Source organism: Iodobacter arcticus (assembly GCF_042664895.1).
Taxonomy (GTDB): domain Bacteria; phylum Pseudomonadota; class Gammaproteobacteria; order Burkholderiales; family Chitinibacteraceae; genus Iodobacter; species Iodobacter arcticus.
In genome coordinates this window covers 399,544-457,214 of record NZ_JBHTBQ010000044.1, presented here as the reverse complement: position 1 = coordinate 457,214, position 57,671 = coordinate 399,544, and the positions used below count along the sequence as shown (strand labels likewise).

The following is a 57,671-nucleotide window of genomic DNA, read 5'->3' as shown; positions in this document are numbered from 1 at the left end:
TGAAACGCTGGCGCAGCTGTTTGGTGCGGAATACTCCGACGATCTGGCCACCTTGGTGGGCGGGCTCGAGCTCTATCAAAAAGCACTGACCATCAGTGAAGATAAAACCGCCAGCGCGGGCTCGATGAATCGTGAGTTTGCCGAACGCATTAAAACCACTGAAGCCCAATTGCAACTAGCTAAAAATGCCATCACCGAAGCGGCCATTGCGCTAGGCACGGTGTTTTTACCTGCTGTCGTGCTGGCCGCCAAGGGCGTGGCCTCTATGGTGCAATCCATCGCCACCTTAATTGAAAACTACCCACTGCTATCTGCTGCGGCTGCCGTCGCGCTGTCGGTGCTGGCGGGATTTACTGCTTTACGTGCCATTTACGCGGGGGTGGTGATCGCCATCACGTCCATGTCTGCATCCTTAACTGCGCTAGGCGGAGCCAGTACGGCTGCGGGCACGGGTATGGCGACCTTCGCCGCCAGCATGGCTGCCGTCGCCCCGCAAGTGATTGCACTGACGGCTCTGCTTGCTGCCAGCTATTGGGCCGGTGGCAAGATCGCCGAAATGGTTCTTAAAGAAAGCGCGGCACTGCGTGATGAGCGGGCCGAGATCGCACAATCACTGCAAATCTACAAAGAGTTTAATGCCCTTAAAACCAAGCTCGCGGACGCAGGCGCACCGGCAGGTGCGGTCGATCAAGTGCAACAAGCAAAGCAGGCTGCGCTGGCCGACCGCAGCAGCTATCAACAAAATCTGGCTGCCGCCCAAGAGTATGTAAATGGCGCAATCGCCCTGATTCAGAAGCTAGCCAATGAGCGGCAGCGCTTATCCCAACTGCTTAAAAACCTTGATCAAGCCGTCGCCGCAGAAGAAAAAAAGCTGGCCGAGGAAACGCTGCGCAGCCAAATCAGCGCCATGGAACAGGTCGCCCAGCAACGTAAAACAAGACTAGAAGCGGCGCTGAATGAAGAGCGGCAATATATCGAGCGGGTCAAAGAATTACACAGCAAGCTGGCCGATGCTAAAAGTGCCAACGAAGACCGGCTGCGAGAAATCAAACGCCGGGGCATGAGCGAGGAACAGCAGCAGGGCGATATTTTGGCGCAAGCCAAGGACAAGCAAAATAAAGCGGCTGATCTGAATGCACGGGCACAGACTGCCGCCAATCAAGGTCGCAACAAAGAAGCTGAAAAACTCGCCCAGCTCGCGCAAAAAGAAGCCGAAGGCGCAGCTTCCCTTGGAGAACGGCTAAAAGACAATAAGCAGGCCTACGAGCTGGTCGCCAAAAGTGGTGAGCTGATCGAGCAAGGCATCAAAGCAGAAATCGCCGCCAATAATGTAGCGGCACAAATAGCCCGTTATAAAGCCGCCAATGAATACGCGGCTTATCAACGCGTGCTGGGACTGATCAATGATTTAACGACGCAATTAACGGCCCTGACCGCCGAGGACAAACATATCACCATCAAAGCTGAAATCGACGATGCCATGAAAGCCATTGCCCAGCTTCAGGCCGAAATCAATGGATTAAAAGATAAAACCGTCACGGTGACTCTGGCACAGCGCAATGCCAATCAAGCCAGTAGCCCAGCAGGCTTGCAAGGAGGCGGAGCACTGGCAGGTTACGGTGGAGGCGATCGCATCCCTGCCCTGCTCGAGGCCGGTGAGTTTGTGCTACGTAAAGAAGCGGTCCGCAAATATGGCAGTGGCCTGATCTGGCGTTTGAATCAAATGAATTTTGATAGAGGCAAACTGCCCCGGTTCGCCCTTGGCGGCTTGGTGGGTGGCGGCCTGACAGCGGCTTTGGCGAGTGCGCCAGCTTCTGCAAACGACAGCATCACCGTGAATTTAAACCTCGGCGGTAAAACCTTTGTGATGCAATCCGAGCGCCAACAAGCCCGCCAACTAGTCGAGACTTTAAGATTTATGGATCGAGGTCGGGTGTCATGAAGCAGCTAGGAGAAGTGATTTTACCCAGCCAGCTTGAATGCCCAGCATTCAGCGAGAGCTTTGGCGTGGCCCAAAACCATAAGCTGACTTTAGGCGGAGAGCTGGTGGTGTATAGCCACACCCTGCATAACCGCAACCTCAGCCTGATCGCAAGAGAAGGCGTGGCTTGGTTTACTCAAACTCAGACTGACACACTGCTCGCCATGAGCCAGAGCGCCGATGCCCTACTGACACTGCAATGGGAGGGGCAATCTTTTACCGTGCGCTTCAACCATACCGAACCACCGGCACTGCGCTTTAGCCCTGTTTGGCCATCGGCCAATCGCTATTTTGGCGAAATTCGGTTGGTGACGGTTTAAGCACTAGGCCAAACGCACTTCCCCTAGTAAATCAGGGTGGCGATCCAGTAATTTTAGGAGCTTAACCAGTGCCAAAGAGGGCTTGGTTTTACCCGTCTCATAGCGTGAAAACGCATTGACCCCGCCTCCAAAAATAACTGACGCCTCTCTTTGATCAAGGGCTAGTTTTTTACGCACGCTAATAATAAATTCCGGATCAACAATTGCAGCATTCACTTGCTGATTGAACGCACGCATCAAACTCATGACCCGCTGGCTTTCCTCTGGCCCTGTAATGGACTCATCACAAGCCGAACAAAAATCACCGGTCACTTGAGGGAGGGTCGTCGCCTCACCCTTATAGATATAGGGTAGATCACGGGTGTCATGCACCAACTCGGCTGCACCGCAGACAGGGCATTTCATCTCATAACTCCTTAAAAGAAACAACAAGCAGATCATCAACGACGGTGAGCTTGAGGTAAACATCGCCAACGGGCGTACTGGGGCGGTAAACATCCTGCCAAATCGTATGGTCGGCGTGAGTCGTCATGCTCTTATAAAAATCAGTCGCTTCAAGGGCAACAATAATGGCCAGCATTTCTGCCACATCCAAGCCCATGGCGGCAGCGCCTATTTTTGCAGACTGCGTCATCCTGTAACGACCATCGACAATCAGCGTCTTTACGATAGGCAGCTTGCAGTGTGGTGTTCGTTTTTCCATAGAGAAACATTAACCTACTTGGTTTATTTTAGCAACAGCTGAAACAAGCCATCTCTCTTTTCGGAGCCACAACATGCCTATTCTGTCCTCAGAAATCAAATGGATGAAATCGCTTACCGTCAGCGATGACAGCAGCAATGGCGGCCGCCTGAGTAAGAATGAAATTCCCGATGGCGTTAAAAATAATATTTTTCCAGATGTACCGCAGGCGGAGCGCACGACGGGGTCGACGCGCTATCGCAAGGTATTTATCAAGTTTGCCAACCCTGATAATTTGCTCGCCATTGCCCCTAAGCTGTTTGTTGAAACCAATACGGCAGCGCAGGATATGGTGGCGATTTTTCCGGGAAGTTTGACCGATACCCAAGCCACCCTGACGGGTAGTGAACGGCTCTATGGCGCGGCTCGTTTGCAAACGGCCATCAATGCGGGGAGCAGCGTGCTGGAGGTCAACACCGAAGGTGCGAGCTTTAATCTATTTAGAAGCGGGGATTTAATCCGCATCTCTAATAAGGCGACGGTGGATGATGTTGCTGGCTTTGAGGAGTTTGCCACGCTGGCAGCCGCGCCCAGTTATACCGGTGATTTAGCGCAACTCACACTCACCTCAGCGCTGGCGAATTCTTTTCCGGCGACGAGTACAAAAGTGGCCAGCTGTTATCAGCCCGGCGATCTAAAGGCGAGTTCGACCATGCCGGTGTTAACTTCGGTGGCAGGCACTTTTAATAGTGCTCTGTATCCCATCATCGTCGATCATATCGGCGGCATTACCCAAAACTGGCTGCTGACTTTTACCTCGGCCAGCTCGTTTAATGTGACCGGGGACACCTTGGGCAGCATCGGTGGCGGTTCGATCAGCGTGAACTTTACGCCGCTCAATAGCGACTTCGCCCGCCCCTTTTTTACGCTGGATTTTCATGCTTTTGGCGGCACTTTTGTCAGCGGCAATACGCTGAGTTTTACAACGCAACCAGCGGCCATTGCGCTTTGGTACAAGCGAGTCGTGCCTGCAGGTGCAGCGTCTTACTCTGGGAATCAGGTGATTATTGGCGTGGATTGTGAATCCGCATGAGCACGATGGCCAGCCAAGTTTCGCTCACCTTTGAAGCCGTCGATGGCTTAGACACGCTGCAATTAGAAATCGACGAGCGCGATGGCACGCTCAATAGCCCCGTGCAAGTCAATTACACCCAGCCGCCCTCGCTGTTTGAGCAGGCAAAATGGGTCAGTTTTGGCTCGGTCAAAGGCAGACCAGAACCTTGGACTGCCCTCCTTGCCGTTACGGCCATCGGCCAAGCACACCTGCGTTTGTATTGTCGGCCCAGCAGCCAATTTAAGCTGTATATGTCAGAACCTGCACCGTTTATTCCTGCCGTACCGGATCTGCTCGTGCCGATGGCAGGCATTCCATATAGCTTGTTCTCCGTGGCGGTGCCGCCCTATGTAGTCAGAATTCCCGGCAAGGCCGCCAGTAATAAGCCGCCGATTGAAAGCTTGGGCGCACGGGAGTCCAGCGAGTTTGAAGTATTGACGTTTAACTTTCAGCGCCAAGCGCAGCTAAAACGCCCTTTTGTCTCGGCGGTCGAGATTTTATACAGCTCTATTTTTATTAATCGTGCGGGGACCACTGTGCCAGCGCCACAGCCCAATGCCGATCAGCTAACAAGTTTTGAGGCGACAGAAGAGGTGGCAGGCGCTTTGGTGGTCCGCTACAACAGCCATTACCAATTGCTGCGCTGTCATTACGGCCTGCCCAGTGGCGATCTATTAGACAAATTACGCTGGGCTTGGTTAGGGGGCGATGTCAATTCTGTCGGTATGCCACCCCTGCTGGTCTTTGCTATGTCGGCCAATAGTGCTGCGCAAATTAGCGTCGTGCGCAGTGTCTGGCCCTCGGGATTTTTGCTGGCCAATACCGCAGATGCGCTGCGCAAAGAAGTGGAAAACCCAGAGGGCAGCAGAGCGTTGGCAGAAACAGGCCGCATCAGCAGCACCGAAAAAATCAGTTCTTCCCTCGATCCGGACAACTATATCGAAGTCGAACGTGCCCGAGAAATCACGTTACAAGACGGGCAAGGCAAGATCTGGACGCTGAAATTGGCAGGCAAGCTATGAGCACCTACCTTGATCCATTTAGCCATATCAGCGGCTTTAACTTTGGCTGCAAGCAGATTGCCTCGTTTCAAATTCATGGCCCCCACTCCATGGCCGTTGTGAATAGCAGCTTCGGCGGTCTGGGCGATAGTCATGCTTTTGCAGTGGGCATGCAGCTGGCTGATTATAGCTACCTCTCGCGTTTAGAGAGTGCTCGTGATGCCTTTAGCTTAAGCCAGCTCGATTCATCATGGGACACACCGCCAGCAAATCTCTGGCGCGGCATCAATTGTGCGAAACAAGGTGACGGGACTTGGGGAGAGGTTATTAACAAAAGAAGGGGTTATCAGCTGATTCATCGTTATGAGGCCATAGAGCGAGCCATACGCTGCACGGTAACGTATATCAATCACAGCCCCATTCCACAAAGCCCTATGTATGAGCGCGGCATTAACCCTGATTGGAACTCGGGGCCAGATGCTTGGAATAATTGGCCCTTATTTGAGCCGCATATTTTACATATGCAGTGTGATTCGGTGCTGTACAGCAATAGCAGCGCATTTCACTCACCCCAAATCAGTTATTCCCCATTTCATAGGAATGAATACGACCAGCAAGATTCAATCGGCATGTCTATCGTTCCGGGGCCGGTTGAGCCGGGCGAGTCCCTCAGCTTTACGTTTAGATACTTTAAGGAAAACTAAATGACGATCCGATTTAATAGCGCGACTCGTGATCTGATTACCAATGCCATCACCGCCACCATGGGCTCTGCCACCCTTAAAATTTATACCGGTACGCAACCGGCAACAGCAGGAACGGCGGCCACTGGCACTTTGCTGGTCGATATTGTGCTAGCGGGGTTTAATGCCAGCGCCACCGGGGTCGCCACCTTAGTCACCTCTCCGCCCGTGCAAGGGATCGCGGTTGCCACCGGAACGGCTGGCTGGGCAAGGCTCACTGATTTGACCAATAATATCGATGGCTCGGTGGGCACTAGCGCGGCGGACTTTATTATTAATACGGTGAGTATTGTCAATGGCGGTACGGTTACGCTGACTAACTGCACCATCACGCAGCCCGCCTGAGTAACGAGTTATGGCTTGGAGCATCAGCAAGCAGCTCATCACCGGCCAGCTCGCTTTTAACAATGTATCGGGGACAATTGCTGTTCCAAAGCAGCTCATCAGCGGCGGATTACAGCTCGCGGTCCCGCTACAAATCAGCGCCAGCATCGCGGTTCCCAAGCAAGTCATCAGTGGCAATCTAGACCATCCACCACAAATAACGGCGACCATTGCGGTGCCCATGCAGTCTATCTCCGCTGGATTGCATTATGTGTTTATCGCCAAGAAACAAAACAAATCTATCTGGTTTTTTACCCGCAGCAGCAAGCGCCACCTGCGCTCGCCGATGGATGTAGGGATTTTTGCGCAGGGAATGATAGAAAGCCGCTGGTGGCAAACTCAATCTACGAGTCGCCTATTTAAATCGGCCTACCATGTGGGCCTGTTTGCTCAGGCCCGCTTTAGCAGCAAATATTCGCTCCACTTGGCAGCAAGCCACACCGCCCGCTGGCGCATGCCCGTCAGCCAACAGCACGAGGCCATATATAGTAGTAGACATGGAACAAGCCATCGCAGTCCTTACGCCTATGCCCAGCCTTTACATGCCACGCTGGCCAGCCACTATCAGTTACAGGCCTATGTAAAAACCAGCGCCAAACATGGCAGCTTATGGGCGCTTAAAATCTCGCGGCAATGGACTAGCCCACTGACCGAAGCCAGACAGATTCAAGCCCAACACACTGCACCATTTACTTTTTATGCGCTGGCCCACGGTGCGATCGTCAGCCCCTATCAGCTCAGACTAGGCAATCAGGCCCGTGCTCAGCATGGCTTAAATTACTCGCTACGCCTTGCCGCACAATGCTCGGCCTGCTGGCAGCCGATGTTGCATACCGTTACTACGATTACGGCCAGCTATCAATTGCGCCCCGTGCTCCGCAGCAGATTAAGCAGTCGCTTTCATTTAACGGCTCGCTGCCGCGCCAGCCACAGCAGCCGCAGTGATTTGGCGCTGCGTAATCGTGCTCAGCAACAACAGCGGCTGTTATATGAAGTCTATGAAGATCAACACGGGCAATTTCAGCAGTTCGATAGCGCAGCGAGCTTGCTGCACGCGGGGCAAAGCATCGCGGTGTTATCGGCCAGTATCAGCATGGATGAGCACTCGCCGTTTTGGATTGCCCGCATCGAAATCACCGACCTCGTTGCCATGCAGCGTATGCGTTTAGGCGATGTGCTCTCGCTACGTTTAACGGCTGACAGTGTGTTTGCTTTACGCTTGGATAGTCGCTCGCTCACCCGTCCCTCCCCCGCAGAGATTCGCATCTCGCTAACGGCAATTTCACCGCTGGCATGGTTAGCACCACCGCATGACAGGTCGGTGTCGCGAGTATGGGATCAGCCGGTGTGGGCCAGTGCGGCGGTCGCCGAACTATTGCCGGACTTTGCCATTGACTGGCAATTAGAGGATTGGCTGATTCAGGCTGGGCGACTGGCTGCTATTGAGGCCAATCCAATAACAATTGCTAGCAATATCGTGAATGCCGCTGGTGGGCTGCTGGAATCTTTACTCGATGGCAATATGCAGGTGAGGCATCTGTTTCCAGTCCCCATTCCGCTGTATGGACTCGCCACGGTAAGCACAACCTTAAGTGAAGATAGGGAATTATTTGAAATTGCCGAAACCGATGAAATCCGTGCTGGCAGCAATCTGATTCATATTAGCGACGGACAAAGTGGCGCCTCAGGGCAAGATCAAGTCGAGTTTATCGCCGATCCACAGCACAGGCTGGCAGGTACAGTTCGTGTCATTCCTAAGCCATGGCGGGAAGTTTCGCTGGCGCATAGCGGCGATGCAAGTGTGAGCATCCACCCCTTAGGTATCGTCAGCCGTGAAGAAAGGGAATTAATCGAGTTCAAAGCAGGCCGTGCACAGAGCAAATACCCGATTGAGCAACTACTCGATAGCCAATGGCAGTACGCCGATTTAGGCGCAATCACGGTGGGCGAGCAAGGTTTACAAGTGAGTCATCCACAAGGCTATAGCCTCGCCCACGTGCATTATCAAACCCGTGCGTTCGAATATCGTGTTGAGCATATTCGTTCAGAGCGCATTCAATTTTTGGTCATCGAGCCATGAGCCAAATCACCAGCAGCATTACCGTTCAGTTTGATAGCAGCCAACAAGGCTTTTTAAGCGCCGAAATCGACAGCCGCCCCGATGGGCTCAATAGAGGTCGCAGCCAATTTAAACCCGGCGATGTGGTGTGGTTACTGGTTTACGCCAGCCCCTTGGTGACCTATGGCATGCCGATTTTATCGGAAGGAAGCATCCTGCGCGGCACCGATCAAATCATCACGCAGAGCGATGTCATTAACCTACAAAACACGGCTGAGAGCAAGCTAAGTAAACCTGCCAGCAGCGCCCTTGTCGTGCAGTGGTACGGCAATAATCTCGGGGCGATGACGTTGGGGGATGACAAGATGAGCATCAGCACCGAGCGAGCCGGTGTCGCCGTGGCCAAGGTCAAATACAGCGCCAAGGCCCAATCTTGGGGCATTCAATCTCCCCCAAGTTCTGGCGGAGAAAAGAACTTCTCCATTGGCGTGCTGATTATCGGCAGTGTGAAAGATGATTGAAGCAACGGTACAAAGAGGTGCTGGGGATGTGCTGGGCAAAGAAATCATCGATCCGCTCATTGGCAGCGTGCAAGCCGCCATCAGCCGAGGCCGTGCTGAAATCGATGCCAGTTGCTCGGTACGTAAACTCAGGCTAACCACCACCTATCAAGCCTGTGTCCGCATCGGCCAACTCCTTGATGTAAAAGACAGCCTGCGCGGCCACATCGCACGCGGCAAAGTAGTCGGCATTGAACATATCGCCAGCGAAGGCATGCTGCTCAGCCATCTTGATGTGGAGATCCCTGCCTGATGGAAACGATGCATCAGCTGCGTGATTTACTCGGCGGAGACTCAAGCCAAAGGGGCATCGTGATGCGCATCGATGGCGATCATATCGAAGTCGCTAGCACGGCGGGGCTCAGAATCGTCAGCAGCAGAATCGCCATCAAGATCGGTGATCAGGTCAGCATTCAGCAAGGTGTGATTACCCAAGTCGCGGCCAAACCTGCCGCAGAAACGTGGTACGTGTGAACTCGCCATGACCTTTAAAATCGAGTTAGATCGCGCTGAAATCCAACGGCAGCTCAAGCAATTCGGCGACCAAGCCAAACAAGAGATTTATGCCGCAGCGGCCCAAGGATTTAAAACCGGCGGCAATGCCATCCTAGCAACGGTGCAAACCCATGTCGCCAGCCGTTTGAAGATCAAATCCGCCTCTTTTGCTAAAAGCTTTAAAGCGCGGGTATACGCCAAACATAAAAACAGCCCGCCGCTGCTGATCATCAGCTCGCGTATTCCATGGCTAGGCATCCATGAATATGGCGGAACCATCACCGGCAAGATGCTCATTCCCTTTGGCATCGCTGCCTTTAAGCAAGCGGGTTTACGCATGGGTGGTAAAAAATTTAAACAAATCGTCGCAGAGCTGATGCGCTCAGGCAATGCCTTCTTCAATCAAACCAAAGATGGCCGAGTGTTTTTATTCGCTGAAAACATCAAAGATAACGACCGGCAACTGACCCGCTTCAAGCGTGCCCACCGCAATGCCCATGGCCTTAAAACCGTCAAACGCGGGGTCGATATTCCCATTGCTGAATTGGTCAGCAGAGTGCAAATGAAACGTCGGCTGAATATTCGCCAGCTGGTACAAAGCAAGCTACCGCTCTTAGCCAGCGCCGTCAGGGATGCAATGCAACGCTAATCCCACGCCCCAACCATTCCACCGCCCGCAAGGCGGTTTTTTTACGCCGGAGGCCAAGATGGCTACCCATGATTCGGACCCAATCAACCGAGATCCCCTAGAAAGAGACGGCGTGGTGATGATGCCACGCGGTGAATTTAAGCAATTTCTAGAACACGCCGCCGAAATGGGCGCGAAACGCGCACTGGCCAATGTGGGCCTCGATGGCGAAACAGCGGCAGAAGATATCCGCGAATTACGCAGCTTGCTAGACGCCTTTACAGAAGCCAAACGCACCGCTTGGAAAACCGTGATCCATATGATCACTACCGGCTTTCTGCTGTCCTTAGTCGCCGGTGCAGCGATCAAACTCAAAGTATTCGGAGGCTAGTATGTTAGAGACTTTACTCGGCGGCCTACTCGGCGGCGCGTTTCGCTTAGCCCCCGAAGCGCTCAAATGGCTGGATCGCAAAGGCGAGCGCAGCCATGAGCTGGCCATGCAAGACAAAGCCTTGGAATTTGAAAAGCTGCGTGGTGCATCCAAGATGGATGAAATTGGAGCCAGTGGTGATGCCGCATGGAACAGCGGCGCACTCGAAGCCTTACAAACCGCCATCCGCGCCCAAGCCGAAAAATCAGGCGTGCCATGGGCCGATGCCCTGTCGTCCAGCGTGCGACCCATCATCACCTACAGCTTTATGCTGCTCTACGCCGCCGTCAAAATCGCCATCATCGCCCTCGCCCTGCAAGCCGGATCAGATTGGCCCGCCGCTGTGAAATTGGCATGGAACGACAACGATATGGCACTGTTTGGCGGCATTATCAATTTCTTCTTTTTAAATCGAATTTTTGATAAAGCGCTGCGCTAATGACCACCGTCCCCAAAGCTGCGATTACGCTGGCCAAGCAGTGTGAAGGCTTCCACCGCGTGAAGAGAAATGATCCGCTTCGCCTCGCCCATCCCTACATCTGCCCTGCAGGGTTTACAACGATTGGCTACGGTCATCTCTGCCACCCCAATCACCCACCCATCACCGCAGCAGAAGCCGAAACCTACCTCGCACAAGACCTACAAACCGCCCTCAATGCCACTCTAAAATACTGCCCCATCCTCGCCACTGAGCCAGAAAACCGCCTCGCTGCCATCGTCGACTTCACATTTAATCTTGGTGCTGGCAGGCTGAAAACATCGACCTTGCGCCGCAGGATTAATCAGCGGGATTGGGCAGCTGTGGCGGTTGAGCTGAGAAAGTGGATTTATGGTGGTGGGAAGAAACTACCGGGGCTAGTGCTAAGAAGGGAGATGGAAGCTGGGCTTTTGCATACTCCTCATTCTCCCAATACCTGAATAAGCCTTTGCCTCGCGTCATCTTTTTGCTTCTGCAAGGTATGAAGCTCATCTTCGACGCGCTTATAGCCATCGTCAGTGGGTTCTCCCCACATAACGGGTGAATGACTGGCAAGTTCCAGTTTCTTTTGTTTGATTTCACCATCCAGCTTCTTAATCACGGCCTCGATGTCTTGTTTCTGTGCCGAGTGCGATGCTTTAACAGGAGAGGGCGTTACTCGTGAGATTGTTTGCTTCATGTCTTTTAGTTCTGTTTTTGTGTCTATGAGTCGTTTCTGTAGATCAGCCTGTGCGCGTTCCAGAATCGCAATTTCTCTATTGTGCAGTTTGTCGTATACGATCCAAACTATAGAGCCAGAGATCGTCACCCCCGCTATAAATGCAGTCAAGTTTTTGTGATACTTTTCAATAAAATCTGAAAGCATACTAATGCTTTAGATAAAAGACGTCATTAAACATGTTTTTTAAAGTAAGTATCTCTGACAAAATAAATGCACAGGCCAAAAATAATCGCAGGTAAACAAACTGTGACGAATTCAGATTGAATCACTAATAGCCCACGCACACTAAAAAAAGAGCTACCTATCGGTGAAACAGAAATAATTCGCCATGGCAAGAAAAAACGCTCGAAGCTAAACGGCCAGAGCAGAGCCACTCCCAGCCCACCATCCGTTAATGCATCCAATAATGGATGTGAAACCATGGATATAAATGAAAAAATAAAAACAGATAATTTGTTCGAGTTTAATTTTTTATAAAATAGCGTACAAAATAGTGCCATCAACAGCGCGGTAGAAATGGAATGCGTAAATCCACGATGCCCCCATTGCGATGCATAGGGAATTCCAAGACGAAAAGCAATCACATCTAAGTCTGGAAGAATGGATAGCAGCATTCCTACTTTTAATAAAGAGGAAGATATTGATCATGTTCCCAAGCCTAAGCCCACACAAAGGGGAATAAGGGCATGAGTCATAATAGTGGCCATGTATTTTATAAATTCTCTATTTAAATTCAGCGAACTCGCATTGCCAGTCTGCTGAAGTGGGGACTTAAAACTATAAACGTATTAAGAGAATCAGCCGCACTGCCTGAAAATGCGTACTTAGCTCATTTAAAAAAACAGAGCTGAAAATGGCGGTTTTAAACTAACAAAATTAATCACCCTGCTATGCACCATCTGGATATTTTCTCCATGCCTTACTATTGGGTCGGGTGATCTTGTCTATATTCCCGCACACTCGGCACCAAGAGCCACGAGTAATATTACTTGGGACGGTCTTCCATACATGCCCACGTTTGTAATAACAGGGGTCAGAACAAAATTAAATCCTACTATGCTTCATGCTCTCAGAGCCAAAGAAAGCAGATTTAACTTTACTCTGACCCTAGTTATTTCTTCAATCAGATTGCTGCGGGAGTCGGGGAGTCGTACTTGTAATGGGTTCCAGCGTATTGCTTGAGCAGGTTGCCGAAAAAATAGCAGATGAAATGCTAATATCTGCTATTAAGGTTACTTTGGGCGGAAATAAATCGAAGAACAGGGACGTATTGATAGCTATTAGTTATCTGCGAATAGATGAATAACGCCCCTGTGCTTTCTATTGCTCTAGAAAGTCTCTGAGTTTGTTTTTTAAAACATCATCTTTTAATTTATCATCCCCAATTGACTCTATTTCCCAACCATAAGCATAATCAAATTTAACATTTATCCTTATGCCATTGTAAGTGCAAAGTAATACATCCGCCTCAGGAATAGAAACCATATCAAGGCAGTAAAGATTAATACTCGAACCATACTGATTTATTTTTATTTTCACATGATCAATTGATTTATTCATGTTTAAGAACATTTAGATTTCTGTCTTTTTAAGTACATCATCACAATTAAGGTCCCCGATCGTAGATATTCAGTTTTAATGAAAAAATGAACGTGGTTTTTGTTTACTCATTGTTTTTCCATACATCTTGGTATCCATTGCCATCAATAATAAAACTAAACCCAGGCTCAAGGCATAAATAGTCAAAAACATTTGGCAAGTAATCAGTTAGGTGCTCAATATGCATTGTTTGATAAAAATCAGGGTCTTCTGAGTTTTCTCCACAATAAAAAAACCATGTAACATTTTCACCATCATTAGGTATATTTCTCATTCCTACGGTAGGATTTTTACCTATTGTTTTTATGGCGACAGCAACCATTTCTTCTAATGAATAAGGAGTAATAGCAGAGCAATTTTTTTTACAAATATCTATCTGCTTTTGAGTCGGTATTTCCTTTTTCATATTCCTCATATTCAATGATTCGATTTTCTTATTTCAAGCAGAGCCTTTTCTAATAACTTCATATCAGGTGGCGTCTTTTGTGAACTTTTTGATCCAAGCCAACGATGGATTGGGTTCTTTGGTCCACAACCAATTAATAAGCCCTCTGATGTTAATTCACTTTTCTTAATGAAGACTTTGATTATATTTCCATTTTCATCACTTATAGTCGACGTAATTAATGAATTTTTTTCCAAAAATATAAATAAAGACTCTAATGCAGTCTTTACATTCTTTGCCATATCAGGAACATTTGAATAGGCTTTGAGAATCTCATCAATATTCCATACGTCATAATCTTTATCCATTATTCCAATCTCTCTACAGAAGATATACCGTTGACTTTAATTAATTTCCCTGTTGAACGATCCTTTATGTACTCTCCGCCATTTGCACGAATACGACCTTCTTTTGCAATTTGATCTAATTTGTTTGCGGATGGGCTAGTAACTTCATAAGTAGTTGCCGTTTGGTTTTCAATCACTGCGGTATCAACTCTACGACGCTCATTTGTATCAGGGTCCTTGACGGACTTACCATTTTTATCGCGCAAATAGCATTCGCACTGGATCGTAGCATTTGGATTTTCTGCTTTAATTCTCTCATTAAATTCTTTATGCCGTCTATCTCCTTCAACAGCATTTTTAATTCTAGCCAACCCCAGCGGATCAACCCACTCCACCGGATTCGGAGCATAAGCATGCGTATTAATCCCGCCAGTTAGACCAATCGGGTCACTACTAATAAACCGCCCAATCTCCGGATCGTAATAACGGTGGCGGTTGTAGTGCAAGCCGGATTCTTCGTCAAAGTATTGGCCTTGAAAGCGGATTGGGTTATTGATTCCGGCTTCTTTTGCCGCATCGCTGATGACGACCTGCGCTTCGCCCCAAGCCTTGTACTCCGCGCTCCAAGCGATTTCACCGTTTTCATCGCTCAGTGTTTGCGGCGTGCCGAGGTGGTCTACGTGGTAATAGGCGGTGTGTTCTTGTTCGCTATCGTTGGCGGAGACGATTTGCGCCAGCGGCACAAAGCTATTGGGCTCGAATAGGTAGTGGCGGGTGTGTTCGGCAGTTTTTTCCAAGGCGATCACGTCGCCGTCCCAGATGAATGCTGTTTTGCCTTGAGCGTTTTCTTTGCCGATGCTGCGGCCGAATACGTCGTAGAAGTATTTGGTTTCACCGGCTTGGCTGCTGATTTTGCTCAGACGGTTGAAGCCATCCCAGCTGTATTTAGTGGTTTGTTCGCCCTGCTGCTTTTCAATCAGATTACTGCGAGCGTCGTATTTATAGTAAGAGCAGGTCTAATATTACAACAAAAATATTGTAATATTAGACCTGCTCATTTTTTTCGACCTAACCACGTCGTATAGATTACTTTGATTATTAAGATCCCAAATATTTATATTTTAAAAATAACTCGTTATCTCGCTCAATAAATTCTAAATGGAGGATGGGTTCAGCGACTTTTCCATCAACAAACAAAGTACACTCTGCCCCCCAACAAAGATTATCATCCATTTTATAAAAATCAAAAAATGTTCTAGGATTTCTAGATAAAAATGCTGTTTCAATAGAGGGCAAAGAGATAAAGGGGATACTGCCAAAAAAACCCTCGATCTCTTCATATATTTCATCTAAAACGGCTTGGGAAACGCTAAATTTCTCCTTCAATTTTTCTTTGTTGTTTGTGTTTATTGCATCAATAAACTCTACAGCAAGCATATAAGCTTTTTCTTGAGCAAGCTTATTCGTCATTTTTTTCTCCTTTTTGATGGCGTTACCGTACTTGTGCCTGAACTTGCACCAATTACTTTAAAATAACCTCATGTTTTTAATGTCGTACATTTTCCATGTCTGAGGGCCGAAGCCCCGCAAATTTTCAATACTTATAAGTAAAGAAGGCGAGTGAGGTCAGGCCTAACACTCCAATAAAAATATTGGAGTGTTAGGCCTGATCAAATTTTTCTTAACCTCATTTTCTTATTGTGAAACGTAAGATCTATTACCTTTGCATATTTTATGGATATATCTTCTTAAATTTAATTGATGACGGATATTCAGAAACAAAAGACTCTCTTGAAATAAAATCAAAGAAAAATTCTTTGTATTTTTCTTCTGAATTGTTTGCATACTCAATTAATAATTCAGGATTGCCATATTCAAACTCAATCCCAAGTAAAGTAAGCGCCCATTCTTTATTAGGTGAAGCCTCATCTATCTTTGATAGAGAACAGATCAGCGCAGGATAATAAGTATCCTTAGCTGAAGACTCAAGGACATTTCTTGTTCTTTCTTGTACTCCATAGTCGTCACAATCCGAAAATGTAGCAAGTAGCGTCATTGTTAGGTCGTAATTTAGGTGCAATTTTGCCTCAGCTAATGCATCTAAAAAGTTATCATCATCTCCTTTTTCTTTAAATGTCGAGAATTTTAATAGTCGTTGTTTAAGATCATCCATTTTCACTGTTTTGGGTTTTCGTAATATAGATTCGGCAGATGCTTAATCAGGGTTTTTCATCATTCCAAATTTTTATACTACTTTTATTTATGTTTATGAAGGTGGAGGTCCCGTTAAATGCCAGTCAGATAATTAACTTGAAAAGGTTGGTCAAGTAAAAATCTAATATTCCATGTTTGAGTGTTAGATATTTATTGTTTTTTTTATTATTTAAACACTCCAAATAATCACATCCTCATTTTCATTTTTGCCAGGAGCGAGTGCTTTTATCATGAGGTCATTATCGTCATAAATAAAATTAACTCTTTCCGTATGTCCCCAGTCTTTTGCTGTTATATATCGGCTTACAACATTCTCGCCTGAGTAGTTATAACAAATTATTGAATAATTTCCTCGAGGGGAAACGCCAACATACATTCTTTTTTCTCTGTCAATCCACCTTAAAATTCCATATCCGATAAGTTCTGGTGGTTTATTGCTATTTTCACTATTAAAAAAATGTTTAGATGTTTTTATGACTATATCTTTATCATTGTAATCGTATGTAATAATAGTTATTGGTGCTTTCACATCATTTTTTGTTGTTGAAATAATGACAACGTCAAGCATGTTTTTTAAAAAACCAGAGCTTTCTACTCCTTTTTCTCTGGCTTCCCATGGTGAATTATATTTTTTCTTTAACCTACGTGCAGGAGTCATTCCAGAGGCCTCATCTGAAAATAGTAGGGGTGAAAATAAATTACCATAAGAAAAAACCCAAGAATCTATTTTATCTATCCGACCAAGTTCACTTGATATAAATTTAATGTCATTCTTGATTAAATTATATTTATTAGTACATTCTGTTAGAATTTCTTTTGCGATCAAATCATTAATTAAGTCCAAAATATTTTCCTTTATCCGCAACAACCTTCAAAAGGTTTTTTCCATTGGCCACTTTCAAGTAAATATTTCAAGAAAGAACTGGGATCATAACAAAATTATATCCTACTATGCTTAATACTCTTAGAGCTAAAAAAAGTGGATTTAACTTTACTTTGACCCCAGTTATTATACTTTGACCCCAGTTATTATAAACCTCTGCTTAAGTATGCTGCAGTTAAGAATGAAGGTCTAAAATTTTTGTTGAAATATTGGACCTTCCCTCCCTCTTTTTACGTCGTTTATTCAAAGATAGTTCTATACTTTTGGCTTATAAACTGCTCTTTTTATCCCATTCTTGATCAGCATAAGATGAGTATATTTCATTTATTTTTAGGCCACTTTCACCTTTAAGTAACACATACATTATTCTTGCTTTTGGACTTTTTGTATTTCGGGTGATTACTTTTATTTTCTTACCCTCTTCCTCTATGGTGATTATTTCTTGGGAGAAATATCGGGGCCTTGCTGTCGGTAGAACCGCGAGAAATGCCTCTCCGTTTTTGGAGATGGCTTTTATTGATAAGTATTTATCAATAATGACCTTGGCTTTTTCTTTTGCTTCAGCTTTTGATGAAGATTGATTACTTACATTATTTTTATAGGATTCTGATTTTCTGATGTTATCAAACCAATCTTCCCAATCGAGCATTTCTGATAAAAATGCAGTCATAAATTCTTCAATCATTTTAAGAGCCTAAGAGCATCTGTTTAATTATTATTAAATACGAAAATTGTCAGGGCAGGTAATATGTACACATTACTACCTGCATCCACAGAGTTTTTCTTGCTAATTTTTAAAGTTTGAATTCATCCAACTAGTAAAATCAGATGAAACAATTAAGAAATAGTCAGGCGATAAATCACCAAAATCAGATGAAAATATTTCACCAGTACCTTGTGTAGACATGAGAAACCCCCTTCCCCCACTATTGTCTCCAATTAATATATAACCAGGGCAATATGTAGCAATTTCAAAAGTTTCATTTCTTTCTTCAAGGTCTTCGGCACAGTAAATTAACAAGCCATCGTCCCTAAGATACTCGTGATACCACTCTAAATATTCAATGTATGAGGTATCAATAATGCTTTTTATAGATCCTATTAACTTTGGTAAGTTAATATTTGTGGGTCTTTTTATTTTGTTGGGGATATTATTTTTAAGCATCAGATAGCACCTAAACAATTAAAATATTTGTAACTTTTCTTTGTTGCTTTTCTTGCAACACTAGGTGAGACACCCGCATCTATCATAGATTTATAACCAAAATTAAACTCATCTTTTAATGTGGTTGATCCCCATCGCCCGCCCGGTTGATTATCAAGTTGACGTCGATAAGTACGCTGTGCAGCTGATATTTTTGCATGCTCTGCTCCACTACTAGAAGGAAGTAAAACAGCTGGAGCATCAGTAGATGAGTAGCCAGGTATTTTATTTTGCTTGGCCCATTCATCTTGAACAGGATGATGTGACTGAATAAACCCATCATCTCTTGTGTTGCTGTGCCCACTCGCTCGATTACAAGCAGGACTTAGATTTCCGTGTGCATCAGCATCATGAGTTTTATATCCGTTTGGATTTTTTGATTTTGCTAAGCCAAATGGGTCAACCCAATAAACTGGATTCGGAGCATAAGCATGAGTATTAAATCCCCCCATTAGCCCAATCGGATCACTACTAATAAACCGCCCAATCTCCGGATCGTAATAGCGATAGCGGTTGTAATGCAATCCGCTTTCTTCGTCGAAGTATTGGCCTTGGAAGCGTAGCGGATTATTGATGCCAGCTGTTTTTGCCGCTTCGCTAATCACGACCTGCGCTTCTCCCCAAGCCTTGTACTCTGCACTCCAAGTGATTTCGCCGTTTTCATCGCTCAGTGTTTGTGGCGTGCCTAGGTGGTCTACATGGTAGTAAGCGGTATGTTCTTGCTCGCTGTCGTTGGCGGAGACAATCTGCGCCAGCGGCACAAAGCTGTTGGGCTCGAATAGGTAATGGCGGGTTTGTTCGGCGGTTTTTTCTAGGGCGATGACGTCGCCATCCCATATGAATTCTGTTTTGCCTAGTGCGTTTTCTTTGCCGATGCGGCGGCCGAATACGTCGTAGAAGTATTTGGTTTCACCGGTCTGGCTGCTGATTTTGCTCAGGCGGTTGAAGCCATCCCAAGTGAATTTGGTGATTTGCTCGCCTTGCTGCTTTTCAATCAGATTACTGCGAGCGTCGTATTTATAGTGGCTACCTGCGTATTGCTTTAATAAGTTGCCGAGTACGGCAGGTACTGCAAGGCTGTTGGTGGCGGTTTGTTGATTTGCCCCGACTAGATTACTTGCCGGATCAAAGGCGAAGGTTTCATGGCCGAGGCGGCTGTTGGCGGCGATAAGGCGGCCTACCGGGTCGTATTGATAGCTGATCTGGCCGCTGCGGCTGTCTTGAATGCCCAGCAACTGGCCAACCGGATCATATTGATAGCTGCGATTACTGCTGGTTTTGCCGCTGAGTGTTTGCTGGGTAATGCGGCCCATTTTGTCGAAGTGGTTTTGGGCAGTCAGCTGATTGCCCAAGGTGCGCTGGGTTTCGCGATGCAGATCGTCGCGCTCAAAGCTGGCGATTTCTTGTTTGTTCCACAGCATGCCGTGTACATGGCCGCTGCCGTAAATCAGCCAATCGGTGCGCTGGCCATCAGGGCGGATGCTGGCGATGCGGTTGCCGAGTTCGTCGTATTCGTGCTGCCAGTTGTATTGCTGTTGCTGGCCGAATAGCTTGTATTCGTGGCGTTCTTTGATGAGATTACCGACGGCATCAAACCCAAAATGGCATTCGCTGTATTGGTTTTTGGCTGCGTAAATCCGGCCAAGCGCGTCGTATTTAAAGCGCTCACGGCTTAGGCCGCTGCTGCGCTCGCTTAAACGGCCGGCATTGTCGTAGGCAAGAGTGGTGATTTTGCCTGCTTCTTCAATTTGCAGCAGGCGGCCGCTGCTGGCTTCATATTGATAGCGGGTGCGCCGGTTGCCAAAGTCTGTTTCTTCTTGCAAACGGCTGGCCAGATCGTAACTAAAGCGATAGTGCTCCTTATTTTCATTACTCAGCTGGGTAAGCCGTCCCAGTTTGTCGTATTGATAGCTAAGGGTTTGGCCTGCCGCATCAAGGCGGCTGCTGACCCGCCCTACACGGTCGTATTGAAACTGAGTTTTGCGCTGCAGGGCATCGGCATGGCTGAGCAAGCGGCCTTCGGCATCGTATTGCAGTAAATTTTGCGTGCCATCAGGATTGATGATTTTAGCCAGTTGACCATCGCTGCCATATTGATATTGGCTGGCGTTGCCTGCGGCATCTTGTGTGACGATCAGGCGGCCACGGGCATCGTATTGCCACTGGCTGGTTTTGCCGGAGCAATCGCTATAGCTTTGCAGCAGGCCATCCGGGCGATATTTAATTTGTTTTTTGCCGCCCTTAGCGTCGGTGATGCTGACGGGCAGGCCTTGCTCGTTATAGGCGTATTGGGTTTTATGGCCTAGCGGATCGGTTTCTTCGATGAGCTGATTTTTAGCGTTGTAAGCGCGTAGCCATTTTTCTCCCGTTGGATCAAGGATCTCAATCGGGTTTTGCTGCTGATCGTAACTAAACCGTACTTCACTGCCATCCTGCCGTTCGTGCAGCAGCATATTGCCTTCATCATCGTATTCAAATGTCTCAGTAGAGCCATCCGGAAAGATGTGGCTGATGAGCTGTTTTTTGGCATCAAAGTTAAACCATTCTTCATTATGGTCCGGGTAAACGATGCGGTAGTTGTAGCCTTTTTCATCAAAGTAATATTCGGTGGTCTGGCCCAGCGCATCGGTCACGTAGGTGAGATCAATGTTTTTATCCCACGCTAAACGAATATCCATACTGCCATCGTCGGCGTATTCGCGGATCGCCTTTGCATCGGCATGCTGGCCATCCCATTCCAGCGTAATCCCGCGGCCGGTGCGGTCTGTGTAGCGGGTAAGCAGATGGTTTTGGTACTGATATTGCCAGCGTTGTTCATTTTCATCGCGGGCAGCAATCAAATCACCGGCATCACTGCTTTGGGGGCTGTATTGGTATTGCGCCAGAATGCGTGCTTGCTGAGGATCTTGCAGCTTAATGGTGGTAATACGGCCAAGGGTGTCGTGTTCTAAATCCACCACGGCCCCGGCGCTGCTAATGAGCTGCACCATCCGCGTATCGCGGAAATTCATCGCAATACTATTGCCCGCACGGTCTTTAATCAGGGCAAGACGGAAGCTTTTGCCTTGCTGCTCATAAAGCTGAACCAATTCATGGCCGTAAGCCACGGAGAGTAATGTTTCTGAAAGACGGCTCAGGGTGAAGCCTTCTAGCACGTCTTTAATTGATTCACCCACGGGCAGCAGTGGGTAAGTCAGCGTGCGGCCCGTGGCGTCATGATATTTAAGCTCGGCCGCTTCGATATCAAAGCGGCTGGTATATGGCGTGGTCCAGCGCGCACCCAGCTCACCCCGCAGATCATTGCCTTCAAAGTTAGAGCGATATTGCCGCGTCCAGACAATAGGCAATACCCCAGGTAAGCTGAAATCGGTGTGCTGTAGTGATTCTTCACCCAGAGCAAAGCCGATGGAATTTGGCGAGGTTGCGCAACTACACGCAGGGCCTGGCTTTTGGGCTGCCTTATACTTACTTGTGACTTCTTTATGCTGCTGTGGCGTGCCTTTTTTGACCTTATTAACCACTTTGCTAGAAACTGCAGATAGTTTTTTAGGAAGATGCTTGATAAACCCTGCCAATAACTTTTTGAGAATCGGCTTTAAATGACTGGAGTACATTTTTAGCAGCATTTCAGTCAGCTGAGCGCCCCATGCCGCCATCGCTTTCCCAATCCGCAACATTATTTTGGCAGCCGAACTATCTTTGAGAGCCAAATCAATTGCGCCTGCTGCCGCAACGGTCATACCTGCTGCGGCTTCTCTTCTTACTCCCTTGGCAGATTTATTTAAGTCATCAAGGTGGCCGCCTACTGTTGCCCAAAATCCTTGATCATTGGTTTTGTCCAGGTGGTAGTGGGTTATCGGTGTTACAGGAATATGCTTTTGTACGAAGCCACTAAAGTTGCCAGATCCCAAACTAATTAATAGCTGTGCAAGATCGGCAATGATGGTGCCGCCTTGGGTGCCACATTTTTGTAAGGTACTTTGGATATTAGAATCAACGTAATTGACCCACTCCTGTGGTGTATCACGGTAGCTGGCAGGCAGCATGGTCGCCAACTGCCCTACCAATGCACCGCTTAGCTCTACTTTCAGCCAGTCGCCACCAACGCGGCGCAGGCTGGAAGCGCACAATTTTAAGGCAGGTCTAACACCAATTTTCGCCAGATTACCTGCGCCGGGCACAACACCCACAAGATCTACGCCAAGAAAAAGCCAATCAAATACATCTACTTCTTGAGATTTACTTTGTTTATCTGACATTTGCATCAGATCAACCACCACATCCCCTACTGAAATTAAATTTCCCACAATCGGCACCGCAGAGCCGACGGTTTTTAATTTTTCAACAGACAAATGCCCGTCACTGATACTGAGGAGCCACTCATCAAAAGACTTATTGGTTTGGGCTAAAACTTGGGCTGCTGTTTTGGGGTTGCCAGTAACAACGGCTACAGGCATAGATTGTGATTGAGCTGCAGAGGTCATGGGTTGGCTTTTTTAAATAATGTTTTTAGGCATGCTGGAGGCGACTTGCTCAATAGAGCCTGATGCAAGCGGCTTTATATTTCTGGCCTGTTGCAGTGCAGACTGCGCTTGTGACGCCATGTTTTTTGCTTGATTCAGCTTGTCTAATTCCGGAATTGCAGGCGCCGCCTGCGAAGCAAGGGATGTGAGCGTACCCAATTTGTCAGGATTTTGAATTGCAGCCTGCCCCTGAGTCACAAGGCTTTGTGCTTGATTTAATTTATCTAAGCCAGGTATTGCAGGCGCAGCCTGCGAGACAAGAGAGGTGAGCGCAGCTAATTTATCAGGATTTTGAATGGCAGCTTGGCCCTGAGCCACAAGGCTTTGTGCTTGATTAAGCTTGTCTAGCCCCGGTACCGCTGGCGCTGCTTTGCCTAGCAAGCTTCCAAGCTGTTGCATGGCTTGTTGCTGAACGGCAGCACCGCCTGCTTGCAGTGCCACTTCAGGCTCGGGCACAAACGGAAAAATATCTGCCTTGCCACGATTTGGCCGCCCAAGAAAGTTAACCGCAGCAGGCCCTGTTGGCAGGCCACTTACTGTTGCTTTGCCTGCATCATCCAACACCCCAGCATGCTTGTTCCCCAAAGCATCGGTAACTTCGAATTTACCTTTGTTTAATGAAAAACCATTTGCAAAGTCATGCAGAATATCTAAGTTTCCCATGCCTTCTTTCTTAAATGAAGGCGGAGCCATATTCAAACTCTTCGGCCCGCCCCAATCATGGCTCCCACCCTTAATACTGATTTTCCCCGGTGCATGCAGCTCAATTTTGCCGTCTTTGATGCGGATATAAGCACCACCAGCGGTGAGCAGGATTTCTTGTTTGGCGTTAAAAAGGCCCTTGCCTTTGATGGCCGTGAACTTGGCGTTTTTGTCGGCGGTGATTTCTATGTCGTCGCTTTGGGCCTGCATTTGCAGCTGGCCTTTGGCGGCAATCAGCTTCATGGTGATTTTGTCTTTAATGCCGCCGGTAAACAGGCTGATGTGCTGGCCTACATTGTGTATCCAGCGGCGGCCGGTGCTTTGGTTTGTGTCACGCTGGGCGATTTGGTCTAGGTTTGTGCCTGCGCTGAGGGTCTGGCTTTGCGGGGTGGTGATGGCTACGCCGTCCTCGCCGTGCAGCAGGATGATTTTTTGTAGGCCTGCCTGATCTTTAGATTTGGTCTTGCCGTCTTTATCCGTGTTGCTGCCCGCAGCTAAGCTTTTGCTGGCGTGCACATGGTGATAAAGGTGGCCGTGGGTTGCTTTGTCGCCAGCGCTATTATCGGGCTTAACAGTTTGCTCGTCATCGCCGGTTTCGATGCTGTCGGCGAGTTGTTTGGTCGCATATTCACCGAGGTTTTTGGCGGTTTCTAAAGCGGATTCGAGCTGGCTTTGGGCGGGTGTGCGGTCGAGCTGCGTGCCCGATGCGCCACCTTTGGCTTCGGTGCTAATTAAGAGGCCGCTGGCGCGAATGGCACCTTGTTTGTCGGTGCGTAATTCAAAGCCTTCGCCGCGTGGCTCGCCTTTTCCATCCGTGCGTGGGTGAATTAAGTAACCTAGGTTAAGCTGAGTTTTACCGTGCTCACTCGATAGCTTGGTGCGTACTTCGCCCTTAGTGTCGTCAAACAGCAGCTCGCCGTATTGTCCGCCTTCATGCTCTTTGGTTTTGATGCCAGATAATGTTTTATTGGCGGGCAAAGCGCCTGCGCCGCTGAACGTGGGCACCGGGTGGCTGCCGTTGTGGACGACGGCGGTGACGATGGGGCGGTCGATATCGCCTTCGATAAAGTCGACCAAAACTTCCTGGCCGATACGCGGAATAAACTGGTGGCCAAAGCCTGCGCCCGCACTCGGCATGGAGACGCGTACCCAGCATGACGACTTGTCATCTAGGTTTGCGCCAAACTCGGGATGTTCCTGAGTACGTTGCCAGTGGAGCTGAATTTTTATCCGGCCTTGCTCGTCGGTGTGGACTTCTGATCCTGCAGGGCCAACCACGGTGGCGGTTTGTACGCCTAGGCTGGTGGGCTTGGTAAATTCTTGTTCGCCCATATGGCTAAGCACCGGCTGGCCGCGTCTTTGGGCGGTAAAGTCGGTCTTATAAGGTGGATTCTCGGCTGAAGCCGCGCCTACAAGTAAGCTGGGCGCAACGAGGCCAAGCTGCTGAGTCAGATCGGCTGGAAAATTATTGTTTGCCGTAAATTTAAGCTCGGTGATGGCGAATTCGCGCTGTTCAGGCGAATCGAAATCATGAGCTGGGTGATCTTCTAAGCGAAACCATTGCCCTGCTTGTAAGCTGCGCAATGTACCAGAGCCGGTAAACGATTTCTTTTGTCCATCTAAAGCATCTTGGCGCAGCTTGGCGTCATGATTCAGCTGGTCCAAATCGCGAGCATAGTAATGCGCTTGTGGGTCGTAATATTCTAGCGTTGATTGGATTTGCTGCCCGCCATCACCCTGATCAACCGCGCTATCGCTTAAGCCATGGCTGGTACTACTGGCTTTGTAGTCGAAGCTGGCAAGAGAAACCGAGCTGCTGCCGATTTGCCGCTGGGTATTCCATGTCGTAAGAGAGTCGCTTTCTTCGCTGCCATCAGCACGATGAAAGCGAGCGATGGGGTCCGAAGCTTCGGGAATGGAGAAGACGTCGTCAAAAACCACCAGCTGCACTTGAGGCGAGTCTCCAGCCAAGGACTCGAAGCGCCACGAAAGGCCACTTTCCTTCAGTTGCCTAGAGAGGAATGCAAGGTCGTCCTCGCGGTACTGCACGCAATATGAGCGGGGCGGATATTCACCCGATAGCTTGAAATCTAGCGTTTGCACGGCGGCAAAGACGGGATTTTTGGCCTGATGCTCGGCCATTACCTGCTTCACAATGTCGACGACGGATAAATTCTGGAACACTCGCGAAGTGCGGCGGTGTCTGAGCAAGGCAAACGGCGGCTCAACCGTCAGCGTGTATTTAGCAAAGCCGCCATCAGAACCCAATAATTGCGCCTGAGAAATCACCCCACAGCGCTCTACCATCCCGCCTTGAGCATCAGTGATGGATAGCACAACGGGCAAACCAAGCAAAGATTTAAGCTCTAAAGCAGCGTCTGCGGATAAGCAATCAATGCTGTAAAGGAAAGGCCGATTAAGCCCCTCTGTCCCAGTTACCCGCTGAGGTAGCAACTGATCGCCCCACACTCCACTATCGCCAATTTGCAGGCTAATGAGGCGATTACTTTGACCAAAAGCTGCCGCAAATGAGGCAAGGAGATCTTGAGGATTCATTGAGAGGCAGCCATTGTGAGGATGGCCAGTATATTACACAAAAATTCTTATAATCTATATTATATTTATCACAAGTTTACACCGCGCATAAGCATATCACACTATTGACACAAGAAATCAAGCCATTCAATTAAATAAGTTTCGCGACACTCACATTTTTCTTCTTTTTTCGACAATCTGCGCGTGATTTCATTCTGTCGATGCGCAAACATTCCGGACACCAACTTTTGCGATTCTTAATCGACGCCAGCGGTGCATTCCAAACATGTCCAAATTCACACTGCCATGATAATTTAAGCTCGCAGTTTATATATTCTGTACTCAGGCACTTGCCAGCGTTGTTTGCTGCCACCTTATGGGCACTGTCTATCGTTAGACGATATCCTGAGCAAACTGGGCACCAGTGTTTATTCACCGCCATCGCATTAGACGTCCACTGATGGCCCTCAGCACAGCGCCATTGGATAGGGGATCGGCTTGAGATATAACTTGTTGATAAGCACTCCCCTCCTTTTGCGATAGCGAGCCGCTTTAAGTCCTCGAGTGCTTGTGCTTTTCTTTCTGTTTCATTACACCTTACACACCAATAACCCGCTTGCACCTGCGAAGGCACAATCTCAAAACGATGCCCCTCTTTACATTGCCACTTTAGCTTTACTGAATTATTGGTATATCGTTTTGATAAGCACTTCCCGCCATGGTTGGCCGCTAAAGCATGCATGGCCTCAATGCCCAGCAATTGTTTATTATGAGCACACGTTGGACACCAAGCTCCCTGTGCAACTCCGCCATAGAGTGTTTTCCATTCATGCCCTTCGGCACAGCGCCAATGCATTGGGGTAAAGCGATCGACAAACTGCGACAAGCATTCTCCACCCCGTGCTACGGCCAATGCCTGTGCATCCTCCGTGCTCGTCCTAAGGCAATGCGGACACCAACGCCCCGTTAATATATTCGATGGTTTCGCCTTCCATTCATGCCCATGAGCACACTGCCATGCAAGGTAGCTATGGCTATTCACATAGTCGGCACTCAGGCAAACGCCTCCCCGCTCTATTGCGGTGGCTTGCAATTTGTGTAGTGACTTCTGCCGCACATGGCTAGTAAGGTAAGCTAAAACAGGCTCCCCTTCCTCCTTCTCAATAAAGGCATAGCCAGCGCATAAAGCGCACCATTGTCCTCTTCGGATTGCATCACCCGTTGTCACCCATTCATGCCCCTCCCCGCAACGCCAACGTAAATCTTCGGCCATGTTTTCATACGTTTCAGATAGGCAATCCCCGCCCAGCTCCCTTACCAGATCCACCAGACGAGCAAACTGCCGATCTTTTTTATGCTGCACATCACACTGCTTACAGCCATGCCCTCTGAGCACAGCGGAGTAAACGGTGGCTTTGCTGTGGCCATTTTTGCATTGCCACAATAGTCGAGTCTTGTCATTCACATACTGATGTGATAAGCAAACCTCACCGAGCTTTTGGGCTAGCTGATGCACGGCTTCAATTTTATTGCTCGTTTTCTGCAATACGCACTGCTGGCACCACACCCCTTTTTCCACCATATGGGGTAATGAGCTCCAAGAATGGCCCTTAGCACAACACCAAGTCAGAAACGTTGCTTCGTCCACATAGTTCGATTTGCACTCGCCGCCATGCTTGGCAGCCAATGCAGTCATGGCAATGGCTCGGTCTGCTTTGTAACAAATGGGGCACCAAGCACCCGTTTTAATATCAAAGCCTTTCGCCTGCCACTGATGCCTTTGCCCACATTGCCAAGCCATGATCGTGTTGCTGTTTTTATATTGCTCTGTTAAGCAAATCCCGCCACGCGCTATGGCGATCGCATTGAGCTGAGCCAAGATCGTCTGTTGTTGTAATGGGTTTAATTCTGTTTTTGTTTTTTGCATCTTTGTAATCACAACTCACCATTAAGCGCTAATCGCAAACTCTAACTCATTCCACTACATATACATGGGCTAAAATCCAGTATCAATACTGGGGTTCAACATGCTCTTAGTAGTGAAGTGTTGTTCAGAGTCTGCTTGCCACGCTAAATCATTAGGTTCCCCCATCAAGGGGGCATTTCGGCCTTGCCTTGTTGAGTAGGCGGTATTTTCGAGACGCCTGAGTTTTTAGCTTATCTTTAATTTCACGTCATCATTTTTCAGTGGCCGCACCACAATCTTTTTCACTGGCTTAGCTGGCGACATTCTAGCCAGTAGATCTGTTGAAATCTGCACAAAGACCATACGTGTCAGCATCACATAGGTGGGTAGACAGACAAGAGCAACTTCACCGCCTGCCCCTCACTAAACCGTGCTTGAATCTCTTAACTCATTCGACTCCCATCATCCCGCCACGGGAAACGCCCGAACCAAACTTCCACTTATGAGGGTACAGAATTCATGCTGTGTACTTGGCACTGAGAAGCCTGCATAAGGGTGTACTTTAAAACAGCCATAATCTAACGCTATAAATTGCCCATAGCCTTCATATAGAAGTCCTCATCGAGGAGCCGAGAAAATTCTGCTTAAAAATGAGCTGATTTTGTGGGAAGAAGAGGATTACCACCGCTACGGCCATCTATACCTTCTCAATCACCCGCCCATCACAGAAGCAGAAGCCGAAACCTACCGCGCACAAGACCTACAAACTGCCCTCAATGCCCCCCTAAAATACTGCCCCATCCTCGCTACCGAACCCGAAAACCGCCTAGCAGCCATCATCTGCTTCACGTTCAACCTTGGGACGGCTGCAGGCGACGACGCTACGTAGGCGAATCAATCAGAGGGATTGCTACTGCGTTGGGTCTATGGTGGCGGGAAGGTGCTGCCAAGGCTATTTACGAGGTGAAGTTGGGAGGCAGAGATGATGGTGTGACGTTGTTCTGATCATCATAGCCCCCTAGATGCACTGCTACAAATGTAGAGTATGTAAGCGCCTCGTGTTATCTTCTTAAGCTTTGCTTGTCAAGCGGGGGGGGGGAGTACATGGGTGATCACAAATATGGGCGAGGAAAATTCGAGACTGATCCAAACTACATCGCCTATATGGAGATGATTGTGTCACACCCAAACTATGCTGGTATGCCTAACGCCAGATCGCTGGATGGAAGAATTAACTGGCAGGTAAGTTCGGGTAAAACGACATCGTTCTACAAATACTATCTCGAACGACGAGCTTGGTGGGTGGCGAAGGCTGACTATTTAGGGCTGCCTGGTCAAGATGATGAAAACGATAGGTTTACAGTCGCAGCCCGCATTATTAATCCAACAGGATATCGAACTTGTCGGTTATGTGGTGAAGATTTTAATGTCGGCTACTTCTATTTAAATGTTTCTTTTTCTAAAAAACTAAAGAAGGATTTTCCAGATCTAGACGTGGCAAAAGAACAACCCATCGATGACGTGATTGAGCAGATGAATCAGCTCGCAGACAACGCTCTCGTTGAAAACTATTTTCATACTCACTTCCCAGAGAGATTGGAATTCTTTACCAAATTTGGAATATCAAAGGAAGCGTTCGAGCAGAGCCGTCATATCCGATCATACAAGTTGTCTCCTGGTTTTATGGGAAACCCACCCGATCGATTAGATGGATTTCATGATTATCATGGCAGTTGCAGAAAGGAAAATGACCCTGGCAGATTCGACGAAAATATGCGGAGTTACAACCATGATAGGCGCAGCTTTGAGTGGTGGGCCGAGGGTAATTGGGCTTTGGCGGACACGCTATACAACAAGGCAGGCCCCGGAAAGTGTTCTACCCAAGGGTGCGAAAGGGTTCTGGACAAAGTCAGCCCTGACCATGTAGGCCCACTGGCTTGTGGCTTTAAGCAGTTACCACTTTTCTCTCCAACTTGTCAGAACCATAACTCGGCAAAAAATAGGCGTTTTAGCCTTGGGGACGTCCAAATTCTGCGTAACTACGAACGAATTACGGGTGAATCTGTTGCGTCATGGCAGGTAAGAGCTCATTGGGACAAATACAAAGAATTTGTCACTGACGACAGCCAGACAAAAGCATTTAGTAACTCATTGCGTTCATTGCAGGATATGTATTTAAGAACGCTGTGGGAGCTTTACAATAGTGGTAACTCGCGATTTATTGCGACAATCTTGAAGCCAGAATATGCTCTGGAGGAGTTTACTTTTGAAAACTTAGACGCCGGAAACCTTACATTCACCGGTGTTTCTTCAATCAAAAAAATAACCAACTTAAGGAAAAGTTTGGCAGCACGCACCGTGCGCATCGCATTTGAGGCCTTGGCCGAGTATGCATCAAAACTGATTGAGCGGAGAAAAATGGTTCGCTCGGATTTTCAAGACAACCAAAGCCTAATTTCATCTGCTGTGCAAATAATATCAGCAATGCGCATCGCAGGCGACACCGCTTGGAACGACGCACTGCACTCATCGCTTAGTGCAGACAAGAAAGAGCAACAGATCGCTTCCCTCTTTTTGCTCCATAAAGTCCCGCAACATGAAACAGATGAAAAATGCCGTACAATTCTTCAAGATGTATTTGATCAAATAGGAAAATCGGCTGAAATTGACTTCAGCCGGTATGAATTACAAATTGATGATATTTAAATAAGCACGGCCCCACTTAAAAGCCACTCATCAAGCTTCCCTGATTTTTTTTCAGGGAGGCTTAATCCAGCTAGAGCATCAGCCACTGTAAACGGAGCGGGCAAGCTCACATCAAAAAGACTGGCGTCTAACTTATTTTCCCTCCGACCAGTACAACGTTCATAAATTGGTTCTGGCGGAGAAAGATCAATGGCATCATCAGTGGTCGCGACAATAAATACCCGTCGACGCATTTGTGGAGCGCCATATTGCTCCGAACAAAGCTTCCATACGGGGGAATTTACCCTGTATCCAAGCTCTCGCAAAGTTGCACAGATGTCTCGAAGTACTTGCCCCTTATTAAAGGTCGCCAACCCCTCCACGTTTTCAAGAATAAATATACGAGGGCGAAGTCGTTCGGCAAAATGCAGATAAATCGATGCTAGGTCATTCCTTTTGTCGTCACTAAGACGAAATCCTGCATGCGAAAACCCTTGGCAAGGAGGCCCCCCAACCAGCAAATCAAGCTGCTTATCTTCGAGTGCAGCTTCAATTCTGGTGACAACGTCTTCAAATTCATTCTTTTCTTGTAAATCCCGTTTGAATACTGATGTTCGGCCTTCTTGAGTAACACTTGGCTCTAGGTCGCATGGTCGGTTAAAGCAGTAGGTATCAATAGCCTCCCTATTGTTGTCAATAGCAGCGACAACCTCCCATCCTGCACTTTCCAACCCCAGACTCAAGCCACCCGCACCACAAAAAATGTCAACACATGTCTTGGTTTTGGCAGAAGAAATGAACTTTCGTCCGATGGCAGCTGACAGCAAAGGAGGTACTGCGTTCCCGATCTGGTCTCGTACCGCACCATCGCTACCCAGAAAGATATAACTATCTGGAAAGCTTTGAAGTCGAGCAGCTTCACGGCTTGTCAACGTCCTATCTAAGACTGGATGTATATGAGTTCCATTCCCTGGACGATTGAAATACGTATTTATTGTGTAGGCTGGCTGGTCTCTACGAAGCCTACCGTAATAGGTCGTCCTAACAACCCCCCTCTCAGCACTCATTTCACGTATCTGCTTTAATCGCTCAGACGGTACGCTTTCAGGGATACTCTGCCAATTACCTCCTTCGGGAACATGGGAGATGATTAAGCGATCCAGCTCCGAAAGCGTTGGCGCACCGTGATTAAAGAAAGCGCTTCCCAAATCTAGCCGTGGGAATTTAACGGCCCGCTGTAGATGGCTGGCATAATTTAGAATCCGTTCTTCATTGCACCCTCGAATTTGCCTCAGAATATCTGCAAATTCGACTTCCACGGAAAGCCCGTACGACACGCCAACGACGGCCTCAAGCAAATCTATCAACCATGTTGATTTATGTTCAATCTCCCCATCCACGCAGCTTTCAATTTTGTGAGCAAGCGCGGCTATTAGGTTCGTCCACTTATCGTCGGAAGGGATTGGAAAGTTGTTTATCTCATAATTACCAACATGATTGTTGCTATTTTCAATCCGAAAATACCAATCAAATACGGCACTATTGAGAAGACCTAGCAAAAAATAACTTCTATTTTTTTGCTCTCTTTCGTCAACACCAGAAACAGAGATGTAGTTACATGAATTTCCAACTGCATGTAATGCAGGCACTCTACAAAATACTAATCGACGCGATTGCTGAGCATAGGAACACTGACGTCCCACAATACGTTCAATCTCGTAATGCTTGCGCTTTGGCTTGGTTTCAATAAATTCCGCGAACTGATCAATTTTTAGAAATGACGGCTTCTGAGTAGACGATGAGTGATTAAAGGAAAATCGCCCTACGTGTTCGCCGCGCACGAGTGGAATTGAAGTCTTCAATTCAGAGAATAATGCTTTTTGCGCTGTCTGATCGACCTCTCCTCGTGCATTTGTGATCCATTCAATATCACCAAACTTCCTAAGACTAGAGAGTCGTTCGAATGTCGCGAGCAGATGTCCAGTGACACGAGGGATAGCGGAATGTGTTCGAGATATTGCGTTCAACTTGTCATACTCCATTTTTCCATCTTGCTCACTTTCAGCATGAGTACCAATTATCCTAAACGCTTGCTTTGATTTTGAATCGAGATGAGTTATTGAGGTTGCTTGATTAACCGTTGAAAACGTCCCGCTCTCTTCTCTAATTAGCTTGATTTGATTAATGAGTCGATTCTCAATAACAAACCTTCGCAACCGCTCGCCTTCGCTTCCAGACATCCAAGAGTCAGGAGATATTATAGAAACCTCTGCCCCCTTTAATGCTGCCTCTGCACAGGATCGAAAAAAAATCCTTGAATATTCAAGTATTCCTCGCTCGCCAAGCATCTCCGCATATTGCCCCCTAATTTTCTCAGCGTCGGCCTTAACTTTTGAATGAAGCTCACAAATTGCGGAGCTGTTATCTTTATGTTTTTCCGTTAAGGCAGTCTCAGCGTTAGTGGCGCGATCTTTTGTAACGCGCAAACGACCGTACGGCGGGTTAATTATGATGTCTGCCGTTGCAAAGAAGTCACTAGTTACCCCTTCGAGGATAAAATCCAGCCCATTTCCATTTTGTACAGATACATCGCCTGCATAACCAGTCAATATTGAAACTCGATTAAGCAAAGCCTGAGCCCATTCGGCAATATCTACATCGAGCTCTATCCCAATAAGTCTTTCGTAATTGGTTTCTTTACTAAAAAGCAACGCTGCAGCCAGCAGCACCCCGCTACCTAAGCACGGATCAATGAGTGTGGTTTTGTCTTTACCCTTCGATAGGCTTGAGATCATTGCCTCGGCTATGTGGGGTGGCGTGAAAAAGGTACCGTAGTGCTTAGCTACAGATAAGTTCTTTAACGGGCTTCCAGGCCTGGCTGGATCAAAAATTTGGGTAAAGGTCTGTTCTACAATTTTTCCGCCAAGAAAGGTCACCACAAATGGGTCGTTCTCATTAAGAACATGCTCGCGAAGCGCTATATCGGTGACGGCTTTGTTGAATTCAATTGCACGAAAACCGCTCAAAAGAGGAAGTTTGTCTTCATAAAGAGAAAAGTGTGAATGCCCCTTCCTAGAAACAACTTCATCCAGAGCTGATTTTGATAAATCAGCTGCCACCTGAAGTCGAATTTGCTGCGCACGCTTTTCTAGCCACAAAATATCTGGCTTTTTTTCTTTTGAACTGGTCATTGAGTCTTATTCTTCTCGTTATTCCCTGCTAGGAACTGATCACCATGAATTTGTTCGGGTAGTTTTAATGGGAGCGGTGAGCCATTCTCTAAATATGCGGCCGCCCCTCTTAAGAACCACTCTTTTAGTGAGAGCCCCTCTTTTGTAAGTGCAGAGTACAAATCCTTCTTTAGAGTAGGGTCCACCTCAATAACAATCCTGCCGCTGCTTCCAATACTCATGTGAAAATCCGTTACAATGTAATGTGATGAATGTTACATTACATCATGAGGCAACAGAAGCCAAGACCAATCTTGGCTGTTGTCAATGGTGGGGGCTGAAGATCGGCGCTAGGGAAACGCATCGGCTGGCGCTTTCTGCCCATGAACGTCATTGAGGATGCTATGGCTCGCTATTCAGAACACGACACAAGCAATATCTACCAAGCATTGTCATGTCCGAGTGTCCACCACGCTTTCCTTATGCAAATTGTCAGTATTTTAGAGAAAAAATAGCTAATTTCACCCCAGTTTCTACTTTAGGCTGAGTTTACCTTGAGTTGGTTTGACTATATTTTAGGCAAACCAACAGCCCCTGCTGTATTAAGATATTTAATTTACATAAAAGCTATCAAACAAGAAGTGTGGATGTGGTTCGATTGTGAACAACGGAGTCGAATTGCTTTTGCCACTGAATACCCAATTGCATAGCAGTTGTAGAACACAAAATAAGCACCTGCAAAGTCAACATTTCTCCCGAAAAATGACTAAATCTGATATGATTCTGTTTGATTTTCAATGGCCGATCAGGTTGAACTAGGCAAAATTCATGCCAGTACGATTAAAGGGTGCGTAATCAAAAAACAATAAAATCATTACCCGCCGTTACCCTGTATTACCCGCCATTGCCAAGAATAAGTTGGAGCTCGGTAGCTGATTGCACCACCAGTACAAAGCAATGAAATCAGCCACTTAGAGAAATCTAAGTGGCTTTTTTTATGCCTAAAAAGGCCCTTTTAGGTGTCGTGTCCGAGTGTCCGCCATGCTTCCCTGATGCACATTGTCAGTGTTTTCACCGCAAAAAGAGCTAATTCCACCCCAGTTTCTACCGTAGGCCGAGTTCACCTTTAGTTGGTTTGACTCTTTTTCAAGCAAACTGACTGATGCAGACGTGCCCCACCCTCCATTTTGCGGACAGTCAAATTTGCTATAGAACGCGCCTTACTGCTTAGCTATTGCCGAAGGTAATACCCTGCAAGCAAACCATCCAACGCCTCAACCCAAATAGGCTCACTGTGTGACTGCTGAATATCAGTCCACGTCCGCCCTTGCCAAGCATCAACGGGTGTAAGCCCTGCTAGGTTTTGATGGGGGCGGATGAAGTTGTAGAACAAGGTAAACTCAGCTAGTGCACTTTCTAGCGCTAGGCCATTTGGCAGAATAAGCTGGCGTAATAAAGGCTTCAGCGTGCCAAATAGCCGCTCGATTCTGCCGTTTTGCCAAGGGCAGCAAATCTGGCTTTGCTGATGGCGAATACCGAGGCATTTGAGCATGGCCTTGAAAATCCAACAATTAAACACGCCTTCATTATCTGTGCGAATTGCTTTCGGCCTGCCGTGTTGACCCATTGCCAAGCAGAGATGCCCCAGAATAGTCCAAGCCCGTTTATTGATAATAACTTTGAGGCTAGTTACCAAACGCGAACCATGATCGATCACGCCTAAAACGGTATGCATATTTTTAGTGGCATCGGTATAAAAAGTGAGATCAAGCGCCCAGACTGCATTAACGCGATAAGGTGTTGGTGGCTTGTTATGGATATTTCGTTTGGCACACGTTAGCTCGTACTGATGTGAAATCAATACATCAGCGACGAAGGTTTTGCCAATCGATATTCGTGCGCCGTGCAAGCGATTGAAAGTCGCTGCGATTTTACGCACCCCAGCATCGCCCATCAGCGCTTTCAAACGCAAAACTTCAGCGATCACCCAATCGGGTTTACCTTTCTTTTTAGGAGGAAGGGGCTTGGGGGAAGCGTTGGGTGGGCGGCGGTGAAATATTTTTGGCCGTTGTACGGCGCGGGGAAGGCATATAAACAACAGCAAAACAAATAATAGGCAAAGCACGGATGCTGCTCTTTAAGCAAAAGAAACAGCTTACACCGTTAGCAAAAAAAACCTTCACCTTACACTTTCACTGAGAAGGCTCAGGAAATTCAAAACATTGCCGTACGACCTTCTCGATCTGATCAAAATAGTCCTCAGGTACACGGTAGGCCATTTTCTCTCGCCAGCGTAAGGAAATACGGCCGTTTAATTGATGGCAGACCGTAAGCAGATGAACTAAGTCTTTTTGCTGGATATCAAGTGCCTGATCAAGTGCCCTATAGGCATCATCAAAGCGCATCAAAAATACCGTTTCAGCATGCAAATCTTGTTTAAGCGTTTCTTCTGTCATACGGAAAACAAACTGGACGGCTTCAGTGGCATCCCAATAGCGGTACATCTTGGCACTACCAAGCGTAGAAAAATCAAATTGATAGTCATCACGACTCGTCACGCGCCAAAGATGACGAACAGGCCGTGAAAAAGACTGCAATGCGGCAAGGTATTCCACCTCTCTACGCTTCATAGCAATCGAGATGGGCAGGAGTAATCCATGCCCAAGCTGACCAGACTGAGCCAAAACGTAGTGCAATAGAAAACGAGATAAGCGACCGTTACCATCCATAAATGGGTGAATATAGACAAAACCAAAAGAGGCTACTGCGGCCAGTACCAGTGGCGGTATTTCACTGCTGCGCGTATTAATGAGCTTGAGCAAAGCGGCCATCAAATCTTCTACATCATCAGGCGTAGGAGGAACATAAGTCACACCAGTGGGGCCACGAATACCCTTACCCCGTAGCCAGTTTTGTTCATTTCGATAGCAAGCGGCCAATAAAAATGGATTGGTGATTACCGTATTTTGTAGCTCAACCAAATAATCTTCAGTCATGCTACGTGGCTCATGCGCCTGCTTGAGCAAATTGATAAATGCCTGTGTTTTATCTGTACTCGGTGTTTCACCTTCTAAAGCGAAGGTATGGTCGGTCTCATTGAGATAGGCCCAAGACAGTGCGCGATCGAATAAGTCGCGTGGCGTGGCATCAAAAAATTGCTGGGCCTCAGATAAAAGATCACGTGCCAACCAGCCCTCGATCTCTTCTGTACGGCGAATAACAGGGCAATAAAACAAATCACCCAAACCATTAAAATGAACCCGCCAACGTGCACTGGATAAATGAGGCCCAGTTAAATAACGCTTAGAATCAAACACCTTGGCATAGGCCCCAGCAACCGTAATCGTGCCGTCTAAGACTTTCCCAGTAAACTGCTCCCAAAGAAAAGCCAACACCCTCAAATAGGCACTAGATGGACTGGCTTTTAGCGCCGTTTCAAGTTGCGCCGCACTGACCTGAAGTAATGCATAGGACAAAATCCCCAGATCAGTACCCTCATGTTTAAGCGCAAACAGGGCATGAGCTAAAATGTCATCCCCTTCTACAGCAACATGAGCAGGTACTCGTATATCAAGTAATGTTTCTTGAACACGGGTCACACTCGCCACCATCGCTGGCTTAGCAGGCTCGGGTAAGGGGATTTGCAGGTGTTGATGAAGGAAGGCGTAACCGACGAGAAGTGAGGACATTTTTTTGTACCAAAATCATTTTTTTTTACTATACCACTAGATATCTATTTTTTATTTTACTTCCAGCTCTGAAATCTAATTTTTTGGCTCAGCACGGAGCCAGCCCCATAATCCCTTCCAAGTAAAACCTATAGGGTCAGGTCTTACATGTTGGCTCCGTAGCCTTTTTGTTGATTTTTTTGCGTTACATTAGTATCAGATTGATCCCTACAGATCGTCTCAACATTAAGGAGGTGTCTATGGATAAAACATTAACTGCTCGTATTCGTGTTCTTTTAAGCTCGTTTTTTGAAAGTACTTGGGCTATCGGAGTCAGCGGCGTTGTTGGACACCTATTGTCTTAAATGTATTTATCACATAACACTTTGCTCAAGTGGGACGTCTTTGGCTGCGCCAAACCATCCCTCCTCTTAGCTCAAACGTTATAAGCCATAGGAAAGATTGTGAGTAGACCAACAATCCCCGCTGAAATACGACGAGCTGTGTTAGTCGAGTCTGGTCACCGTTGTGCAATTCCGCGCTGTGGCCAAACCGAGTTAGATATTCATCACATAATCCCATGGGAAACGTGCCAGAAGCACGAGTACTCAAACCTAATCGCACTATGCCCTGTCTGTCATCGCCGCGCTCACAATGGTGAAATTGATCGTAGGTCATTATCTATCTACAAAGAGAGCTTAGCTAAAGAGTTTGGGCAGCATGACTCCGGCGGCTTTGAAGCTGAAGTAGTTGAAACAAGAAGACGTATTAAAGAAATAAATCATGGCATCCCTGGCTTCAACTTTCAGTTTGATTTCCCAGACTTCCAGCAGCCGCTTGAGCGAATAATATCCAGAAATATTGAGGCTTGGGGGTATGAGCTTCTTGTTGAGTTTAGGGAGCTTCAAGACGACTACATACTGTATAAGCCCAACCAAGATGATCCTGAACTAAACGGTAAACCTCCACAAAGCACACTGAACGGAAAATATCACGTACTTAGGCGTGACGATAAAGTTGTCAGTGTTAGATATACTATCGACCGATATTACTCTGGTGCTGCTCACGGCGGCCGCACTACCCGCGTGCAGAATTTCTGTGTCCGCCCTTTCCGCCCGTTAACACTTGAGTACTTATTAAGCAACTCAAGTCGCCTGCCTGAATTAGCTAACTTCCTCAGAGCAAAATTAGCTGAAAATAAGAATTACGACCCCGAATGGTTATTGACAGGAACTGAACCAGTCACCGAGAACTTCTCTTGCTTTAATATTGAGGAGTACGGGCTAGTATTCACCTTCTCTGAGTACCAAATTGACTGTTTTGCGGCCGGTGAACAGCGTTTGTGGGTTGGGTTTCATGAACTAGAAAACATCTGTGATCGAGACGTGCTCAAGCAGATAGAGGCAACTGGCTTATAAAACCTATGGAGTCAGGTCTTATATTTGACATTAAGCAATCAATTTAATTAGCCTTGCAAATCACTGCAAATTTTATCTTTTGTAAAATGTAAGACCTGACCCCATTACTTCAAAATAGATAATCCCTTGGTTTCAACGGCCCAGCGAGCCAACTCGCGACGCTGAGATGTTTCAGAGGATTTCTGACATGGCTTCCTTGATGACGTCAGCTTGCATCTGTGCCTCGATGTACATTTTTTTGAGGCGCCGGTTTTCATCTTCGAGCTCTTTCATCCGCGTCATCATCGAGACGTCCATGCCGCCAAACTTAGCGCGCCATTTGTAGAAAGAGGCAGAGCTCATACCGTGCTCGCGGCACAGATCGGGGACGGTCGAGCCGGCTTCGGCTTGCTTTAAAATCGCCATAATCTGGCATTATCAATTACCCACGGCTTTCATGTAGAGCTCCTCAAAGACTGCGAGAAAATTCTACTTAACAATGGGCTGGTTTTGTGGGGGGATTACCGTATAGCACTCGCGCTCATGCGAGTGGATGTGGTGATTTTGGATGAACTGGGCTACTTACCCTTTAGTCAGGCAGGAGGCGCATTGCTGTTTCATTTGTTGTCGAAGCTCTATGAGCACACCAGCGTCATCATCACCACGAATCTGAACTTCTCGGAATGGTCGAGTGTATTTGGCGATGCCAAGATGACCACGGCGTTGTTGGATCGGCGGACCCATCATTGCCACATTGTAGAAACGGGGAATGACTCCTACCGTTTCCAGCACAGTAGCCTGGCAGCAAAAACGAAGATCAAACAAAGGGAGCAAAGCAGAAAGGACGAAGCGAGTATTGAGGCTGAGCGTTTTTAAGCCGAACCTGAAGGCGTAAAAATAGCGGGCGAGCTGTCCGCTCTTTGCTAGACTTATCCACCGTTGCTCAATCAAAAAGCAACGCCCAGCCCTGGGTCAAAATTCGATCGGCAGGGTGGGTCAAATTTCAATCGGCGTGAACAATCAGCCCTCAATTGCTCGAAGACTAGCCTTGTGGCCTCTTCGTCGGTGATGTGGAGCGGGACCGCGGTGAGGAGCTTTTGGGTAATGACCGTTGTGTTGCCAGCCGTATCTGTCTTGGTTTTTCGATGTCCGACCGAGTCATTTGACAGTAGCTTCGGATTGCCGGAGGGGAAGGCGCTTGAGGGGGCTGCAACAATCTTTTGGCCTGCGAGAGAAGCCCAATAGCCTCCATAGCGGGACCACAGCTTCTGAAGGGAGCCTAGAGTACCTTCTTGGACGGCAGTCTTGCGACGCGTCATTTTCATAAAGTGAAACTCCATGAAATCTACCAGCAATATCTGAACAAATGCTGGGTCCATCAGGAGCTTCGGTGAGATGGGCTGATGGTTGGTGGCTCGATGACAAGCAAACTGGGTGAACGTTGTACCAAAATCCCGGAGTGCGGTGTCCTTCACCTTGGGTCTAGCGATTGTTCTCAGTCCATCGTGAAATGCGTCTGTAAATTTCTCGCCCAGCAGTGGAACCATATCGTTGAGAAGAACGTTATATTCAGTACCTGCCTTGGCTATCAGTAGATACGGACGTAGCTTCCGGACCTGAACATCATTGAGTTCAACTTTCTCGAATTCCTGCACAAACCCTTCCGGAATACATCCCGCCACCTTCTGATGGTAGTCGGCTAGTCGAATGGTGGTTGCCTCAGCAAGACGGTTAAGAACCGTGTAGAAGTGATATGCCAAGTTGGCTCGGCTAGTTTCCGCTGTGTCGATAAAACTTTCAGAGCCAAGGGCTCCGTAGAACAGCATTTGCAGTGTCTGAAAGCGTGTTGTAGCAAAAACAATGGCGGATGATATTGGGGATTCGTCAATGACCCGCAAGAAGCAGTCGAACAGAAGGAGCGCTCTTCTATTTGCCCAATGTGTTGCCGACCCAGGCGATGCGGCTATCATTAGCAGGTCTAACGCGTGGCCCCCAAGGCGCTCAAAATGGTCCTTTGGGGATTCCCATTCCTTATTGGTAACACGAAGGAGACCGCGACTGACAATTGTCAGTTTTTTATTTGCTTCATCGCTAGGGATCTTCACATTAAATTATCCTTATATATTATTGTGTTATACCCAACATGGTCATAATTTGACAACCTTTATCAATCAGGGAAAGCGGTGGCAATCATTTTGCAGAGTTGCAATCAATTGATGAGGTCTACGACGCCGCCGTCCTGGATGCACTGGCAATCAATAAGCAGCAGCTGCAGCTTCTGGTGCATAGCGGCTCGCGCGGCCTGGGGCAGTTTATATTGCGCCAGCATATCGAGCAGCATGGCCACCGTGGATTAGCTGTCGATACGGCAGATTGCGCGGCTTATCTGCTAGCGCATCAGCAAGCCGTGCAATTTGCCACACTAAACCGTAGGCTGATTGCACAGCGGATATTGTTGCGGCTAAGCGCAAACGGCCAGGCACTGCTAGATATCAACCATAATCTGGTCCTGCCCGCACAAATGCACGGCCTGCAAGGCTGGGTACACCGCAAGGGTGCAACGCCAGCCGATGTTGGCCCGGTCGTGATTCCAGGCTCACGCGGCGATTTCAGCTATCTGGTTTTACCGCTGGCCAGCGATCTGAGCTTGAACTCCCTTGCGCATGGTGCGGGCCGTAAATGGATACGCAGCGAATGCAAAGGCCGATTAAGCCCGCGCTATACCGTGGCCCAACTTAGCCGCACTAAGCTAGGCAGCCATGTGATTTGTGCCGACCGGCAACTGATTTATGAAGAAGCCCCCGAAGCTTATAAACCCGCCGAAAACATTATTTCTACTCTGGAAGGCGCAGGGCTGATTAAGGTGATTGCAAGGCTGAGGCCAGTGCTCACCTACAAAACCCGTGGGGAGTGCTGCGAATGATTTTATTACAACTCTCCGCCGCCCAAGGCCCGCTGGAATGCCAGCTGGCCGTTAGCAAAGCCTTACACCGCCTGATCTTTGAAGCCAGACAACAGCAACTCAAGCTGGATATTTTAGAGCAGGAAGCAGGCGATAAAACCGGGGTCTATCGCTCTGTTTTATTCAGTCTGGATGGAGCAGGCGCTGAAGAACTTGCCCGCCAATGGGAAGGCACAGTGCAATGGATCTGCCCCAGCCCCTACCGCCCGCGCCAATTACGCAAAAACTGGTTTATAGGCGTATTGCGCTGTACAGAAACCCAGCGCGATTTATCAGGGGAGATTCGTTTTGAAACTATGCGCTCATCCGGCCCCGGCGGCCAGCATGTAAACAAAACCGAATCCGCGGTGCGGGCAACTCATCTGGCAACAGGCATCAGCGTAAAGGTGCAAACCGAGCGCAGCCAGCACGCCAATAAGCGCCTAGCAGAAATGCTGATCGCCCACAGGCTAGCCTGCCTTGCCGAAGAAGCCAGCGCCACCCAGCGCAGCGAGCGGCGTTTAATGCATTACCAAATTGAGCGCGGCAGACCCAAACGCGTTTTTAAAGACGAGCAATTTGAGCCAGTAATCGCTTAATAAATGGCCCTCCACTGCGGAGGGCCACAATTAATCAGCAGAGAAAATCATGATTCGCGCACTGTTTATTTGCAGCCGAAACCGCCTGCGCAGCCCCACCGCCGAGCAAGTATTTTCCATATGGCAAGGGGTTGAAACAGATTCTGCAGGCCTTGCGTCAGATGCCGATATGCCGCTTTCATCAGAGCAAATCGACTGGGCCACACATATTTTTGTAATGGAAAAAATCCACCAGCGGCGCCTAAATCAGCGCTTCGCCGCCGCGATCAAAAACAAAAAAATCATCTGCCTGAATATCCCAGACGATTACCAATATATGCAGACAGAATTAATAAACTTATTAGAGAAAAAAGCAGCCGGGCATTTAGGGGGCTGATCATGGCTCGCCAAGTTTTGAATGACAGCGTGCAGATGGGCATGCAGAGAGGGTGAAACACAATCCGATCAACTTAAGATCAAAACAAAGCTTGGTTTTGCATAGGGTGTGCAAGTCTTTTTTCTTACGCACCTTTTTTCTACGCTCCGACTTCGTCGTTGTATGTCCTATAAAATACCGACTCGCTTTATAAGGACGGCTTAACTTGACGCACATAGCTGTATTACGCTTGGCATTGTCCCGCCCCACAACTAAAAAGTGATGCCAACCGTATATTTCATATCAAACAGATAGCCTTCCTTTGTCGCAGATATTTCTTATGCAAATAAGCGAATGCTTTGCCTGATCTTTGATTCACAGTATGATAAACAGAACGTTCGTTCTAATCATATTGAGAGGCTATGGATTCATCCCTTGTTATTCAATTACGGCGGCATGCATTAACACGGCAAGGCTTACAATCCGAAGCCATTTTCGGCAGTGGCCTCGCTGCGACGCTTGCTGCAATTGAACATCTTGGCTACGTGCAAATAGACACCATTTCAATGATTGAACGTGCCCATCACCATATTCTTTGGTCGCGCGTACCCGATTATCAACCCGGTTTTTTGAATCAGCTGCTCGAAAATCGCCAGATTTTTGAATACTGGTTTCATGCCGCATCCTACTTACCCATGCGCGATTATCGTTTTGCGCAGCATCGCATGGCCGCAGTTAGAGACCGCACATGGGCCAATTACCACGATATCCCCGCCAGCCTGATGAATGAAATCTTGCTAAGGGTGCGGGATGAAGGGCCACTGCGGGTACGAAATCTGGAAAACAACAAAGGAAAAAGCGGCAGCTGGTGGGACTGGGGGCCGGGTAAACGGGCGATAGAAAAGCTATTCCTGCAGGGAGATCTGATGATCTGCCAGCGCATCGGCATGGAAAAAGTCTACGAGCTGCGCGAACGCATGCTGCCTGCCAATCTGGATATGCGCCAGCCTGATCTTGCCGATTATGCGGGCTACCTGCTGCAAAGCTATTTACGCGCGCATAGCGTGGTGACATTCGAGCAACTCACCCATCTGCACACCAACCCAGCCCTAAAAAAAACAATGCGAGAGCTGCTGGAGACCCAAATCGCCAGCCATCAAATCAAGGAAATCAGCAGCGCTGTCCTGCCAAAAGCTTACGCCGAAACGAGTGTACTAACGCAAGCTTTGTCAGCTACCCCCTGCGTGCACCTGCTATCGCCATTTGATAACGCAATCATCCATCGCAAACGCCTGAATCAGCTATTTGGTTACGACTATAAGCTTGAATGCTATGTGCCCGCTGCCAAACGCAAATTTGGCTACTTCTGCCTGCCCATCCTCTTTGGTGATCGCTTTGTGGGCCGCATCGACTGTAAAGCACATCGGCAGGAGCAAAGGCTGCAAGTCATCAGCATGCACTTGGAATCCCCCATCAATCATCCCGCCCTCTTTGCAGAAACATTGATGCAAAAGCTAAAGCAGTTTGCAATTTTTAATGGCTGCGAACACCTTGATATTCAGAATATTGAAGGTGTTTTAGGTATATGAGCTGATTGCATGGCGCTAGCGCAAAGCTTGAGGAGGAGTTAGATGAAAACAGGGGCAGATATTCAGTTTTACATAAAATAACCTGATTATGTCTCTTGCTCAGTCAAGCTCCCACATGGGCATAGTCCGGCTTGAGTAAGGTATATGTAGGATAAGGGCGCACCACGTCAAAACCAATTAAATCACCCGAAGTAGCAATGCCATACAAGCTGCTAAATTAAGGGTTCCGGAGCAAGAGACATAATCAGGTAAAATAAAACACAGAACTTGCCCTTAATTGCCTGTTTAATTCTTAGAAAGAGGTGGGTACACATCCCTTAAATCCATCAGCACAACTTGTTGCTTACACTTTTGAGAGGGAGCATCTCCACTTGCCATGCCAAGGATCTTGGCCCACCCATTACCATAAGGCCAAAATATGTAATCTCGACCAAATGCCATCACTCCGTCTTCCACAAAGAGCCGGTCAGTAAAATCAAGTTTATCCTCATCACGTAACACGTTGCTCTCAACTACGCCGTAACCATAAGTAAGAATCGACCGATCTCCGTCAATAAATCCGTACCTATGTTCACTTCTATAATTCGTTTCAGGCAATTTCAGACGAGCTGCATCGAAACACTCAAGCCCGCAATCTCTGTGCCAATTTGCCTTTTTTGTGTATCTGTAGAGCGCTGTTTCATCTTTGCCTCTCAGCGAGCAGGCATTAAGGAATGGTCGGACGTGGACATGGTCAGAAAGTATGCTCATTTTGGAAGCGAGCACTTGCTTACATATGCAAACAAGATCAGTAGTGGTGCACAGATCCAGACACAGATAAAAGAAAAAGCCCTGCTGGAACAGGGCTAAGTCTTTGATTCTATTGGTCGGAATGAGAGGATTCGAACCTCCGACCCCTTGCACCCCATGCAAGTGCGCTACCGGGCTGCGCCACATTCCGAACTCAGGGCCGCATTATATCTTACGGCCCCTTGCTTGGCTAGTCATCCAGCCAAGCAAGTAATGCTTCTAATTCATGACGCAATTCTGTCACTGTAGTGCCCTCTTCCGCACCATCAGCATCTCCTCGAAGCGCTGATAGTTGGTTGCGGGCACCGCTGATGGTAAAGCCTTGTTCGTAAAGTAGGGAGCGGATCCTACGCACTAGCAGCACTTCATGGTGCTGATAGTAGCGACGGTTGCCCCGCCGTTTTACAGGCTTTAATTGCGTGAATTCCTGCTCCCAGTAACGCAGCACATGCGGTTTTACACCGCAAAGCTCGCTAACCTCACCAATGGTGAAGTAGCGTTTTGCTGGGATAGAGGGTAGATCACTGGTCGGTATGACGAGGCTGGTGCTTTGCATAGTGACTTTCGACCATTCCCTTCAGCTTTTGACTGGCGTGAAAAGTAACCACACGCCGTGCGGAGATTGGGATTTCTTCGCCTGTTTTAGGATTGCGCCCAGGACGTTGTGGCTTGTCTCTGAGCTGAAAATTGCCAAAGCCGGAGAGTTTTACCGAATCGCCCTCAGAAAGGGACGTGCGGATTTCCTCAAAGAAGGCTTCGACCATGTCTTTTGCTTCACGCTTATTTAAGCCAACCTTGTCGAATAGCATGTCGGCCAAGTCAGCTTTAGTAAGCGTCATCATTGTAGTGGGGGTGTACTGCATTAGCATTAGACTCTCAGCGTCACACCGTTTGCTTCAGCAGCACGGATTACATCCGCGACAACGGCGTCGACTTCCTCATCAGTAAGAGTTTTGTGAGTATCTTGCATTAACATCTTGAAAGCAAGGCTTTTTTTACCTTCTGAAACACCTTTTCCACGGTAGACATCGAACACTTCTGATGCTATTAGGAGCGGGTTTTTCAGATTGGCGAATGCAGCTTGTAGTGTTGCCACAGACAAGCTTTCATCTGCCAGTAAGGCAAGGTCACGGCGAACAACTTGTAGCTTGGATACTGGCTTAGCTGTAAGCGTTGCAACACTTACAAGCGCTTCCACATCCAATTCAAACAAGACGGGCGCTGTGCCTAAATCGTACGATTGCACCCATTTAGGATGCAGCTCGCCAATCACTCCAACCACGATGCCGTTCAGTAAAACTTCGGCAGCGCGGCCAGGATGTAGGGCTGGATGATCTACACGACGAAAATCTGCTTTGCGTGGAGCAAGCAATGCTTCTACATCGGCTTTTACATCATAAAAATCAACATGTTGCTTGGCGACACCCCATTGCTCGGCGCTGCGGTGGCCCCAAGCGAGGCCTGCGATTTTCTCTGGCTGAGCATCTGCTGCAGTGCCATTAAATACGCGGGCTAGCTCAAATAAGCGCACACGCTCTTGCTTACGCTTTTGATTGCCTTGCAGGGCCGAGATCAGGCCACCAAACAGACTGGAGCGCATGACGCTCATCTGGCTGGCAATAGGGTTAAGCAATTTAACCGGGCTGGTATTGCCCGCAAAATCAGCTTCCCATTTTTCTTCAACAAAGGCGTAGCTGATGGCTTCGAAATAATCGCGAGCCACCATAATTGATTTCAGCGCAGCCTTTTCACGGCGATCACCCTGCTGCGGCAGCATCACTTGGCGTGCTGCAGACGGTGCAACAGGAATATTGTCGTAGCCAAACAGGCGGGCAATTTCTTCGATCAGATCTTCTTCGATTTCGATATCAAAGCGAAATGATGGCGGCGTTACGGTAATCACATCACCAGCCAGCGATGTTGGCAGCGCCAAACGCGCCAGCAAAGCAAGAATTTCATCTGCGGATAGCTGAATACCTAAGACTTTAGCCACACGCGACACACGCAGCGCCACGGCTGGGCGAACAGGCAACTCAGCTTGCGCTTCGGTAACTGGGCCAGCTTCACCGCCGCAGATATCCAGAATCAGCTGTGTGGCACGCTCAAGCGCATTCACCACATTGGCAAAATCGATACCGCGCTCAAAGCGATGCGAGCTATCGGAGCTAAAACCAACACGGCGTGAGCGTCCTGCGATAGTACTCGGCGCAAAAAAAGCGGATTCTAAAAAGATATTGCGTGTGCCAGCCACTACAGACGATGCCAAGCCGCCCATAATGCCTGCCAGCGCTAAGGGCTGTGCCACATCCGCAATCACCAGCATATCGGCATCAAGCGTCAGCTCTTTTTCATTCAGCAGCGTAATCTTTTCGCCCTGCTGAGCAAAACGAGCCTGAATGCCACCTTCCAGCTTATCTGCATCAAAGGCGTGCATAGGTTGACCAAGTTCCAACAAGACATAGTTGGTTACGTCAACAATCGCCGAGATAGAGCGTAAGCCTGAGCGCTCTAAGCGTTGCTTCATCCAATCTGGAGTCACAGCTGCTTGATTTACATTTTTGATCACACGGCCAGCGTAACGTGGGCATGCAGCGCCCGCATTCAGCGATACTGCAATCACATCGTCACACGCTGGCACTACGGCTTTAATTTCAACCGGATGAAGCACGGCATCCGTTAAAGCAGCCACTTCGCGCGCAATCCCTTTAATGGACAAACAATCCGTGCGGTTCGGTGTGAGCTTTAAAGTCAGTAAGCGATCATCAAGTTGCAAGTATTCGCGAATTGGCATGCCAACAAGCGCGTCCCTTGGCAAAATCATGAGGCCATCTACATCGCTAGGCATACCTAGTTCGTCACCCGAGCACAGCATCCCGAAGGATTCAACGCCGCGAACCTTGGCTTTTTTGATATTAAAATCGCCAGGCAACGCTGCGCCGACGCGGGCGCAAGGCACTTTGATGCCGGGGGCTACATTAGGTGCGCCACACACGATTTGCAGTGGCTGAGCCTCGCCCACATTCACACTACAAACATTCAGTTTGTCAGCGTTTTCATGCTTAGTAACAGACAACACCTCTGCCACAAACACTTGAGTAAACTCAGGGGCAGCAGGGTCATTTTCTTCTACTTCTAAACCGGCCATCGTCAATAAATGAGCCAGCTGTTCAGAATTTAGCGCTGGATTTACCCAGCTACGCAACCATTGTTCAGAAAATTTCATCACTCGCACCTACAGATGCGCGGACGGTACAACATCCGCTGTAGAAAGCCAGCCAAAACAGATCTCTTCAAGAGCTGCTTTAGCTGCGCCACTTTTCAACTTATTACTTGAACTGTTCGAGGAAGGAAATATCGTTCTCGAAGAAGAGACGTAAATCATTTACGCCGTAGTAAAGCATCGCGAAACGATCCAGACCAATGCCAAAGGCAAAGCCGGTGAATTTTTCGCTATCGATGCCTACATTATTCAGCACATTGGGGTGCACCATGCCGCAACCGCCTACTTCCATCCAACCCTTGGACCACTTTACGTCGATCTCAGCCGAAGGCTCAGTAAAGGGAAAGAAAGAGGGGCGAAAGCGTACTTCCAGATCATCACGCTCAAAGAACTGACGCAGAAAGCTAACAATCACGCTTTTTAGATCGGCAAAGGAGACATCCTGATCAACCCACAGGCCTTCCATTTGATGGAACATTGGCGAATGTGTGGCGTCAGAATCAACACGGTAAACACGGCCCGGCGCGATGATTTTAATCGGCGGCTCATGGCTTTCCATGTAACGCGCTTGAATCGGTGAAGTATGCGTGCGCAACACTTCGCCACCTTCTACATAAAAGGTGTCTTGCATGCCGCGGGCAGGATGATCTGGCGGCAGATTCAAGGCTTCAAAATTATAAAAATCTGTTTCGATTTCGGGGCCATCGGCCACAGCGAAACCCATGGAGTGAAACAATGCTTCGATGCGCTCACGCACCTTAGTCACCGGATGCAAACCACCCGCAGCAAGGCCACGGCCCGGCAAGGTGATATCCAGAGCTTCAGCGGCCAGCTGCTTTGCCAGCTTTTCATTGGCAAGCGCTTCACGACGCGCATTCAACGAGGCTTCAAAAGCTTGCTTAGCCTGATTAACAATTGCACCAAAAGATTTTTTTTCTTCGGGTGGCAAGGTGGCTAACTGTTTTAAGAGCGCAGAAATCTCGCCCTGTTTGCCAATAAATTGCGCCTTGGCATTTTCAAGTTCGTTCGGGTCATTGGTTGCATTTAATGCAGCCAGGCCTTTTTCCAGAATCGCTTGTACGTTATCAACCATGATCTTGCGGCAATCTCAGGCAAATTGTTTTGCTTTGGCTGACATCAATAAAGAAAGTCAGAAAAAGCAGTCCCTTGGATAAACCAAAGGAATAAAAAAGGGAGGCCAGAAGCCTCCCCCTCTTGTCGACCAGCCGATTAGGCGGCTAGTTTCGCCTTAGCGATTTCAACAAACTGGGCAAAAGCCGGTTTGTCAAAAATAGCCATATCAGCGAGAACCTTACGGTCAACTTCAATACCAGCTTTCTTCAGACCGTTCATGAAACGGCTGTAGGCCAGACCGCACTCACGGGAAGCGGCGTTAATACGCGCAATCCATAGGCGACGGAACTGACGCTTCTTCTGACGACGGTCACGGTAAGCGTATTGACCTGCCTTCATGACAGCCTGTTTGGCTACACGATAGACATTTTTACGACGACCACGATAGCCTTTGGCCAGAGCGATGATTTTCTTATGACGGGCACGAGCTGTAACACCACGTTTAACGCGAGGCATGAGTCTTTTCCTTTAGTTATGCGTAGGGCAACATTGCACGGACAGAAGGCATGTTCGACGGATCGACCATGCTTGTACCGCGCAGCTGGCGCTTAGTCTTAGTGGTTTTCTTGGTCAAGATGTGACGCTTGAAAGCGTGACTACGCTTAACGCCACCACCACCGAGAACCTTGAAGCGCTTTTTAGCGCCGCTCTTGGTCTTCATCTTAGGCATGATGAACTCCTACTACTGAGTTAGATAGGGCGACAGGCGCCATAGCGGTTGCCCGCTCTGCACTTAATACCTGCCACCACGCTTTTATTACGGCTGCTAGCTGATTTTAAATAAACAATCAGCTTTACCAGGCGCAGCCGCTAGCCCGGTCGTTTTACAAAAGGGAATTAGACGGCTTTCTTTTTAGGAGCCAGCATCATCACCATTTGACGCCCTTCCAGACGCGGATACTGCTCAACCACAACCAAATCGCCTAGATCAGCTTCAACACGTTTCAGCTGAGCCATACCGATTTCTTGGTGAGCCATTTCACGTCCACGGAAGCGCAAAGTAATCTTTGCCTTATCGCCATCGGCGAGGAAGCGGGTCAGATTACGCAGTTTGATCTGGTAATCGTTCTCGTCCGTACCCGGGCGGAATTTAACTTCCTTGACCTGGACCTGCTTCTGGTTCTGCTTGGCGGCGTGTTTCTTTTTCGAGTCCTGATACTTAAATTTGCCGTAATCCATAATGCGGCAAACAGGCGGCTGTGCTGTTGGTGCGATTTCCACCAGATCAACATTGGCCTCTTCGGCCAGAGCCAAAGCCTCGGAAAGGCTGACGATACCAAGCTGCTCGCCATCCACACCCTGCAAACGTAACTCACGGGCGGTGATTTCACCGTTAATCCGTGGTTCTTTATCCTGAGAAGCTATTGTGATTCTCCAAGTCATTCAAAATCAAAACCGCGCTACAGCCTACGATTAAACCTTTGGCATTTCTGATTTCAGACGCTCAACAAGCGCCTCAATCGTCAGCTGACCAAGGTCTTCACCAGTACGGCTCCGCACGGCCACTAGGCCTGCCTCTTTCTCCTTATCACCAACAATTAGCTGATAAGGAAGACGTTGCAGGCTATGTTCGCGAATTTTATAGGTAATCTTCTCATTTCTCAAGTCCGCTTGAACTCTAAAGCCCAATGACTTGAGTTTTTCGCACACTTCTACGGCATATTCACGCTGCGCATCTGAAATATTCAGAACCACAAGCTGTGTTGGCGCAAGCCAAACAGGGAATGCACCTGCATGATTTTCAATCAGAATACCAATAAAACGTTCCATCGAACCCAATACCGCACGGTGCAGCATCAGAGGACGATGTTTTGCATTATCAATCCCGACATACTCAGCGCCTAAACGCTCTGGCAAATTCGGGTCGATCTGCAAAGTACCACATTGCCACACTCGGCCCAGACAATCTTTTAAAGAAAACTCAATTTTTGGACCATAAAACGCGCCTTCACCAGGCTGATACTCAAAAGCCAAGCCCTTAGAATCCAGCGCAGCGGCCAACGCAGCCTCGGCATGATCCCAGCTTTCTTCTGTCCCAACACGTTTTTCCGGACGAGTGGAAAGCTTAACCAAAATTTCATTAAAACCAAAGTCTGCATACACTTCTTGCAGCAAATCGATAAATGAAGCGGCTTCAGATTGAACTTGCTCTTCCGTACAGAAAATATGCGCATCATCCTGCACAAAGCCACGCACCCGCATAATGCCATGCAAAGACCCCGAAGGCTCATTGCGGTGGCAAGAGCCAAACTCTGAGAAACGCAATGGCAAATCGCGATAGGAACGCAGCCCTTGATTAAAGACTTGAATGTGCCCGGGACAATTCATCGGCTTCACGGCGTAATCACGTTTTTCCGATTCTGTTGTAAACATCGCGTCGTGGTAGTTTTCCCAGTGACCCGATTTCTCCCACAAAGAACGATCCATCACCATCGGTGTGCGAATTTCTTGATAGCCATGCTGATCAAGCTTCTTACGCATATATTGTTCAATCGTTTGCCAAAGCGCCCAGCCCTTAGGGTGCCAGAACACCATGCCTGGTGCCTCTTCTTGCATATGAAATAAATCGAGCTGCTTACCAATTTTACGGTGATCGCGCTTTTCTGATTCTTCCAACATGTGCAAGTACTGCTCAAGCTCATCTTTCTTCGCCCAAGCTGTGCCGTAAATACGAGTCAGCATTTCATTCTTGCTGTCACCGCGCCAGTAAGCGCCCGCAACTTTCATCAACTTAAATACTTTTAATTTGCCGGTAGACGGCACATGAGGGCCACGACAGAGGTCAGTAAACTCACCTTCACGATACAAGCTTAAAACTTGGTCGGCAGGAATAGATTCGATAATTTCGGCTTTATAGGTTTCACCGATCGATTTAAAGTAGGCAACAGCTTCATCTCGCGACTGCTCATAACGCTCGACAGGAATATCTTTTTTTGCCAACTCGAACATTTTCTTTTCGATGGCAACCAAGTCTTCTGGCGTAAATGGGCGCTTATACGCAAAGTCGTAGTAAAAGCCATTTTCGATCACTGGGCCAATCGTGGCTTGTGCGTCAGGAAACAGCTGTTTTACCGCGTAAGCCAGTAAGTGAGCGGCAGAATGGCGAATAATTTCTAAGCCATCCGCATCTTTATCCGTAATAATCGCCAGTTGAATATCATGATCGATCAAATAGCTGGTATCCACCAGCTTGCCATCAACCTTACCTGCCAAAGCGGCGCGAGCAAGGCCTGCACCGATACTGGCTGCTACATCACCCACGGTAAGCGGGGCGTCGAATTGTCGTTCAGAGTCGTCTGGCAGGGTCACGATAGGCATGGTTTATCCTGTGCTGCGCGTTTTAGATAAGGTTAGAAGGCTTTCACAAAAGAAAACAAACAGTAACAGATGCTGTAAAAAATGAACGAAAAAAAAGTGCGGCTTACGCCGCACTTTTTATAAATCAAGCCCCACGCACACGCCGCCAGAGTTATTCCGCAGTGGTGCTAGTTCGATTCATGGGACTTAACTCCGTTAAATATAGATATGATTTTATTTTTCAAATCATACCCTATAAATTTTTTTGGTAGGGTTGGTGAGATTCGAACTCACGACCTCTTGGATGTCGACCAAACGCTCTAACCAACTGAGCTACAACCCTAGCGTATTTTCTGACTTGATACTTAACGGCAAGATCAGAGAGACAGCATTCTAAATGAGATCCTCGACCTGCACAAGCCTAAAATAAAAAAACTTGCATAACGCCCGCAAACTCCAATTGCTTTACAAAACAAGCCATTGAATTAATTAAGTTTATTAGAAAGCATGAGCAATATATTTCTACCCTAGCTGTAATGAGACGTATCTGCCGGCATCAATTTACTTTCAATAATTGAAAGAAAAAACCAAAAATATCAATACTGCTACATAACAGATACAAATAAATGATTTATGTCGCTGAAATATAGACGACTTGGCATATTTTGTTATTATTCACGAGCCTGCTTAATAAATATGAAAGGCAAACTGCATTTCTAAAAATAGCATACATAAAAAAAATCAGACAAAAGTAGTCAGGGTTTTTGTTAGTAATGACGCTTTATGTCTGAGCCTTGAGCACACCACGTTGTTCATTCAAATCCAAGACACACAGGGAGTTATATGAAGCAATCACTCAAGATGGCGCTGCTTGTTACAGCCATTGGCTTATCCGTGCCTGCAGCACAGGCTTCGATCATTAACTTTGATTCATTAAAAGGCGATATTTTTGAAGGTGGGGATATTGTAAAAGCAGACCCATTATTCAATTTAACCGTGCTTGGCGATGGCATGGCTGGGGCAATTGCTTCCGCCAGTACTTGCTCGATTCTTGATTGCCCAAGCGGCAATAACACGCCCTACTATCTTGGTTTAAATGATGGTGGCTTGCAGATTTCTAATCAACTTGGCTTTAAGCTCAGCAGCTTTTCTAGCAGCTTTGCCTCGCCCGTAGCTGCAAACATTCCTTTCAGTGTTGCAAATTTGATTGTTTCCGGAACAGGGTTACGTGGGGAAACGTTCAGCGATCGCTTCACGCTCTCTGGTCAAAATGCAAATGGCAAGTGGACATTCAGCGATTTCCAATACGCCGCGAGCAACCGTGTTTTTAAAACACTCAGCTTTGCAGCATGCCTGACAACGGTGACCGGTGAATGCGTACCCTTTAGCAATAATCAGGCTCAATTTGCGATCGACAATATTAATGTAGCCGCCGTGCCTGAACCTGCGGAATGGTTGCTCATGGCGCTCGGTCTGGCGGGTATCAGCATGGTGATGCGCCGTAAGAATAAAGCTCAAACTATCTCTGCAGGGATTGCATCATGATGAAGCGCAGTATTATTAACCTCGCCATTACCGCCCTACTCACTGCAGGTGCAGCAGGCTTTGCCAGTGCTGAAGAAGCACGCTTACCTTATATTATTCAACTTGCAGATAAGCCTGCGGCTTCTTATACCGGTGACATTACTGGCCTGAAAGCCACCAAACCGGCAAGTGGCCAGCTACTAGATGTCAATGCCTACGATGTACAAGCCTACATCAGCTACATCGAAACCAAGCAAAACAATGTGATTGCCAGCATCGGCAATGCACAGATCGTGCATAACTATAACGTCGTTTTCAATGGCTTCTCAGCCATGCTGACTGATGCAGAAGTAAGAAAACTTAAAAACAGTGCCGACGTCATCGCCATTACCTTAGACGAGCCGCGCCAAGTGCAAACCAATTACACCCCTAAGTTTCTGGGGCTGGATAAGCCAGGTGTGGGCCTTTGGTCACAGCTAAATGGAGCAGCGAGTGCCGGTGAAAACATCATTATCGGTGTAATTGATACGGGTGTATGGCCAGAAGATCCTTCTTTTGCGGATCGGGTGAATGCCACAGGCGAAGCAAGCCATGATTTATCTGGCGCTCAAGTCTATGGCGCACCTCCTGCATCATGGAAAGGATCTTGCGGTGACGGAGAAGGCTTCTCAGCGGCCCATTGCAATAACAAGCTAATTGGTGCAAAAAAATTCAGAACACAATATGAGGCCTTGGTGGCCAGTGGTGCAAAAGTGCCGCACTGGAGCGACTATAACTCTCCACGCGACAGCGATAGCCACGGCTCACATACAGCCTCAACAGCGGGCGGCAATAGCAAAGTAGCCGGTGTCATTGGCGGCGCATCGATTGGTTATATTTCAGGGATTGCACCACGTGCACGCCTTGCAACATATAAAGTGTGCTGGACATCGAACGACCCGATACTCGCCGATGGTAAGAATAATTGTTACGGTGGTGATAGCTTAAAAGCCATTGAAACAGCGGTTAGCGATGGGGTGAATGTTCTTAATTACTCCATCAGCGGCGGCGAAACACTGAATGATCCTGTCGATCTGGCCTTTTTAGCAGCGAGCAACGCAGGTGTATTTGTTGCCGCCTCTGCAGGTAATAGTGGCCCGGCCAATATGGTTGCGCACATTGCACCTTGGCTCACAACCGTTGCAGCTTCCACCCATGATCGTATTCAGGAAAGCTTAGTCACCTTAGGCAGTAGAGTATTAAAAGGCGGCTCCACCAATCCAGCCCCTCTTACCGCGCCTTTAATTCTGGCAAAAGATGCAGGGATTACTGACTACGCTAATTTGTCTGCGGCAAGCAAAACAGCGTTAGATCGTTGCTATGGCACGGCAGATAGTGTGCCGGCAGATGCAAAACTGGATTCGGCTAAAGTTGCAGGCAAGATCGTGCTTTGCGATCGTGGCTCAAGCGCACTGGTTAATAAAAGCGCTGCTGTCAAAGAAGCCGGTGGTACAGGCATGTTGCTAAGCAACGTTGCTGGCGGATCTGCAACCATTACCGCGTTTTCTCATAGCATTCCAACCGTGCATATCAGTGCTGCCGATGGTGCAATTGCAAAAGCCTATGCTGCAACAATAGGTGCATCGGCTCACTTTGCGGCGTCCATTACCAGCTCCGCAGGCAATGCGCCTGTGATGGCTGATTTTTCATCCCGCGGGCCGAATCGTGCGGATGCAAATGTACTCAAGCCTGACCTTACCGCCCCTGGTGTAGATATTCTGGCCGCATCGCGCCCACAACTCAGCCTGGAGCAGCGCAACCAGATTGCAAACGGAGCCGTTGCTCCTGCTGAATGGCAATCGATGCAAGGCACATCGATGTCTAGTCCACATATAGCGGGCCTTGGTGCCCTCTTACATCAGCTGCACCCAACTTGGTCTCCTGCCGCCATTAAATCGGCCCTGATGACCAGCGCTTTCTCTACACTAAATGATGGGCTGCCGGGCTTACAAAACGGCCTGCTTCCTTGGGCTCAAGGCGCAGGGCATGTTAATCCCAACCTCGCAGCAAACCCAGGCTTGGTTTACGATATAACACCGCAGGATTACGACCGCTATCTGTGCGGCCAAAACCAACTCAGCCCGTCCAAGTGCAGTGTAATTGGCAGTATTCAACCCTATAACTTGAATCTGCCATCGCTTACCACCGCCAATGTACTCGGCAAATTTACGTTTAACCGCAACGTGACCAATGTCAGTGATCGCGCATCAATCTACACAGCACAAGCATCGATCAACGGTTTTGCTGCAACAGTTTCACCCGCAACACTCAGTCTTAACCCTGGTGAAAGCAAATCGTTTACGGTGACATTAAGCCGTACCACTGCACCAAGAAATGTGTACCAGTATGGCTCACTCGTTTGGTCAGACGGCACGCATACCGTTCGCTCCCCGATTACTGCCAAAGCCAGCCTGCTTGCAGCTATTTCACAGCTTAATAGTGAAGAAATAAGCGGCAATAAAGTTGTGACCATTGCAACAGGCAGCGATGGTAAATTGACTTTAGTGAAAGGGGGTTTAAAAGAAGCAACGCTCACCAATGCTTCAATTGCCACTGATACAGGTGCAAAAGATGGTGTACGTGAATGCACAGCTGGAACAAGTACGGCGGGTGTGAAAGTGCATCAATTCAGCGTACCCGCTAATAATCTTGCAACCCGCTTTGCTCTCTACAATTCAGACACCGAGCATGGCGCTGCAGATGACTTAGATTTGCTGGTCATGAATTCAGCAGGTGTAAAAGTAGGTGGCAGTGGTAGTGATGGCTCCAACGAAACAGTGCAGCTGGTTAATCTGCCTGCCGGCAACTACAAAGCTTGCGTTGTAGGCTATGCAACTAAAGGGGGTAATACCAATTACACCTTATCGAGCTGGATCATTAATGCGGGTGATGTTGGCGGCTCATTTAAAGCCCTTGCCCCAGGCAAAATCTACGTAGGTGGCACCGCTTCCGTAGGCTTTAGCTGGAAAGACTTGCTAGCTGGCAAGCGCTATCTTGGCAATGTTGCTTATCAGATTGATGGTGTAACACAAACCAATACCTCAATACTGGTTGAAACCAATGATCCGCTACCCACTGCTCCTTCAGTATCACGTGCGGAAAATGCGGGTATTTAACTAATAAGCTTTAACGCAAACGGCGAACCTTGGTTCGCCGTTTTTTATGCCGATAAGCACCTACAACTAATAGATCGCCTCTTTACTCTGCAATACACACTGCTTTTGCTTACATACTGCCCCCGGATCAGCAACAAATTGGCAGGTAGACAACTCCCCGCTCTGTTTAATCTCAAGTAGTCGCTGATCTGTATATTTTTTTGCAAGCAAAGCAATTTTTTCGGCACGCCCTTCTGCAATAGACCATGGTAAGT

At 47.8% G+C, this 57,671-nt stretch carries 53 protein-coding genes, 2 tRNA genes and 2 pseudogenes (2 of these 57 only partly in view); 23 read left to right on the top strand and 34 right to left on the bottom strand.

Translation table 11 applies throughout. From position 1 onward, the window contains the following. Positions 1-1,942, top strand: partial view of a phage tail tape measure protein gene (locus tag ACFQNF_RS19540; protein ID WP_380189829.1) — the 3' portion only. Its footprint begins 1,379 nt before the window's first position; only the last 1,942 of its 3,321 coding nucleotides appear in the window; its start codon lies off the left edge, out of view; the stop codon is at positions 1,940-1,942. Beyond that, on the top strand, positions 1,939-2,301 hold the full coding sequence (locus ACFQNF_RS19535; protein WP_380189827.1) for a hypothetical protein: 363 nt from the start codon (positions 1,939-1,941) through the stop codon (positions 2,299-2,301). The genes ACFQNF_RS19540 and ACFQNF_RS19535 overlap by 4 nt, the downstream gene beginning before the upstream one ends. 3 nt (positions 2,302-2,304) lie before the next feature. On the opposite strand, the gene ACFQNF_RS19530 is transcribed toward ACFQNF_RS19535, so the two are convergent. Both ACFQNF_RS19530 and ACFQNF_RS19525 read right to left on the bottom strand, forming a co-directional pair. Further along, positions 2,305-2,706, bottom strand: coding sequence for a type II toxin-antitoxin system MqsA family antitoxin (locus tag ACFQNF_RS19530; RefSeq protein WP_380189825.1), 402 nt, complete (start codon positions 2,704-2,706; stop codon positions 2,305-2,307). Between the two features lies 1 nt (position 2,707). Continuing rightward, positions 2,708-3,004: a type II toxin-antitoxin system MqsR family toxin gene (locus ACFQNF_RS19525; RefSeq protein ID WP_380189823.1), complete on the bottom strand. Its 297-nt coding sequence runs from the start codon at positions 3,002-3,004 to the stop codon at positions 2,708-2,710. Between the two features lie 73 nt (positions 3,005-3,077). On the opposite strand from ACFQNF_RS19525, the gene ACFQNF_RS19520 reads away from it, so the two are divergent. The 12 genes from ACFQNF_RS19520 to ACFQNF_RS19465 are packed head-to-tail and all read left to right on the top strand — an operon-like array spanning position 3,078 to position 11,315. Next, positions 3,078-4,076, top strand: coding sequence for a hypothetical protein (locus ACFQNF_RS19520; protein ID WP_380189821.1), 999 nt, complete (start codon positions 3,078-3,080; stop codon positions 4,074-4,076). Beyond that, positions 4,073-5,119: a hypothetical protein gene (locus ACFQNF_RS19515; RefSeq protein WP_380189819.1), complete on the top strand. Its 1,047-nt coding sequence runs from the start codon at positions 4,073-4,075 to the stop codon at positions 5,117-5,119. The genes ACFQNF_RS19520 and ACFQNF_RS19515 overlap by 4 nt, the downstream gene beginning before the upstream one ends. After that, on the top strand, positions 5,116-5,802 hold the full coding sequence (locus ACFQNF_RS19510) for a hypothetical protein (RefSeq protein ID WP_380189817.1): 687 nt from the start codon (positions 5,116-5,118) through the stop codon (positions 5,800-5,802). The genes ACFQNF_RS19515 and ACFQNF_RS19510 overlap by 4 nt, the downstream gene beginning before the upstream one ends. Further along, positions 5,803-6,186 carry a hypothetical protein gene (locus ACFQNF_RS19505; RefSeq protein WP_380189815.1) on the top strand — a complete coding sequence of 128 codons (384 nt, stop codon included), beginning with the start codon at positions 5,803-5,805 and terminating at the stop codon, positions 6,184-6,186. It begins immediately after the preceding gene. A 10-nt stretch (positions 6,187-6,196) separates the two neighbouring features. Continuing rightward, entirely contained in the window at positions 6,197-8,305 is a 2,109-nt protein-coding gene (locus ACFQNF_RS19500; RefSeq protein ID WP_380189813.1) for a hypothetical protein, read from the top strand. Further along, entirely contained in the window at positions 8,302-8,805 is a 504-nt protein-coding gene (locus ACFQNF_RS19495) for a hypothetical protein (protein WP_380189811.1), read from the top strand. Before ACFQNF_RS19500 ends, ACFQNF_RS19495 begins: the two co-directional genes overlap by 4 nt. Further along, positions 8,798-9,097, top strand: a complete 300-nt coding sequence (locus ACFQNF_RS19490; RefSeq protein WP_380189809.1) for a hypothetical protein — start codon at positions 8,798-8,800, stop codon at positions 9,095-9,097. Before ACFQNF_RS19495 ends, ACFQNF_RS19490 begins: the two co-directional genes overlap by 8 nt. After that, on the top strand, positions 9,097-9,318 hold the full coding sequence (locus tag ACFQNF_RS19485; protein ID WP_380189807.1) for a hypothetical protein: 222 nt from the start codon (positions 9,097-9,099) through the stop codon (positions 9,316-9,318). Before ACFQNF_RS19490 ends, ACFQNF_RS19485 begins: the two co-directional genes overlap by 1 nt. Positions 9,319-9,325: 7 nt before the next feature. Continuing rightward, positions 9,326-9,988 (top strand): DUF6441 family protein, encoded by a 663-nt coding sequence (locus ACFQNF_RS19480; RefSeq protein ID WP_380189805.1) that lies wholly within the window; start codon positions 9,326-9,328, stop codon positions 9,986-9,988. Between the two features lie 58 nt (positions 9,989-10,046). Further along, positions 10,047-10,358, top strand: coding sequence for a DUF6127 family protein (locus tag ACFQNF_RS19475; protein ID WP_380189804.1), 312 nt, complete (start codon positions 10,047-10,049; stop codon positions 10,356-10,358). 1 nt (position 10,359) lies between these two features. Continuing rightward, positions 10,360-10,836 (top strand): hypothetical protein, encoded by a 477-nt coding sequence (locus tag ACFQNF_RS19470; RefSeq protein ID WP_380189802.1) that lies wholly within the window; start codon positions 10,360-10,362, stop codon positions 10,834-10,836. After that, positions 10,836-11,315, top strand: coding sequence for a lysozyme (locus tag ACFQNF_RS19465; RefSeq protein ID WP_380189800.1), 480 nt, complete (start codon positions 10,836-10,838; stop codon positions 11,313-11,315). Before ACFQNF_RS19470 ends, ACFQNF_RS19465 begins: the two co-directional genes overlap by 1 nt. Here the strand turns inward: ACFQNF_RS19465 and ACFQNF_RS19460 are convergent. The 14 genes from ACFQNF_RS19460 to ACFQNF_RS19395 all read right to left on the bottom strand — a co-directional run bounded on the left by ACFQNF_RS19460 (position 11,297) and on the right by ACFQNF_RS19395 (position 27,915). Further along, positions 11,297-11,740 carry a hypothetical protein gene (locus tag ACFQNF_RS19460; protein WP_380189798.1) on the bottom strand — a complete coding sequence of 148 codons (444 nt, stop codon included), beginning with the start codon at positions 11,738-11,740 and terminating at the stop codon, positions 11,297-11,299. The two genes, ACFQNF_RS19465 and ACFQNF_RS19460, sit on opposite strands and share 19 nt — an antisense overlap. Before the next feature lie 26 nt (positions 11,741-11,766). Then, entirely contained in the window at positions 11,767-12,237 is a 471-nt protein-coding gene (locus ACFQNF_RS19455; RefSeq protein ID WP_380190008.1) for a metal-dependent hydrolase, read from the bottom strand. A gap of 679 nt (positions 12,238-12,916) precedes the next feature. Continuing rightward, the gene (locus tag ACFQNF_RS19450; protein WP_380189796.1) at positions 12,917-13,156 is read right to left on the bottom strand and encodes a hypothetical protein; all 240 of its coding nucleotides are present in this window, start codon (positions 13,154-13,156) and stop codon (positions 12,917-12,919) included. Positions 13,157-13,259: 103 nt separating this feature from the next. Then, positions 13,260-13,601 (bottom strand): immunity protein Imm33 domain-containing protein, encoded by a 342-nt coding sequence (locus ACFQNF_RS19445; RefSeq protein ID WP_380189794.1) that lies wholly within the window; start codon positions 13,599-13,601, stop codon positions 13,260-13,262. Positions 13,602-13,612: 11 nt separating this feature from the next. Next, positions 13,613-13,948, bottom strand: a complete 336-nt coding sequence (locus ACFQNF_RS19440) for a hypothetical protein (protein ID WP_380189792.1) — start codon at positions 13,946-13,948, stop codon at positions 13,613-13,615. Then, on the bottom strand, positions 13,948-14,904 hold the full coding sequence (locus tag ACFQNF_RS19435; RefSeq protein ID WP_465262219.1) for an RHS repeat domain-containing protein: 957 nt from the start codon (positions 14,902-14,904) through the stop codon (positions 13,948-13,950). The genes ACFQNF_RS19440 and ACFQNF_RS19435 overlap by 1 nt, the downstream gene beginning before the upstream one ends. A gap of 121 nt (positions 14,905-15,025) precedes the next feature. Further along, positions 15,026-15,397, bottom strand: a complete 372-nt coding sequence (locus ACFQNF_RS19430; protein ID WP_380189788.1) for a hypothetical protein — start codon at positions 15,395-15,397, stop codon at positions 15,026-15,028. Positions 15,398-15,659: 262 nt separating this feature from the next. After that, complete coding sequence (locus ACFQNF_RS19425; RefSeq protein ID WP_380189786.1) at positions 15,660-16,100, bottom strand: hypothetical protein; 441 nt, start codon at positions 16,098-16,100, stop codon at positions 15,660-15,662. Between the two features lie 210 nt (positions 16,101-16,310). Further along, on the bottom strand, positions 16,311-16,985 hold the full coding sequence (locus tag ACFQNF_RS19420) for a hypothetical protein (RefSeq protein ID WP_380189784.1): 675 nt from the start codon (positions 16,983-16,985) through the stop codon (positions 16,311-16,313). Positions 16,986-17,292: 307 nt separating this feature from the next. Beyond that, complete coding sequence (locus tag ACFQNF_RS19415; protein ID WP_380189782.1) at positions 17,293-17,709, bottom strand: NTF2 fold immunity protein; 417 nt, start codon at positions 17,707-17,709, stop codon at positions 17,293-17,295. A 102-nt stretch (positions 17,710-17,811) separates the two neighbouring features. Beyond that, on the bottom strand, positions 17,812-18,189 hold the full coding sequence (locus ACFQNF_RS19410; protein ID WP_380189780.1) for a hypothetical protein: 378 nt from the start codon (positions 18,187-18,189) through the stop codon (positions 17,812-17,814). Continuing rightward, complete coding sequence (locus tag ACFQNF_RS19405; RefSeq protein WP_380189778.1) at positions 18,189-22,712, bottom strand: RHS repeat-associated core domain-containing protein; 4,524 nt, start codon at positions 22,710-22,712, stop codon at positions 18,189-18,191. Before ACFQNF_RS19405 ends, ACFQNF_RS19410 begins: the two co-directional genes overlap by 1 nt. A 12-nt stretch (positions 22,713-22,724) precedes the next feature. Further along, a complete protein-coding gene (locus tag ACFQNF_RS19400) occupies positions 22,725-26,009 on the bottom strand; it encodes a type VI secretion system Vgr family protein (RefSeq protein ID WP_380189776.1) in 3,285 nt (1,094 codons plus the stop codon). Between the two features lie 130 nt (positions 26,010-26,139). Then, complete coding sequence (locus ACFQNF_RS19395) at positions 26,140-27,915, bottom strand: hypothetical protein (protein WP_380189774.1); 1,776 nt, start codon at positions 27,913-27,915, stop codon at positions 26,140-26,142. Positions 27,916-28,998: 1,083 nt separating this feature from the next. Between ACFQNF_RS19395 and ACFQNF_RS19390 the strand changes: the two genes are divergently transcribed. Continuing rightward, positions 28,999-30,600 (top strand): Alw26I/Eco31I/Esp3I family type II restriction endonuclease, encoded by a 1,602-nt coding sequence (locus ACFQNF_RS19390; RefSeq protein ID WP_380189772.1) that lies wholly within the window; start codon positions 28,999-29,001, stop codon positions 30,598-30,600. Here the strand turns inward: ACFQNF_RS19390 and ACFQNF_RS19385 are convergent. The 4 genes from ACFQNF_RS19385 to ACFQNF_RS19370 all read right to left on the bottom strand — a co-directional run bounded on the left by ACFQNF_RS19385 (position 30,597) and on the right by ACFQNF_RS19370 (position 37,438). Next, positions 30,597-33,770 carry an Alw26I/Eco31I/Esp3I family type II restriction adenine-specific DNA-methyltransferase gene (locus ACFQNF_RS19385; protein ID WP_380189770.1) on the bottom strand — a complete coding sequence of 1,058 codons (3,174 nt, stop codon included), beginning with the start codon at positions 33,768-33,770 and terminating at the stop codon, positions 30,597-30,599. The two genes, ACFQNF_RS19390 and ACFQNF_RS19385, sit on opposite strands and share 4 nt — an antisense overlap. Continuing rightward, complete coding sequence (locus ACFQNF_RS19380) at positions 33,767-33,991, bottom strand: hypothetical protein (RefSeq protein WP_380189768.1); 225 nt, start codon at positions 33,989-33,991, stop codon at positions 33,767-33,769. The genes ACFQNF_RS19385 and ACFQNF_RS19380 overlap by 4 nt, the downstream gene beginning before the upstream one ends. Before the next feature lie 989 nt (positions 33,992-34,980). Then, complete coding sequence (locus tag ACFQNF_RS19375; RefSeq protein WP_380189766.1) at positions 34,981-35,736, bottom strand: integrase core domain-containing protein; 756 nt, start codon at positions 35,734-35,736, stop codon at positions 34,981-34,983. 205 nt (positions 35,737-35,941) lie between these two features. Continuing rightward, positions 35,942-37,438, bottom strand: coding sequence for a Fic family protein (locus ACFQNF_RS19370; protein WP_380189764.1), 1,497 nt, complete (start codon positions 37,436-37,438; stop codon positions 35,942-35,944). A gap of 443 nt (positions 37,439-37,881) precedes the next feature. On the opposite strand from ACFQNF_RS19370, the gene ACFQNF_RS19365 reads away from it, so the two are divergent. Beyond that, entirely contained in the window at positions 37,882-38,835 is a 954-nt protein-coding gene (locus tag ACFQNF_RS19365; RefSeq protein ID WP_380189762.1) for an HNH endonuclease, read from the top strand. A gap of 113 nt (positions 38,836-38,948) precedes the next feature. Here ACFQNF_RS19365 and ACFQNF_RS19360 read toward each other — a convergent pair. Further along, a pseudogene (locus ACFQNF_RS19360) lies at positions 38,949-39,240 on the bottom strand (transposase); the annotation flags it as partial. A gap of 99 nt (positions 39,241-39,339) precedes the next feature. Here ACFQNF_RS19360 and ACFQNF_RS19355 point away from each other — a divergent pair. Next, a pseudogene (locus ACFQNF_RS19355) lies at positions 39,340-39,690 on the top strand (ATP-binding protein); the annotation flags it as partial. Between the two features lie 71 nt (positions 39,691-39,761). Here the strand turns inward: ACFQNF_RS19355 and ACFQNF_RS19350 are convergent. After that, positions 39,762-40,919 carry a hypothetical protein gene (locus ACFQNF_RS19350; protein ID WP_380189760.1) on the bottom strand — a complete coding sequence of 386 codons (1,158 nt, stop codon included), beginning with the start codon at positions 40,917-40,919 and terminating at the stop codon, positions 39,762-39,764. 65 nt (positions 40,920-40,984) lie between these two features. Between ACFQNF_RS19350 and ACFQNF_RS19345 the strand changes: the two genes are divergently transcribed. The 4 genes from ACFQNF_RS19345 to ACFQNF_RS19330 all read left to right on the top strand — a co-directional run bounded on the left by ACFQNF_RS19345 (position 40,985) and on the right by ACFQNF_RS19330 (position 44,298). After that, entirely contained in the window at positions 40,985-41,737 is a 753-nt protein-coding gene (locus ACFQNF_RS19345; RefSeq protein ID WP_380190006.1) for an RNA ligase RtcB family protein, read from the top strand. Beyond that, entirely contained in the window at positions 41,734-42,354 is a 621-nt protein-coding gene (gene prfH, locus ACFQNF_RS19340; protein ID WP_380189758.1) for a peptide chain release factor H, read from the top strand. Before ACFQNF_RS19345 ends, prfH begins: the two co-directional genes overlap by 4 nt. Before the next feature lie 49 nt (positions 42,355-42,403). Next, complete coding sequence (locus tag ACFQNF_RS19335) at positions 42,404-42,730, top strand: low molecular weight protein tyrosine phosphatase family protein (RefSeq protein WP_380189756.1); 327 nt, start codon at positions 42,404-42,406, stop codon at positions 42,728-42,730. Between the two features lie 401 nt (positions 42,731-43,131). After that, entirely contained in the window at positions 43,132-44,298 is a 1,167-nt protein-coding gene (locus tag ACFQNF_RS19330) for a winged helix-turn-helix domain-containing protein (protein WP_380189754.1), read from the top strand. 285 nt (positions 44,299-44,583) lie between these two features. Here ACFQNF_RS19330 and ACFQNF_RS19325 read toward each other — a convergent pair whose 3' ends face one another. The 11 genes from ACFQNF_RS19325 to ACFQNF_RS19275 all read right to left on the bottom strand — a co-directional run bounded on the left by ACFQNF_RS19325 (position 44,584) and on the right by ACFQNF_RS19275 (position 53,081). Next, positions 44,584-45,048: a hypothetical protein gene (locus tag ACFQNF_RS19325; protein ID WP_380189752.1), complete on the bottom strand. Its 465-nt coding sequence runs from the start codon at positions 45,046-45,048 to the stop codon at positions 44,584-44,586. Between the two features lie 113 nt (positions 45,049-45,161). Further along, positions 45,162-45,238: transfer RNA gene (locus ACFQNF_RS19320), tRNA-Pro, on the bottom strand. Between the two features lie 39 nt (positions 45,239-45,277). Next, positions 45,278-45,643 carry a MerR family transcriptional regulator gene (locus tag ACFQNF_RS19315; protein WP_046352265.1) on the bottom strand — a complete coding sequence of 122 codons (366 nt, stop codon included), beginning with the start codon at positions 45,641-45,643 and terminating at the stop codon, positions 45,278-45,280. Next, the gene (locus ACFQNF_RS19310) at positions 45,609-45,926 is read right to left on the bottom strand and encodes an integration host factor subunit alpha (protein ID WP_046352592.1); all 318 of its coding nucleotides are present in this window, start codon (positions 45,924-45,926) and stop codon (positions 45,609-45,611) included. The genes ACFQNF_RS19315 and ACFQNF_RS19310 overlap by 35 nt, the downstream gene beginning before the upstream one ends. 29 nt (positions 45,927-45,955) lie before the next feature. Then, the gene (gene pheT / locus ACFQNF_RS19305; protein WP_380189749.1) at positions 45,956-48,310 is read right to left on the bottom strand and encodes a phenylalanine--tRNA ligase subunit beta; all 2,355 of its coding nucleotides are present in this window, start codon (positions 48,308-48,310) and stop codon (positions 45,956-45,958) included. A 103-nt stretch (positions 48,311-48,413) separates the two neighbouring features. After that, positions 48,414-49,400, bottom strand: a complete 987-nt coding sequence (gene pheS, locus ACFQNF_RS19300) for a phenylalanine--tRNA ligase subunit alpha (RefSeq protein WP_380189747.1) — start codon at positions 49,398-49,400, stop codon at positions 48,414-48,416. Between the two features lie 137 nt (positions 49,401-49,537). After that, positions 49,538-49,897, bottom strand: a complete 360-nt coding sequence (rplT, locus tag ACFQNF_RS19295) for a 50S ribosomal protein L20 (protein ID WP_046352268.1) — start codon at positions 49,895-49,897, stop codon at positions 49,538-49,540. Between the two features lie 16 nt (positions 49,898-49,913). Further along, positions 49,914-50,111, bottom strand: a complete 198-nt coding sequence (gene rpmI, locus ACFQNF_RS19290; RefSeq protein ID WP_046352269.1) for a 50S ribosomal protein L35 — start codon at positions 50,109-50,111, stop codon at positions 49,914-49,916. A gap of 167 nt (positions 50,112-50,278) precedes the next feature. Then, complete coding sequence (infC, locus tag ACFQNF_RS19285) at positions 50,279-50,824, bottom strand: translation initiation factor IF-3 (RefSeq protein ID WP_380189745.1); 546 nt, start codon at positions 50,822-50,824, stop codon at positions 50,279-50,281. Between the two features lie 30 nt (positions 50,825-50,854). Beyond that, positions 50,855-52,759 (bottom strand): threonine--tRNA ligase, encoded by a 1,905-nt coding sequence (gene thrS / locus ACFQNF_RS19280; protein ID WP_380189743.1) that lies wholly within the window; start codon positions 52,757-52,759, stop codon positions 50,855-50,857. A 245-nt stretch (positions 52,760-53,004) separates the two neighbouring features. Then, positions 53,005-53,081 (bottom strand) — tRNA-Val (locus tag ACFQNF_RS19275). 500 nt (positions 53,082-53,581) lie between these two features. Between ACFQNF_RS19275 and ACFQNF_RS19270 the strand changes: the two genes are divergently transcribed. Both ACFQNF_RS19270 and ACFQNF_RS19265 read left to right on the top strand, forming a co-directional pair. Continuing rightward, positions 53,582-54,283: an NF038120 family PEP-CTERM protein gene (locus ACFQNF_RS19270; RefSeq protein WP_380189741.1), complete on the top strand. Its 702-nt coding sequence runs from the start codon at positions 53,582-53,584 to the stop codon at positions 54,281-54,283. Then, positions 54,280-57,417 (top strand): S8 family peptidase, encoded by a 3,138-nt coding sequence (locus tag ACFQNF_RS19265; protein ID WP_380189739.1) that lies wholly within the window; start codon positions 54,280-54,282, stop codon positions 57,415-57,417. The genes ACFQNF_RS19270 and ACFQNF_RS19265 overlap by 4 nt, the downstream gene beginning before the upstream one ends. Before the next feature lie 66 nt (positions 57,418-57,483). On the opposite strand, the gene ACFQNF_RS19260 is transcribed toward ACFQNF_RS19265, so the two are convergent. Continuing rightward, on the bottom strand, positions 57,484-57,671 hold the 3' portion of the coding sequence (locus tag ACFQNF_RS19260) for a hypothetical protein (RefSeq protein ID WP_380189737.1). The gene runs 169 nt beyond the window's last position; only the last 188 of its 357 coding nucleotides appear in the window; the start codon falls outside the window, past its right edge; its stop codon occupies positions 57,484-57,486.

Bases quoted from the DNA above. Each gene is read 5' to 3' on its own strand.
- ACFQNF_RS19535 (WP_380189827.1), top strand. From the start codon at position 1,939: ATGAAGCAGCTAGGAGAAGTGATTTTACCCAGCCAGCTTGAATGCCCA.
- ACFQNF_RS19530 (WP_380189825.1), bottom strand. From the start codon at position 2,706: ATGAAATGCCCTGTCTGCGGTGCAGCCGAGTTGGTGCATGACACCCGT.
- ACFQNF_RS19525 (WP_380189823.1), bottom strand. From the start codon at position 3,004: ATGGAAAAACGAACACCACACTGCAAGCTGCCTATCGTAAAGACGCTG.
- ACFQNF_RS19520 (WP_380189821.1), top strand. From the start codon at position 3,078: ATGCCTATTCTGTCCTCAGAAATCAAATGGATGAAATCGCTTACCGTC.
- ACFQNF_RS19515 (WP_380189819.1), top strand. From the start codon at position 4,073: ATGAGCACGATGGCCAGCCAAGTTTCGCTCACCTTTGAAGCCGTCGAT.
- ACFQNF_RS19510 (WP_380189817.1), top strand. From the start codon at position 5,116: ATGAGCACCTACCTTGATCCATTTAGCCATATCAGCGGCTTTAACTTT.
- ACFQNF_RS19505 (WP_380189815.1), top strand. From the start codon at position 5,803: ATGACGATCCGATTTAATAGCGCGACTCGTGATCTGATTACCAATGCC.
- ACFQNF_RS19500 (WP_380189813.1), top strand. From the start codon at position 6,197: ATGGCTTGGAGCATCAGCAAGCAGCTCATCACCGGCCAGCTCGCTTTT.
- ACFQNF_RS19495 (WP_380189811.1), top strand. From the start codon at position 8,302: ATGAGCCAAATCACCAGCAGCATTACCGTTCAGTTTGATAGCAGCCAA.
- ACFQNF_RS19490 (WP_380189809.1), top strand. From the start codon at position 8,798: ATGATTGAAGCAACGGTACAAAGAGGTGCTGGGGATGTGCTGGGCAAA.
- ACFQNF_RS19485 (WP_380189807.1), top strand. From the start codon at position 9,097: ATGGAAACGATGCATCAGCTGCGTGATTTACTCGGCGGAGACTCAAGC.
- ACFQNF_RS19480 (WP_380189805.1), top strand. From the start codon at position 9,326: ATGACCTTTAAAATCGAGTTAGATCGCGCTGAAATCCAACGGCAGCTC.
- ACFQNF_RS19475 (WP_380189804.1), top strand. From the start codon at position 10,047: ATGGCTACCCATGATTCGGACCCAATCAACCGAGATCCCCTAGAAAGA.
- ACFQNF_RS19470 (WP_380189802.1), top strand. From the start codon at position 10,360: ATGTTAGAGACTTTACTCGGCGGCCTACTCGGCGGCGCGTTTCGCTTA.
- ACFQNF_RS19465 (WP_380189800.1), top strand. From the start codon at position 10,836: ATGACCACCGTCCCCAAAGCTGCGATTACGCTGGCCAAGCAGTGTGAA.
- ACFQNF_RS19460 (WP_380189798.1), bottom strand. From the start codon at position 11,740: ATGCTTTCAGATTTTATTGAAAAGTATCACAAAAACTTGACTGCATTT.
- ACFQNF_RS19450 (WP_380189796.1), bottom strand. From the start codon at position 13,156: ATGAATAAATCAATTGATCATGTGAAAATAAAAATAAATCAGTATGGT.
- ACFQNF_RS19445 (WP_380189794.1), bottom strand. From the start codon at position 13,601: ATGAAAAAGGAAATACCGACTCAAAAGCAGATAGATATTTGTAAAAAA.
- ACFQNF_RS19440 (WP_380189792.1), bottom strand. From the start codon at position 13,948: ATGGATAAAGATTATGACGTATGGAATATTGATGAGATTCTCAAAGCC.
- ACFQNF_RS19430 (WP_380189788.1), bottom strand. From the start codon at position 15,397: ATGACGAATAAGCTTGCTCAAGAAAAAGCTTATATGCTTGCTGTAGAG.
- ACFQNF_RS19425 (WP_380189786.1), bottom strand. From the start codon at position 16,100: ATGGATGATCTTAAACAACGACTATTAAAATTCTCGACATTTAAAGAA.
- ACFQNF_RS19415 (WP_380189782.1), bottom strand. From the start codon at position 17,709: ATGATTGAAGAATTTATGACTGCATTTTTATCAGAAATGCTCGATTGG.
- ACFQNF_RS19410 (WP_380189780.1), bottom strand. From the start codon at position 18,189: ATGCTTAAAAATAATATCCCCAACAAAATAAAAAGACCCACAAATATT.
- ACFQNF_RS19405 (WP_380189778.1), bottom strand. From the start codon at position 22,712: ATGACCTCTGCAGCTCAATCACAATCTATGCCTGTAGCCGTTGTTACT.
- ACFQNF_RS19400 (WP_380189776.1), bottom strand. From the start codon at position 26,009: ATGAATCCTCAAGATCTCCTTGCCTCATTTGCGGCAGCTTTTGGTCAA.
- ACFQNF_RS19395 (WP_380189774.1), bottom strand. From the start codon at position 27,915: ATGCAAAAAACAAAAACAGAATTAAACCCATTACAACAACAGACGATC.
- ACFQNF_RS19390 (WP_380189772.1), top strand. From the start codon at position 28,999: ATGGGTGATCACAAATATGGGCGAGGAAAATTCGAGACTGATCCAAAC.
- ACFQNF_RS19385 (WP_380189770.1), bottom strand. From the start codon at position 33,770: ATGACCAGTTCAAAAGAAAAAAAGCCAGATATTTTGTGGCTAGAAAAG.
- ACFQNF_RS19380 (WP_380189768.1), bottom strand. From the start codon at position 33,991: ATGAGTATTGGAAGCAGCGGCAGGATTGTTATTGAGGTGGACCCTACT.
- ACFQNF_RS19370 (WP_380189764.1), bottom strand. From the start codon at position 37,438: ATGTCCTCACTTCTCGTCGGTTACGCCTTCCTTCATCAACACCTGCAA.
- prfH (WP_380189758.1), top strand. From the start codon at position 41,734: ATGATTTTATTACAACTCTCCGCCGCCCAAGGCCCGCTGGAATGCCAG.
- ACFQNF_RS19335 (WP_380189756.1), top strand. From the start codon at position 42,404: ATGATTCGCGCACTGTTTATTTGCAGCCGAAACCGCCTGCGCAGCCCC.
- ACFQNF_RS19330 (WP_380189754.1), top strand. From the start codon at position 43,132: ATGGATTCATCCCTTGTTATTCAATTACGGCGGCATGCATTAACACGG.
- ACFQNF_RS19325 (WP_380189752.1), bottom strand. From the start codon at position 45,048: ATGAGCATACTTTCTGACCATGTCCACGTCCGACCATTCCTTAATGCC.
- ACFQNF_RS19315 (WP_046352265.1), bottom strand. From the start codon at position 45,643: ATGCAAAGCACCAGCCTCGTCATACCGACCAGTGATCTACCCTCTATC.
- ACFQNF_RS19310 (WP_046352592.1), bottom strand. From the start codon at position 45,926: ATGACGCTTACTAAAGCTGACTTGGCCGACATGCTATTCGACAAGGTT.
- pheT (WP_380189749.1), bottom strand. From the start codon at position 48,310: ATGAAATTTTCTGAACAATGGTTGCGTAGCTGGGTAAATCCAGCGCTA.
- pheS (WP_380189747.1), bottom strand. From the start codon at position 49,400: ATGGTTGATAACGTACAAGCGATTCTGGAAAAAGGCCTGGCTGCATTA.
- rplT (WP_046352268.1), bottom strand. From the start codon at position 49,897: ATGCCTCGCGTTAAACGTGGTGTTACAGCTCGTGCCCGTCATAAGAAA.
- rpmI (WP_046352269.1), bottom strand. From the start codon at position 50,111: ATGCCTAAGATGAAGACCAAGAGCGGCGCTAAAAAGCGCTTCAAGGTT.
- infC (WP_380189745.1), bottom strand. From the start codon at position 50,824: ATGACTTGGAGAATCACAATAGCTTCTCAGGATAAAGAACCACGGATT.
- thrS (WP_380189743.1), bottom strand. From the start codon at position 52,759: ATGCCTATCGTGACCCTGCCAGACGACTCTGAACGACAATTCGACGCC.
- ACFQNF_RS19270 (WP_380189741.1), top strand. From the start codon at position 53,582: ATGAAGCAATCACTCAAGATGGCGCTGCTTGTTACAGCCATTGGCTTA.
- ACFQNF_RS19265 (WP_380189739.1), top strand. From the start codon at position 54,280: ATGATGAAGCGCAGTATTATTAACCTCGCCATTACCGCCCTACTCACT.